This window comes from Rhodococcus aetherivorans (genome assembly GCF_025722975.1).
Classification (GTDB): domain Bacteria; phylum Actinomycetota; class Actinomycetes; order Mycobacteriales; family Mycobacteriaceae; genus Rhodococcus; species Rhodococcus aetherivorans.
In genome coordinates, this window is the sequence record NZ_CP106982.1 from 3,780,622 (window position 1) to 3,838,292 (window position 57,671).

Here is a 57,671-nt window from a genome sequence, read left to right on the forward strand (position 1 = left end):
CGGATGGGGCGACAGCTCCACCCAGGGGATACCGAGGCGTTCGGCGGCCATGCCGCCGCCCGCGGTGAGCACGTCGGAGACGACGAGGTCGGGCAGCAAGGCGCTGAGCCCGGGCAGCATCTCGGACGCGATGTGGGCGGCGCGGGCATGGATGCGGGCACCGGCATCGGCATCGTCGTCCTCCGGACGCGGGGCCAGCCCGGCGAGTGGCGCGAGCGTCACCCCGTCCAGGTCGAGGCCGAGCCACCGCTCGCCGGTGAAGAGGACGGGCTCGTCGCCCGCCTCGGCCAGACGCAGGCTCAGGGCTATCGCCGGGATCGCATGCCCGGCGTCGGGCCCGGCCACCACCGCCACTCGCATCGGCTCAGACTGCCACACCCGCTCCGCGCTGCCCGGTTGTGGAGGCGACGCCGGGAGTACCGGCCGCCGCTGCAGCGCCTCGGCGGTGGGGCTCGCCCGGGCTGTGCCCACCGCGTCGTACGTGCGAGCCTGGAAGCATGACGATGTCGGCAGGTGTCCCGTGAGGAGCGGCCATCCGGTGCCGGACCCCGTCGGTCCGGGGCAGGAGTCGGTGTGGGACTACCCACGGCCGCCCGTGGTCCGACGGAGCGACGAGCTGGTCGAGGTGTGGCTCGGACATGCTTCGCCGAAGGGGTCCTGCGGCCGGTTCCCGGGAGCACGGTGTGCGAGTGGAAGGGACGGGCCGACTATTTCGACGTCGTGGCAGGCGGACACGTCGCCGAGCGTGCGGCGTGGCACTATCCCCGGCCGGTTGCCGGATACGAGGCACTCGTCGGGCATGTGGCAGTCATGCCGGGTCCGATGGACGGCTGTTTCGTCGACGGCGAGCGGGTGCGTCCCCAGGCGGGGGGCTTCTACGGCGGCTGGATCACCGATCGGGTGGTCGGCCCCTTCAAAGGCGGGCCCGGCAGTCGCTACTGGTGATCGCAGGGAGGGGCGGGCACGGCCGCGGCGACGGGCCCGAATCCGGGGACGGCCACCGATCGGCGCGGAGATCGGCGGCAACAGTCCCACGGCGTGGCCGTTCCGCGGCGCCGGCGGTCACGGATACGCCGACCAGAACTGGAGCACCTGCTCGCGGGTGGTGACCGTTCCGTTGTCGATGATCAGCAGTTCGTCCTCGTCGAACGTGTAGCGAACAGGTCCGGCCACGACGGTGAATCCGGCGGCGGCCGGGGCGGCGTCGGCCAGTTCGATGTCGGCACCGTCGCTGAGCCGCAGGCCCTTGTAGTAGAGGCGATCGAAGTCGTTGCGGCACACCAGGACCCGCGACTCCGACGTGCGCGCCACCGCGACGGCCTCGTCGGTCGAGTTGCAGCGCGGCCCGATGCCGTCGTCGAAGCCCCGGGTGTCCGCCTGCGCGACCGGGATGCGGTCCGGGCGGCTCTGCGGCGGGGCCGTGGTCGTCGGTGCGGACGAAGTGGTGAGGAGGTCGGTGACCTCCGCCGTGACCGTCGCGGGGGGCGGCACCACCGGACCGGGGCTGTCGATCTGCCCGGTGGCCGAGGTGTCGGCCCGCACATCCGGCTCCGGCGCCTCGCCGCGGCCGGGCAGGATCCACGTCAGCGATCCGACGAGCGCGAGGCCCACGATCGCGGCGCCCAGCAGCACGAGCAGCGGCCGACGGGAACGCGACGTCGGGTGTCCGGGCGGGGCGGTCGGACCGGCGGACACGGGGGCGGGTTCGGCGGCGGTGAACGCCCGGGTCGGCGCGGTGACGGGCTCGGTGACCGGCTCGGTGAGAGCGGCACGCGCGGCCGCGGCCAGCGCACCGCACGTGGGGAAGCGGTCCTCGGGGCGCTTGGCCATCGCGCGGGCGATCACATCGTCGAACGCGGACGGCAGGTCCGGCCGCGCCGCGGTGGGGCGCGGCGGGGGCAGATGCAGATGCGCGTGGACCAGATGGGCCGGCTCGGACCCCGGATACGGTGGCCGCGTCGTGAGCAGCTGATAGAGCGTGCACCCGAGGGCGTAGACGTCGGTCCGGGGGCCGAGGGGCCGCCCCTCGATCTGTTCGGGGGACGCGTACTGCAGGCTGGCGACGAGCATGCCGGTCTCGGTGACCGCCGTGCTGTCGAGGCTCTTCGCGATCCCGAAGTCCGCGAGCAGGACGCGCTCGGGTTCGCTCGCCCCGCTCGGCGTGAGCAGGATGTTCGCGGGCTTGACGTCGCGGTGCAGTATCCCGTGTGCATGCGCGTAATCGAGCGCGCGGGCGGTCTCGGACACGATATGCACGGCGCGCCCCGGAGGCATCGGTCCCCTGCGCAGTGCACCCACCGCGTCGGTGCCGTCCACGTACTGCATCGCAATCCACAACTGGTCGCCGACATTGCCGCGGTCGTACACGGTGACGATGTTGGGATGTTCGAGCCGCGCCACGTGGTCGGCCTCCCGGAGGAACCGGCTGCGGTTTCCCGGGTTCGCGGTCGCCGACGGGTCGAGCAGCTTCAGCGCGATGAAACGCGGCAGGTTCGGATGCCGCGCCAGGTAGACGCTGCCCATCCCTCCCGTGCCGAGGCGGCGTTCGATACGGTACCCGGCGAACACGGAGCCGGTCTGCAGTTCTCCCACGGTGTCGTCCACTCCCGAGTCCGTCGCGGCGCCCGCCCGACAGCCGTCTCAGAATATCGCGCACGTGAAGAGTGCCGGGCCGGACGCTCCGGCGGTCAGGCCGACACATCCCCGGCGGCGTCGAGCGCCCGGGCCCGGTCGCCGGGCACGAGCCCGATCCGGGTGCGGCGGTCGAGGATGTCGTCGACGTCGAGGGCGCCCTCGTGGGTGACGGCGAATTCCAGTTCGGCGCGGCTAATGTCGAGCCCGGGGACGATCGGTTCCAGCCGGCGCGGGTCCGCGGCGAGCAGGGCCGCCTCGGTGCCGTAGCGCCGCACCAGGTTCGCCGGGGCGGCGACGGTGCGCAGCACGGCAGGAGTCGCGGCGCCGACGAGGGGGAGCCGCTGGGTGCGGCACGGCCCGACACGCAGTCCGGCCGTCTCGACGGCCGCGTCGACGGCGTCCTGCGCCATCCGCCGGTAGGTGGTGAGCTTGCCGCCGACGATGCCGATCGGACCGGACTCGGAGCGCACGACCGCGTGCCGGCGCGACAGGTCCGCGGTGCCGCCGCCGGTGTCGGTACCCGGCGCGGAGGAGTCGAGCAGCGGCCGCAGTCCCGCGAAGGTGCCGAGGACGTCGTTGCGGGTCAGGGGCACGGCGAGGGCGGTGTTGGCGGTGTCGAGGAGGAAGTCGATCTCACCGTCGGTGGCCTGCGGGACGTCGGGCAGCGCGCCGGGCGCCTCCTCGTCGGTCAGTCCCAGATAGATGCGGCCCAGCTGGGCGGGCAGCGCGAAGACGAACCGGTTGGTGGCGCCGGGAATCGGCACGGTGAGCGCGGCCGTGGGGTTGCCGAGGGCGGCGGCGGCGAGCACGAGGTGGGTGCCGCGGCTCGGTCGCAGCCGGATCGACGGATCCACCTGTCCCGCCCACACGCCCGCCGCGTTGATCACGGCGCGGGCCGTCACCCGCACCTCGGTGCCTGTGAGGGTGTCGCGCAGGGCGGCGCCGTCGGCCGTGACGGAGTGGGCGTCGACGCGGGTGAGGATGCGGGCGCCGTAGGAGGCGGCGGTGCGGGCGAGGGCGACGACGAGCCGGGCGTCGTCGACGAGCTGGCCGTCGTAGGCGAGCAGTCCCCCGCGCAGCCCGTCGCGCCGGACGGCGGGGACCAGGTCGGCGGCGCGCCCCGCGCCGATGCGGCGCGAGCGCGGCAGCACCGCGGACGGCGTGTGCGCGGAGACCCGCAGGGCGTCGCCGGCGAGGAACCCGGTGCGCACGAGCGCGGCCTCGCCGCGGCCGACCGACGGCAGCAGCGGCACCAGCTGCGGCATCGCGCGCACCAGGTGCGGCGCCGTGTGGGTCATGAGAATTCCCCGCTCGACGGCACTTTCGCGGGCGATACCGATGTTCCCGGTGGCGAGATAGCGCAGGCCGCCGTGGACGAGCTTCGAACTCCACCGGCTGGTGCCGAAGGCGAGATCGTGCCGTTCGACGAGGACGACGCTCAGGCCGCGCGACGCGGCGTCGAGCGCGGCGCCGGCGCCGGTGACACCGCCGCCGACGACGAGCACGTCGACGGTGGGCCGGGCGGCGAGGTCGTCGAGTTCCCGGCGGCGGCGGGCGGCGTCGAGGGCACTGGAGGCGGGTCCGGTCACGGGCGATCCTCCCCGGAGGGTGCGAGATAGGTGTCGACGGCGTGCGCCAGCTCGGCCAGCAGGGCCGCCCGGTCGACCACCTCGGTGACCATCCCGGCGGACTGCACCACGGACTGGGCGGTGAGCAGCACGAACGCGGCGAGCGCGCGGACGTCGCCGGCGCGGACGGTGCCGTCGCGCTGGCCGAGGACGAGCGCCCCGGTCAGCACCTCGAGCACTGCGTGCTGGCTGGTCCCGAGCCGGTCCACGATGTACGTCATGAGCAGGTCCGGGTCCGACCGCAGGATCTTCTCGAACAGCGGATGTGTGCCGATCTCGTCGACGGCCGTCACGACGGCCCGCACGACGCGCGGCCGGACGGGCCCCTCTTCGCGGAGATCGGGCAGGACGGCGCGGATCTCACGGGTGAGAAGGTCCGCGACCAGGGCACGGGTGTCGGGCCAGCGACGATAGACCGTGGGGCGGCTGACACCGGCGCGCCGCGCCACCTCGGCGAGGGTGGTGCGCCGCAGTCCGAAGTCGAGCAGGCACGAGCGGGTGGCGTCGAGGATCTGGTTCTCGACGGTTGCCGCCGGCGGGCCGGAAGACCGGATCTCATCGTTACGAATAGACATTGTATGTAACACTGTAACGCATGACTGTGAGGTTCACACCGCAACACCCCACCGCCGCAGCCGAGATGGAGTGGGACGCGTGGGGCACGGCGGACCGCCGGAAGGAACTCGGCGAGGGCGTCCGCACACTGCTTCGACAGGCTCTCGGCGTGGACACCGAGCGCGCCCGTTCGCTGCCCGAGACCGCCGTGCGGCTCACCCCGTCCCGGCTGGGCACCCGGCACCACCAGGGCCTGCGGCGCATCGTCGGTCCGGAACACGTCGCCGACGACGACGCGGCCCGGCTCCGTCACGCCGGCGGCAAGAGCACCCTCGACCTGCTGCGGCGACAGAACCCCGGCCCGCAGGACGGTCCCGACGCGGTGCTGCGGCCCGGCAGCCACGACGAGGTGCTCGCCGTACTCGACTACTGCACGGGCGAGGGGATCGCCGTCGTGCCGTTCGGCGGCGGCACCAGCGTCGTCGGCGGGCTGGATCCGGTGCGCGACGGCTTCGAGGCCGTCGTCGCAGTGGACCTGCAACGGATGAACGCGCTCACCGATCTCGATCCGGTCTCCGGTCTGGCGACGCTGCAGGCCGGCGCGACCGGACCGCAGGCCGAGGAGCTGCTCGGTGCCCACGGCTTCTCGCTCGGGCACTTCCCGCAGAGCTTCCGCCACGCGACCGTGGGCGGGTTCGCCGTCACCCGATCCTCCGGCCAGGCCTCCGCGGGCCACGGCCGGTTCGACGAGATGGTCGAGCACCTCGTCGTCGCCACCCCGCGCGGTACCGTCCGGGCGGGCCGCGCCCCGGCCTCGGCCGCGGGCCCGGACCTGCGGCAACTGTTCCTCGGGTCCGAGGGCCTGTTCGGCATCGTCACCGAGGTCGGCGTGCGAATTCACCCGATTCCCGCCGCGACCGCCCACCGCGCCTGGTCGTTTCCCGACTTCGCCACGGGTGCGGACGCCCTGCGCACCCTCGTGCAGACCGGCGCCGTCCCCACCGTGCTGCGCCTGTCGGACGAGACCGAGACCGCGACGAACCTCGCGTTGCACGAACACATCGGTGCGACCGCCCCCACCGGATGCCTGGCCGTGACCACCGTCGAGGGCACCGCCGAACACGTACGAGCCCGCGCCGCGGAGGTCGACGCCCTGCTCTCGACCCTGGGCGGCACCGACCTCGGAGAAGAGCCGGCCCGCGCCTGGGAGCAGGGACGGTTCGACGCGCCGCACCTGCGCGACGCCCTGCTGCGGGTCGGGGCACTCGCCGAGACCCTCGAAACCGCCACCACGTGGAGCAATCTGGCGCGGCTGCGGACGGCGGTGACCGATGCGCTCACCGCCTCCCTGCAGGAACAGGGCACCCCGCCACTGGTGCTGTGCCACATCTCGCACACCTACCCCACCGGCGCGTCCCTGTACTTCACCGTCGTGTGCGCGCAGACGGACGATCCCCTCACGCAGTGGTCGGCGGCCAAGCGCGCCGCCACGGACGCGATCATGACGGCCGGCGGCACCGTCACCCACCACCACGCGGTCGGGCGCGACCATCGGCCGTGGATGGCCGACGAGATCGGGACTCTGGGCACCGGCCTGCTCCGCGCGGTCAAGGACGCACTCGACCCGCTCGGCATCCTCAACCCTGGAAAGCTGCTGCCGTGATCGAATCCGTCACCGTCCTGACGAACCCGGCCGCGGGCCCGCACACCGCGCGCGCGACGAGGTCCGCCACGGCCCGGCTGCGCGAACGGGGCCTGCGCGTCACCGAGATCGCCGGCGACACCCCGGAACACTCCCTCGAACTGGTGCGCCACGCCGTCGGCGAGGGAACCGGGGCACTCGTCGCGGTCGGCGGGGACGGGCTCGTCTGGCTCGCCTGGCAGGCGCTCGCGCAGACCGGGATTCCGCTCGGCATCGTCCCGGCCGGGACCGGCAACGACCTCGCCCGCGTCCTGCACGTGCCGTCGGATCCGGTGGCGGCGGCCGACGTGATCGCCGACGGGGCCACGCGGACGATCGACCTCGGAAGGGTCCGGGCGCCCGGGCGGCCGGACCACTGGTTCGGCACCGTGCTCGCCAGCGGATTCGACTCCCTGGTCACCGACCGCGCCAACCGGATGCGCCGGCCGCGCGGCCGGCTGCGCTACAACGTCGCGATGGTCGCGGAACTGGCGAATCTCCGCCTGCTGCCGTATCGCATCACGCTGGACGGCGACGACCTCGACGTGGCGGCGACGATGGTGGCCGTGGGCAATGCCTCCACCTACGGGGGCGGCATGCGCATCGCGCCGGACGCGCGTCTCGACGACGGCCTCCTCGACGTCGTGATCGTGACCTCGGCCAACCGGACCCGCCTGCTGCGCCTGTTCCCCACCGTCTACCGCGGCACCCACGTCGACCTGGACGAGGTGAGGGTGCACCGCGCCCGGCGGGTGCGGCTCGAGTGTCCCGGCATCTCCGCCTACGCGGACGGCGAACCGCTCGGACCGCTGCCCGTGGACGTCGAGGCCGTGCCCGGTGCCGGAGTCGTCCTCGTACCCGGCGGTCAGCCCCCGAACGTGTAGAGCTCGAACCCGGCGGCCCGTTCCGCCGCGAACCCGGGCAGAGCGGCCGTGGCCGACTCCACCTGCGCCCGGGCCTGGTCGAGCACGGGGGTGGGCGCGAGTGCCTCGAGATAGCGGCGGTGCTCGGCGAGGGACGCGACGCCGTCCTCGACGGTGTCGGTGACGTCCACTCCGTGAGTGGGAGACGTGGTGCTCACCGCCACCCACCGCACCCCCGGCCACGGCGGCAGACCCTGCTCGGCCAGGTCCGGGAAGATCCACTCGTTCGCCGCGTCGGTGACCGCGTCGAGCACGCTCAGCCCCAGGGCACGGTGGTCGGCGCTGTTGAGGACGCCGGGGAACCACGTGAGCCCGAAATTGCCGGTCACCACCATCTCGGGTCGGTGCCGCCGGATCGCCGCCGCAAGATCGCGGCGCAGGTCCGGCCCCGCCACCAGGCGGCCGTCGGGATGCCCGAGGAACTCGACCACCTCGACCCCGACGACCCGGGCGGATGCCCGCTCCTCCTGCTCGCGCAGCGGCCCGCACGCCGCCGGCGGCAGGCCCGCGATGCCGGCCTCGCCGCTGGTCGCCAGGACGTAGCGCACCTCCTTGCCCTGTCGGGTCCACCGCGCCACCGCGGACGCCGCGCCGTACTCGATGTCGTCGGGGTGCGCGGCGATCACGAGCGCCCGCTGCCAGTCCTCCGGTACCGGTTCCATTCGTCCACTATCGCCGATCACGATGCGGGGGTGGGGGCCTCGCGCATACTGGACGGCGTGTCGTGGTCCGGGCTCGTCGAAGCAGCGCTCGACGTGCGGTTGACGACGACGGCGGCGGCCGTGGTGTTCACCGTCCTCACCGTCGCGGGCCTGGCCGCCCTGGCCGCGCGACGGCACCGCCGCTGGCTCCTGACGGGGATTCCGACGGCCGTCGCGCTGACCCTGGTGCTGGTGGTGCTCGCCGCCGTGCTCGTCGAGCAGGTGTGGCGACCGTTCCCGGATCGGTTGCCTCGGGATGTGTACGCGTGGACCGCCGTCGCCGTCCTCGCCGTCGCGCTCCTGGCCGGCCGGTGGCTCGTCCGCCGCCGGGACCGGGCGCGTCCGCTCGTCGCGGCCGGCCTCGTCGTCGCCGCACTGGCGGTGGTGGTGGCGGGCGCGGGGCGGATCAACGCGGTGTTCGACGCCTACCCCACCGTGCGTTCCGCCCTCGGCATGACCGACTACCGCACCGTGCCGCTCGACGCGGCCCTGGCACCGGCCACGGCGACGGTCGCTCGGCGGCCGCTGTCCGAGACCTGGTCGCCCCCGGCCGATCTGCCCGCGACCGGCGCGGTGACGACCACCCCGATCCCCGGCGCAGTCTCGGGATTCCGCGCCCGCGACGCGCGGATCTACCTGCCACCCGCCTACTTCGCCGACCCGCGCCCCGAACTCCCGGTGCTGGTGCTGCTCGCCGGCCAGCCCGGCAGCACCGACGACTGGCTGATCGGGGGCCGGCTGCCGCAGATCATGGACGCGTTCGCGGCCGGGCACGAGGGGCTGGCACCGGTCGTCGTGCTCGCCGACGGCACCGGCGGCCAGTTCGACAACCCGCTGTGCGCCGATTCCCGCCTCGGCAACGCCGCGACCTACCTGGCGCTCGACGTGCCCGCCTGGGTCCGCGAGCACCTGCAGGTCGACGACGATCCGGCGGGCTGGGCGATCGGCGGGCTCTCGTACGGAGGCACGTGCGCGTTGCAGCTCGCGACCGCCCGCCCCGAGGTGTACCCCACGTTCCTCGACTTCTCCGGCCAGGCCGAGCCGACCCTCGGCGATCGGGACCGCACGATCCGCGAGGTGTTCGGCGGCGACACGGAGGCGTTCGCGCGGAACAACCCTGCCGACCTGCTGGCCCGCAACCGCTACCCCGGCTCGGCAGGGGCGTTCGTCGTGGGCCTCGACGACAGCGAATACCGTTCGGGAATCGAACAACTCACGACGGCGGCCCGGGCCGCCGGCATGGACGTCCACCTCACGGAACTGCCGGGAGCGCACAGCTTCGCGGTGTGGTCCGCCGGACTCGAGAAGGAGCTGCCGTGGCTCAGCCGCCGACTCGGCCTCGTCGCCCCGTGATCGCGCGCAGCGGCGCGGCGCTGCGCCGGGCCCCCGTCGCTCTGACCCTGCTCGCGGCGATGTGGGTGCTCGCGATCGCCACCGGGTCCGTGTGGCGCGGGCCGTCCCACGACCTGGCCCTCGACGTCTCCCTCGGCACCCGTAGCTTCGGCGAGGGGCATCCGTGGGTGCTCTGGACGTCCGGGCTCTTCGCGTCCGGCCTGGGCGAGTACGTCCTGTCGAGCGTGGCGATCCTCGCCGTCGCGGTGCCGGTGGAGAACCGCCTCGGCAGCCGCAGATTCGCACTCGCCGCGGCGCTCTCGCAGGGTGCGGGTGCCGCGCTCGCCCTGCTGGTGGCGCTGCTGGCGTCGACCGTGCCGAACTCGTGGGGCTTCGAGCTGCACGGGCACCTGACCGAGGATCCCCTGCCGTGGGTGCTCGGCACCCTGCTCGCCGCCACCGCGGCGATGGGCACGCTGTGGCGGCGCCGCATCCGCACCCTGGTGCTGGTGTTCCTCGTGACGAGCGCCCTGTTCGCGGGGCACCTGCAGGACGTGGTGCGGCTCTGCGCGGCGCTGGCAGGCCTGTTCCTCGGACCCGTGCTGTTCGGCCGCGCGGCCCGGGGCCCGGCGCTCGGCGGCACCGTGCGGGAGCGTCGCACCCTCGTGGCGCTGGTGGTCGCCGCCAGCGTCCTCGGCCCGATCCTGGCGGCGTTCTCCCCCCACGCCATCGGGCCGCTCTCGGCGCTGCGGGAGTTGTTCGACCAGGTCCCGTACAGCGCACGGGAACTGGTCGACATCTGCGCCGACCCGGCCCTGCGCGACGAGTGCCGCAAGGGGCGGCAGGCGCTGCGCCTGTCCGGGATCGGACCGCTGGTGATGAACCTGATGCCGTCGGCGGTGCTGCTCGTGGGAGCGGAGGGACTGCGCCGGGGCCGCCGCGCCGCGTGGCTGCTCTCGGTGTGGGGGCACGTCGCCCTGATCGCGGTGGCCGCCGTCAGCGCGGTCGTGCAGATCACCGAGCAGGAGGAGACCCGGTCGCTGCTGTACGGCACCCGCCGCACCAGCTCGGTGTACATGGAACTCGCTCCGCTGCTGGCCCTCGTCGCGGTGCTCGTGCTGCTGCTGATGACCCGCCGGCTGTTCGGGGTGCGCGCCCCGCGCGGGACGTATCCGCGGGTGTGGCTGGGCACCGCCGCCGCGGCGGGTGCCGCGCTCGTCACCTACGTGGTGGTGGGGGCGCTGCTCGCCGACGGCTTCGACCGCGACCCCGGCGCCGCCACGCTGGTGCGCGACGCGCCGCGACGTCTCGTCCCACCCGTGTATCTGCAGCTGTTCGAGCCGCCGGTACTGCCGCTGACCCCGGCCGCCACGCTGCTGTTCGAGTGGGTGGGGGTGCTGGTGTGGGCCGCGTTCTGCCTGTTGATGGTCCGGAGCTTCCTGGTCCCCGCTCTCGGACACGATCCCGGCGACGAACACCGGGTGCGTGCACTGCTGCACTCCCCCGGCGGCACCTCGCTGTCGTGGATGACGACGTGGCCCGGCAACCACTACTGGTTCGGCGAGGACGGCCGGCACGCCGTGGCCTACCGCGTGCACTCGGGTGTCGCCCTGACCACGGGCGACCCGGTGGGTGATCCGGCCGGCCTGGAGAACGCGATCGACGAGTTCGCCGCGTACTGCCTCGGCAACGGCTGGACCCCGTGCTTCTACTCCGTCGGGGAGGACACCGCCGCGATCGCCCGGGACCACGGCTGGAGCTGTCTGCGGGTGGCCGAGGAGACGGTCGTCGCGCTTCCCGGCCTCGCGTTCAAGGGCAAGAAGTTCCAGGACGTCCGCACCGCCCTCAACCGCGCCGCCAAGGACGGCGTGGAGGCGCGGTGGACGACGTTCACCGAGGCGCCGTTGCCGATGACGGAGCAGATCGTCGAGATCTCCGAGGAATGGGTCGCCGACAAGGGCCTCCCCGAGATGGGCTTCACCCTCGGTGGGCTCGAGGAACTGCGCGACCCCGAGGTGCGGCTGCTCCTGGCGATCGACGCGGACGACCACGTGCACGCCGTGACGTCGTGGATGCCGGTCTACCGGGACGGCGCCCTGGTCGGCCTGACCCTCGACTTCATGCGCCGCCGCTCCGACGGCTTCCGTCCCGCGATGGAGTTCCTCATCGCCTCGGCCGCCATGTCCGCGCAGGAACAGGGCCTCGAGTTCCTCAGCCTGTCCGGCGCGCCGCTCGCCGGCGCCGACCCGTCGGCCGGCGCCCTCGACCGCGGCGCCCTCGACCGCGGCGCGCTCGACCGCGGCGCGCTCGACGCGCTGCTCGACCTGCTGGGCCGCACCCTCGAGCCGGTCTACGGCTTCCGGTCGCTGCTCGCCTTCAAGGCGAAGTTCCAGCCGCAGCACCGGCCCATGTACATGGTGTTCCCGGACGCCGCGGCCCTGCCCACGATCGGCATCGCCGTCGGTCATGCGTATCTGCCCGACGTGTCGCTCGGGCAGGGTCGCCGGCTGCTCGCACAGTTGCTGCGGCGCTGAGCCGCCGCGACCACATCACACGTGGGTGATGTGGTCGTCCTTGCTGCCGGCCACGGCCTTGTACAGCATGTAGCCGCCGAAGATCAGCGCGCTCACCACGAGAATCCCGAACAGGTGCTCCGCGAGCGCCCCGACCACCACGAGGGCGATCCACACCAGCGCCACCACACCCACGATCTTCCAGAACATCGTCTTCTCCTTGCGTCGTTGCCGTTCGTTGTCGATCGTGACACCCCACGGTCGGAAAAACACCAGGTCAACGCAGAGATCAGGGAAAGATGGGTGGTTACCCGGAGGCCGGTGCGGCCCTGTTCGGGGGCCGGCCCGGAGCGGGGTGGTGAGAAGGAGCACGCCGCGGCGACATACCCTCGACAGGTTCGGTCCCCTCGTCAGAAGGCTGAGAATCGTGTCCTCGACCCGCCGCACGCCCGCCCGCGACCTGGCGCAGATCGCCGTGTTCGCCGCCCTGATCATCGCTCTGGGTCTGCCCGGGCAGATCACCGTCGGCTCGTCGGGCGTGCCGATCACGCTGCAGACGCTGGGCGTGATGCTCGCCGGGGCGCTGCTCGGCGTCCGCAAGGGCGTGCTGTCGGTGGCCACGGTGATCGTGCTGGGCCTGGCGCTGCCGGTGCTCGCCGGGGGACGCACGACCCTCACGGCGCTGGCCGGCCCGACGGTCGGCTTCCTGCTCGGCTGGCTTCCCGCCGTCGCGGTGATCGGCTGGCTCTCGGCGCGCATGCTGCCCCGCTACCGGGTGCTGCCGGGCATCGCCGTCAACGTCCTCGGTGGCATCGTCGTGCTCTACGTCTTCGGTATCGCCGGCATGCTCGCACGCACCGATCTCACGCTGTGGGCGGCGCTGAGCGCGAACGCCACCTTCCTGCCCGGTGACCTGCTCAAGGCCGTCGTCGCGGCGGTCGTCGCCGCCCAGGTGCACCGCGCCTACCCGGCCCTGCTCAGCCCGAGCGCACCGGCACGCCCGGCCACCGACCCCGCGCGCTGAGCGCCGGGCCGGGCACGACCGCATGAGCGAGATCCGCTTCCGGCAGGTGGGCCACGCCTACGGTGAGCGCACCGTCCTCGACGGCATCGACGTGACCCTCACCGAGCGCCGCGTCGGGATCGTCGGCGCCAACGGCAGCGGCAAGTCCACCCTGGCCCGGATGATCAACGGTCTGGTGATCCCGACCTCCGGCACGGTCACGGTGGACGGCCTGGACACCGCCCGCAAGGCCCGCGAGGTGCGCCGGCGCGTGGGATTCGTCTTCACCGATCCCGACCATCAGATCGTGATGCCCACGGTCGCGGAAGACGTCGCCTTCTCCCTGCGCCGCAGCGGACTGAGCAAGGCCGAGCGCGCGGAGCGGGTACGGCGGGTACTCGCCGACTTCGGGCTGGCCGGGCACCACGACCACCCGAGTCACCTGCTCTCCGGCGGGCAGAAGCAGCTCCTGGCCCTCGCGGCGATCATGGTCACCGATCCGCAGGTGCTGGTGGCGGACGAGCCCACCACGCTGCTGGATCTGCGCAACGCCCGGCTGATCGCGCGGACCTTCGCCGCCCTCGAGCAGCAACTGGTGGTGGTCACCCACCATCTGGACCTGCTGACCGGCTTCGACCGGGTGCTCGTCGTCGACGGTGGGCGCGTCGTCGCCGACGACACACCCGGCCCGGCGATCGACTACTACCGCAGGCTGGTCGCGTGAGCACCCTGGGCTTGTACCATCGCGCGGCGTCGCCGTTGCACCGGGCGCCCGCGGGCCCGAAGCTGCTGGTCACCGCGGTGCTCATCGTCGCGCTCACGGTGTGGATGCGGCAACCGTGGCAGGTGCCGGTGGCCGGGGCGGTCGTGCTCGGGCTCTACCTGCTGGCGCGGATCCCGCCCCGGCCCGCGCTGCGACAGCTCCGGCCGCTGTTGTGGATGCTCGTGGTGATCGCGGCGTTCCAGGTGCTGCTCGCCGGCTGGGAGCGGGCGGTGGTGGTGTCCGGTCAGCTGCTGGTTGCCGTGGCCCTCGCCGCGCTGGTGACGCTGACCACCCGGGTGAGCGACATGCTCGATGCGATCGTGGCGGGGCTGGGCCCGTTCCGGCGGGTCGGCGTGGATCCGGAGCGGGTCGGCCTCGTGCTGGTGATGACCGTCCGGGCCGTCCCGATGCTCGGCGGGATCGTCGCGCAGGTGACCGAGGCACGCAAGGCCCGCGGGCTCGGCTTCTCGCTGCGGGCCCTGGCGGTGCCCGTCGTCGTGGGGGCGTTGCTGACCGCGGAGGCGATGGGCGAGGCCCTCGTCGCCCGCGGCCTGGACGACTGAGCCACCGGGGCGACGTCAGTACCGGTAGCGGCCCTCGATCTGCCGGATCTCCCGCCACGACTGGGCCCAGCTCTCGAGCCGGTCCGAGGCCGAGATCAGCTCGGCGCGCTGCCGGTCGAGCAGGGCCATCGAACGGGTTCCGTCGGGGGCCGACGCGAGCCGGGCCGCGGCGGCGACGAGTTCCTCGAATTGGTCGACGCCCGTGTCGAGTCGCTGTCCGGCGGCCGCGACGGCCGCCCCGAGGTGCGCCCCGGCGGCGGCGCTGTCCCGGGCGGCGGATTCGAGCGCGACCACATCCACCGCGACGGCCTCGAGCGCGTCGGAGGCCTCCCGGGCGGCCGCGGCGATCTCCTCGAGGTCGTCGGCGGCGACGGTGCGGGAACGAGCCAGCACCGACAGCAGCTGGGCGAGGCTCTGTTCGTCGCTCGCCAGCCGGGCCATCGGGGCCCGCGCGACGGAACCCGACGGCGGCAGGGCCCGGCGGGCGGGTGCCGGCGGCGGCAGCGGCACGGCGTCGAGGCGCCGGAAGGTACGCACCGCCAGCACGGCGGGCACGACGAGCGCGGCGGTCGTCCCGCCGGTGGCGACGATGGTCCAGTCGGGGGCCGACGCGGCCACCAGCGTCGCGGTGCCGACACCGCTCATTCCGGAGGCTGCGCCGAACAGGCGGGCACGCCGGCGGGCGCGGCGCTTCTTGCGGCGCACCCGGGCCGCGGGGTCGTTCCAGCGGCGCGCCGCCTCGACCACGCTGCCGGTCATGTCCCGGAGCGCAGCCGCGGCCGGACCGGGGAACTGTCCGGTCCGGCCGCGTGCGGGTGTGTTCATTGCGTTGCCGCGTTTCTGCCGTCTGCCATCGACCCCGGCGCTACTGCGAGCCGGCGCTTCCCGCCGCCGACGGCGGTTCCTTGGTGGGGTTGACCGCGGGGGTCGCGGGTGCCGCCGCGCCGGGCAGCGCCTCGCCCTTCATGGAGGCCCGGATCTGCTCGAGACGGCTGTGGCCGGCCATCTGGACGGTGGCCTGCTGGACCTCGAGCATCCGGCCGTGCACCGAGTTCTGCGCGAGCTCGGCGGATCCGAGCGCGGTGGCGTAACGACGCTCGATCTTCTCGCGGACCGCGTCGAGACTCGGCGTGGTGCCGGGCGCGGCGAGCGTCGAGTCCATCGAGCGCAGGGACTCGCTCACGCGCTCCTGCATCTTGGCCTGCTCGAGCTGGCTGAGCAGCTTGGTGCGCTCGGCCACCTTCTGCTGGAGAGCCATCGCGTTCTGCTCGACGGCCTTCTTCGCCTGCGCCGCGGCCTGCAGGGACTGATCGTGCAGCACCTTCAGATCCTCGACGGACTGCTCGGCGGTCACCAGCTGGGCCGCGAACGCCTCCGCGGCGTTCGTGTACTGGATGGCCTTCTCGGTGTCGCCGGCGGCGTTGGCCTGATCCGCCATGAGCACGGCCTGCCGCGCGCTCGCGTTGAGCTTCTCGACCTCGTCGAGCTGACGGTTGAGTTTCATCTCGAGCTGACGCTGATTGCCGATGACGGACGCGGCCTGCTGGGACAGTGCCTGGTGCTGGCGCTGCGCGTCCTCGATCGCCTGCTGAATCTGGACCTTCGGATCGGCCTTCTCATCGATCTTCGAGTTGAAGAGCGCCATCAGGTACTTCCAACCCTTGACGAACGGATTAGCCATGGGAGTGATCCTGCCTCCATCTGGTACGCCGCGGCGAACGCGACCCGGTGCGCGGCCCTCGCGCACCGTTTCCGGTCGGCCGTGTGATCCCCGCGTACCCGGCCGCCGTGTGTCCCGAGCCACCCCCCGGTGGTGACCCGAATTGTGTCGCTTTCGGCCGCGTCCGGCCAGGCCGGCGCGGTCCGTCCTCCATGTTATGCGGCGGCCAGCGCGCGTGCCGCCGGCGGCGGGATCACCACACGCGTGTCCTGCGCCACGAGCGCCGCGTGCTCGGCGGCGCGGGCGTCCGAGTCCCGGGACTTCGGCTCGGCCCCGAGACCTGCCGCCGCCCCGACCGGGGTCCGGCCGCGGGCGGGAACCGCATCGGCAAGCGACTCGCTGACGTCGAAGAGCACGTCGGACAAGGGGACGTCGAGGGCGTCGCAGATCGCGGCGAGCAGTTCGCTCGACGCCTCCTTGCGCCCGCGTTCGATCTCGGAGAGGTAGCCGAGGCTGACCCGGGCGCTGCTGGAGACCTCACGCAGGGTGCGGCTCTGCGAAACGCGGGTGCGCCGAAGACTGTCACCGATTGCCTCACGCAACAACAGCGCCATCCCATCCTCCTTCGTCCGTCGTCGCTCAACCCGTCAACGCACGACGCACGTCGCCGGGTTCCCGGCTCCCCGCCCGGGCACGAAAACCCTGCCGGGCGCGGCTCCGCACGGGTCCGGCTGCCACCGGTACCGCGGTGTCAAGACACTACATCCCCGCGGCGCCGCGCACGCGGGTGAGTAGGCCCGACACGGCGGCACGGGCAGCCCCGGCCCGGATGTCCCACCGGTCCCCGCGCACCGGCGGGCGGGTGACCACCGTGCCGCCCGGCCCGGCGATCCCGAGATACAGCGTGCCCGGCGGGTGCCCGTCCTGCGGGTCCGGTCCGGCCACGCCGGTGATGCCCACGCCCCACGTCGCTCCGCAGCGAGCCGCTGCGCCCTCGGCCAGGGCCGCGGCGGTGGACTCGGAGACCGGCCCGTCCGCCACGAGCCGTTCCGGGTCCACGCCGCCCAGGGTGGACTTGAGGTCGGTGGCGTAGACGATCAGCCCCCCGCGCAGCACCACGCTGGCGCCGGGTACCCCGGCGATCGTCGCCGCAATCAGCCCGGCCGTGAGTGATTCGGCCGTGGCCACCGTCTGCCGCCGCGCGGCCAGGGTCGCGACCAGTTCCGCGGCCGCGGTGCCGGGAACGAGCGGGTCGGGCACCGCCTCACTCCCCGTGCTGTTGTTCGACGCGGTGCACCCCGGCGCGCAGTCGCGCCGCCTGGACCACGTAGTCGATGCCGGTGCCCACCGTCAGGATCACCGCGAGTCCCATGAGGGCGACGGCGAAGGGCATCGCCGCCTCCGGCAGCGGGAGCAGGTACAGCACGATCGCGAGCGTCTGGACCAGGGTCTTGGCCTTCCCGCCGCGGCTGGCGGGGATCACCGCGTGCCGCAGCACGAAGAAGCGCAGCGCCGTGACGCCGAGCTCGCGGGCCGCGATGATGCCGGTCACCCACCACGACAGGTCACCGAGCAGCGACAGGCCCACGAGGGCGGCGCCGATGAGCGCCTTGTCGGCGATCGGATCGGCGAGCTTGCCGAAATCGGTCACGAGTCCGTACTTGCGGGCGAGCTGTCCGTCGATGCGGTCCGTGATCGCCGCGACGGCGAACACACCCGTCGCGGCGATGCGCCACGCGACGTCGTGACCGTCGCCGACGAACAGCACCAGAAGGAAGACCGGCACCAGAACGATCCGCAGCATGGTGAGGATGTTGGCGATGTTCCACAGCGGGACCGGCTCCGCGGCCGCGGGGGCATGCGGCCCGGGAGCCGCCGCCGCACCGCCGGTTCCGGCCACCTCCGGATGCGGCGCGCTCACGCCGGCCTCCGCGCCACGGACGTCGCCGCAGGACGAGGCGGACCCGGGTCCGCCGGGGCGACACGTGAGCATGGGGATCCGACCGGCACACGGACACAATATCGGTAGAGCGACCGGCTACTGTTCACCACTATGACTTCGCGGACGACGGACCAGGAGACTCACGACCGCATCCTCGTACGACGTGCGCGAACCGGCGACATTCCGGAGATCAAGCGGCTGGTCGACATCTACTCGGGCAAGATCCTCCTGGAGAAGAACCTCGTCACGCTGTACGAGGCCGTGCAGGAGTTCTGGGTGGCCGAGACGGCGGGCACCGTGGTCGGCTGCGGGGCCCTGCACGTGCTGTGGTCCGACCTGGGCGAGATCCGGACCGTCGCGGTGGATCCCCGGGTCAAGGGTCGCGGGGTCGGCCATCTCGTGGTGTCCCGCCTGATCGACGTCGCCCGCGAACTCGAACTCGAACGGCTGTTCGTGCTCACGTTCGAGGTCGAGTTCTTCGGCCGGCACGGATTCACCGAGATCGACGGCACACCCGTCACCGCCGAGGTGTACGCGGAGATGTGCCGCTCGTACGACACCGGTGTCGCCGAGTTCCTGGATCTGAGCTACGTCAAACCGAACACCCTCGGAAACACCCGGATGCTGCTCACGCTCTGAGCCGCCCCCTTCCGCCCACCTGTCACGAATGCGAGGACCCATGCCCCTGTTCGCCGTCGAGTACACCTACTCCGAGGCCACCGCGAGCGGCCGCAACGAGCACCGGCCCGCCCACCGCGGCTGGCTCGGCGAACTCGTCGAGGCCGGGACGGTGCGCGCGACCGGCCCGTGGGCCGACGGGTCCGGCGCACTGATCCTCGTCGAGGCCGCGGACGAGCCCGCGGTGCGGGAGGTCATGGCTCAGGATCCGTTCGCCCGTCAGGGGCTGCTCGACGAGGTCCGGATCACGCAGTGGCTCCCGGTGATGGGCGTCTTCAACGACTGACGCCCGTCACCGGCGCGGCGGGAAGGTCAGGTGAGGTCGGCCTTCTCGCTGCGCGTCTTGAGCAGGCTCGCGACGGTCGTCACCACCAGCACGCCGACGATCACGCCCAGCGACAGCCAGGTCGAGATCTCCGGCACCGCGACGTGCTCACCGCCGTTGACGAACGACAGGGTGTTCTCGTGCAGCGCGTGCAGCACCAGCTTGACACCGATGAACGCGAGGATCACGGACAGGCCGTAGGACAGATAGACCAACCGCTCGAGCAGACCGCCGATGAGGAAGAACAGCTGCCGCAGGCCCATCAGGGCGAACGCGTTGGCGGTGAACACCAGGTAGGGCTCGCTGGTGAGGCCGTAGATCGCCGGGATCGAGTCGAGCGCGAACAGGATGTCGGTGAAGCCGATGGCGGCGAGGGCGAGCAGCATCGGGGTGGCGAAGCGCTTGCCGTCGATCCGGGTGAACAGCTTGTCGCCGTGGTACTCGTCGGTGGTCGGGTACACCTTGCGGACCAGCGAGACGATGCGGTTCTCCCGCTCCTTCTCGTGCTCGACCTCGTCTCCGTGCTCGCGGATCAGCTTGATCGCGGTGTAGATGAGGAATGCCCCGAACAGGTAGAACACCCAGCTGTAGGCGTTGATGGCCGCGGCACCCACGGCGATGAACGCCCCGCGCATCACGAGCGCCAGGACGATGCCGATCGTGAGCACCTTCTGCTGGTACTCGCGCGGCACCGCGAAGGTCGACATGATGATGACGAACACGAACAGGTTGTCGACGCTGAGGGCCTTCTCGGTGACGTAACCGGCGAAGTACTCACCGCCGTACGTCGGCCCCCAGATCGCGAACACCACGACGCCGAACACCACGGCGAGGCCGATGAACACCGCCGACCAGAAGCCTGACTCGCGCAGCGACGGCGCGTGCGGTTTGCGGACGTGGGCGTAGAAGTCGAAGACGAAGAGCCCGAGAATCACCAGGATGGTGACGATCCAGGTGAGCGGGGTGACATGCATCGGCAGATATTCCTCCGGTAGGTACAGCTAACCACCGGAGGTCTCTCCCACCTCGGATCGCAGCTCGACGGTGCGGCTTCGAGGTCGGCAGCCCCGGAACGACATCGGTGTCGCACGTGTTGACGGAACTGCCGCGGGTTAGGGGATACTCCCCTCCACGTCTCCCATTCAACCACACGCGGGTCGCGGCATCGAACCGTGCCGCCGGCCCTACTCCGCCGGCGCCGGCGCCGCCCCGTCCCCGCCGCCGCGGATCGAGAACAGCAGGCCGTCGAGTTCCTCCGGTTTGACCAGGACCTCCCGCGCCTTGGACCCCTCGCTGGGACCGACGACGCCGCGGGTCTCCATCAGATCCATCAGCCGACCCGCCTTCGCGAAGCCGACGCGCAGCTTGCGCTGCAGCATCGACGTCGAACCGAACTGGCTCGACACCACCAGCTCGACCGCCTGCAGGAGAACGTCGAGGTCGTCGCCGATGTCGGGGTCGACGTCCTTCTTCTCGCCCGCCTTCGCCGTCGTGACGCCCTCGGTGTACTCCGGTTCCTTCTGGTTCTTGGCGAAGTCGACGACGGCCGCGATCTCCTCGTCGGTGATGAACGCGCCCTGCATCCGGATCGGCTTTCCGGCGCCCATCGGCAGGAACAGGCCGTCGCCCATGCCGATGAGCTTCTCGGCACCGGGCTGGTCGAGGATGACCCGGGAGTCGGTCAGCGACGACGTGGCGAACGCGAGCCGCGACGGCACGTTCGTCTTGATCAGGCCGGTCACGACGTCCACCGAGGGCCGCTGCGTGGCGAGCACCAGATGGATGCCGGCGGCGCGGGCCTTCTGGGTGATCCGCACGATCGCGTCCTCCACGTCGCGCGGGGCCGTCATCATCAGGTCGGCGAGCTCGTCGACGATCGCCAGGATGTACGGGTAGGGCCGGTAGACGCGCTCGCTGCCGAGCGGCGCGGTGATCTCGCCGGACCTGACCTTGGTGTTGAAGTCGTCGATGTGCCGCACCCGGTTGGCCTGCATGTCCTGGTAGCGCTGTTCCATCTCCTCCACCAGCCACGCGAGGGCGGCGGCCGCCTTCTTCGGCTGGGTGATGATGGGCGTGATCAGGTGCGGGATGCCCTCGTAGGGCGTGAGCTCGACCATCTTCGGGTCGATGAGGATCATCCGGACCTCGTCCGGCGTGGCGCGCACGAGCAGCGACACCAGCATCGAGTTGACGAAGCTCGACTTGCCGGAGCCGGTGGAGCCGGCGACCAGCAGGTGCGGCATCTTCGCCAGGTTCGCGCAGACGAAGTCGCCCTCGATGTCCTTGCCGAGCCCGATCACCAGCGGGTGGTGGTCCTTGCGGGTCGACGGTGCGGCGAGCACATCGGCGAGACGCACCAGCTCACGATCCGAGTTCGGGACCTCGATGCCGACCGCGGACTTGCCGGGGATCGGCGCGAGCAGTCGCACGTTGTCGGTGGCCACGGCGTAGGCGATGTTGCGGGCGAGTGCGGTGATCTTCTCGACCTTCACACCCGGGCCGAGTTCCACCTCGTACCGCGTGACCGTCGGGCCGCGGGTGAAGCCGGTGACGGCGGCGTCGATCTTGAACTGCTCGAGCACCTCGGTGATGGCCTCGATCATCTGATCGTTCGCCGAGCTGTGCTGCTTGGGTGGGTCGCCCTCGAGCAGCAGCCCGAGCGACGGCAGGGTGTAGTCGCCCTCGACCACCCGATCGGGCACGAGCGGCTCGAGCTTGTCGTCGGCGGGTGGCTCCTCCGCCGGCGGGACCGGTGCGGGGGCCGCCTTGGGCCGGGTGCGGGCCCGCGGCGGTTCCGGCGCCGGTTCCGGCGCCGGTTCGGGTTCGGGTGCCGGCGACGTGGCGGGCGCCGGATCCGGCTCCCACAGGGGCAGCACCTCGGTGCGGGCGTCGCCGTCGAACTCGTCCGTGGGGTAGTTCTCGACCGGGGTGCGCCGCCGGGTCCGGGTGCGCCGCTCGACGGGATAGCCGTCGGCGTCGAACAGGGTCGGGTCGCGCTCCGGGTCGTAGCCGCCGGCAGGGTCCGGGTCGTACTCGCCGTACTCGTCGTCGGCTCGGTAGTGCAGACCGAAGTAGTCGCGGAACATGCCGGGCAGTTCCCGGATCGTCGTGCCGGTGAGCAGCAGGATCCCGAAGCCGGCCGCCATCAGCAGCAACGGAACCGACAGCCACACCGTCAGACCGTCGGTGAGGGGTCCGCCCACCAGGTAGCCGACGAACCCGGCGCCGCCCTCGCGGCCCGGGCCGTCGTCCGGCATACCCGAGGCGATGTGCCACAGGCCGAGTGCGGGAAGCGCGACGAGCAGCGACCCGAGGACGAGCCGGGGCCGGATCTCCGGCCGCGGCTCGGTGCGCATGAGGACGACGGCGATCACGAGGCCGGCCAGCGGCAGCACCGCGCTGGCGCCGCCGACGACCGCGCGGACTGCGGTCTCGAGCCAGCCCCCGAGCGGGCCACCGACCGCGAACCAGACGGTGCCGGCGACGACGACGCTCGCGGCGATGAGCCCGAGGGCGATGCCGTCGCGGCGGTGGCCGTGCTCGACCTCCGTCACCCTGCCCATCGTGCGGGTGGTGGCGCCCACACCGCGGGCGATCATCGTCCAGCCGCTCCCGATCCCGCGACCGAGCGTGTGCAGGACGCTGCCCCGCGACGAGCGGGCGGGCGCCTTGCGCCGGGGGGTGGTGGCGCGGGCCGGGCGCCGCGCGGCCGGTTGCCGGCGGGTCGTTGTGGCGGGCTTGCGGGTGCTGCTCTTCGTCCGCGACGACGAGCCCGCGGCGGCGGACGAGCCGCGCGCGCCCGACCTCGACCGTGAGGTCGTTGACGACGATCCGCGGGCACCCGACTTTCCTGCCATACCCGTCAGGTTAGTCGCAATGTCCACAACCGAACCATCCGCAACACCGGCATCAGCCGCACGCGGTGGTCACACCGGCGCCGGGACGGATCAGATGCCGCGACCGGATGCGGCGACCTCCGCGACGTCGGCCGCCTCCCCGGACGTCTCGACGCGCACCTCGTCACGGCCGAACGCATGCAGGAGCAGCTCGGCGGGTTCGCCGCGCAGGACCACGGTGCGCGGCCCGCGACGCCGGACCGTCGCGCGGGTGCCGTCGGGGCGTTCGAACACCACCGTGACGTCGGTGCCGCGATAGCCGCGCCGGCCGACCTGCCGGGCCATCTGCCACAGGCGGTCCTGGGTCGACGGGTCGAGCGGTCGCGGCTCCCACCCGGGCGCGGCGCGCCGCACGTCCTCGTGGTGGACGAACATCTCCGCGGCATTGGCGAGTCCGTCGACGAGGTACAGCGGCGACCAGATCGGCGGTCCGGACTCGATGTCGGCGAGCAGTTGCTCCCACGACCCTCCCGCCGCCTCGGCGCGCACCCGCTCGGTGTGCCCGGCCAGGGGTGGCAGGACGATGCCCGGCATCGTGTCGATCCGGCGTTCGCGGACCACGAGGTGGGCGGCGAGGTCCCGGGCGGTCCAGTCCCCGCACAGGGTGGGGGCGTCGGGACCGGTCTGTGTCATGGTGCGGACGAGTGCGTGTCGTTCGTCACGGGCGAGGCTCACGCGGCCCACTGTAGTGCCGGACCGGTCCGGTAGCGCCGGACCGTCCGGCACGGCAGGGTGCGGTTGCGCCGGCGCGGCTACGCCGGGCCCGGGACGGTGATCACCGTCGGCACGATCATCGGCCGGCGACGGTAGGTGTCGGACACCCAGCGCCCGACGACACGGCGGATCGCCTGGGCGATGCGGTGGGCGTCGTCGATACCCTCGGCGGCGAGCTCGTTGAGGACCTTGTCCACGAGTTGCGCGGCCTCGGAGAGCGCTCCCGGGTCGTCGGAGAAGCCGCGGCCGGACACCCCCGGGGTGCTCACGGCGCGACCGTTCTCGTCCACGGCGACGGAGATGGAGATGAAGCCGCCCTCGCCGAGGATCAACCGGTCCGACAGGGTCGATTCGCCGACGTCACCGACGGACAGGCCGTCGACGTAGACGTGGCCGACGGGTACCTGTCCGACGATCTCCGCGAGCCCGTCGACGAGGTCGACGACCACGCCGTCCTCGGCGAGCACGATCCGGTCCCGCGGCACCCCGGTCGCCTCGGCCAGCGCCGCGTTGGCCCGCAGGTGCCGCCATTCGCCGTGCACCGGCATCGCATTCGTCGGGCGCACCGCGTTGTACAGGTACAGCAGCTCGCCCGCGGAGGCGTGGCCGGAGACGTGCACCTTCGCGTTCTGCTGGGTGACGACGGTGGCGCCTCGCTTGGCGAGGCCGTTGACGACCGCGAACACCGAATTCTCGTTGCCCGGGATCAGGGAGGAAGCCAGGATGACGAGATCATCGGCCTTGATGTTGATCTGGCGGTGCTCGCCGCGCGCCATGCGCGACAGCGCGGACAGCGGTTCACCCTGCGAGCCGGTGGAGATCAGCACGAGCCGGTTGTCGGGCAATGTCGCGGCGGTGTCGAGATCGACGACGAGCCCGTCCGGCACCCGCAGGTAGCCGAGGTCCTGCGCGATCTGCATGTTGCGCACCATCGACCGTCCGACGAAGGCGATGCGGCGGTTGTACCGCCCGGCGACGTCGACGACCTGCTGGATGCGGTGCACGTGGCTGGCGAAGGACGCGACGATCACGCGCTGGGTGGCCTTGCCGATGACGTTGTCCAGGACGCCGCCGATCTCGCGTTCGGGCATCACGAAGCCCGGCACCTCGGCGTTGGTGGAGTCGACGAGGAACAGGTCGACGCCCTCGTCGCCGAGCCGGGAGAATCCGGCGAGGTCGGTGAGGCGGCCGTCGAGCGGCAACTGGTCGAGCTTGATGTCGCCGGTGTGCAGCACGAGCCCGGCCTCGGTGCGGACGGCGACGGCGAGCGCGTCCGGGATCGAGTGGTTGACGGCGAAGTACTCGCACTCGAACGGGCCGTGCGTGGTCTTGTCCCCCTCGACGACTTCGACGAGGTTGGGCCGCAGCCGGTGCTCGCGGCATTTCGCGGCGACGAGCGCGAGGGTGAACTTCGAGCCCACGACCGGGATGTCGGGACGCAGGCGCAGCAGGAACGGCACCGCCCCGATGTGATCCTCGTGGCCGTGGGTGAGGACGACGGCTTCGACGTCGTCCATGCGGTCCTCGATGTGCCGGAAGTCCGGCAGGATCAGGTCGACGCCGGGCTGCTGGTCCTCGGGGAAGAGCACGCCGCAGTCGATGACGAGGAGCCGGCCCTGATGCTCGAAGACCGTCATGTTGCGGCCGATCTCGCCGATGCCGCCGAGCGCGACGACGCGCAGGCCCTTCGGCGGCGCCTTCGGCGGGGTGCCGAGGCGCCCCGACATGTCCGCCACCTTGCGCGGATCGGGCCGCTGGGTGTTGGCCGAGGTCTGCACGGTCCGGCGCGCGGGCCGGCCGCTGGGCGGTCCGGCGTTGCGGGTGGCGCGGCCCCGGCCGCGCGACGGGCGGCTCACGCGAGCACCCCCGCGGCGTGCAGATCCGCGGCGAGCGCGTCGATCTGCGCAGAGGTCGGCGCCACCTGGGGCAGGCGCGGCTCGCCGACGTCGAGACCCATCAACCGCAGACCTGCCTTCGACGCGCTCACCCCGCCGAGGCGGGAGACGGCGCGCAGGATCGGCATGAGGCTCAGGTTGACCGCGCGGGCGCGGACGAGGTCGCCGGCCTGGAAGGCGTCGTACAGCTCGCGCAGCCGGCCGGGAACGAGATGCCCGATGACACTGACGAATCCGACGGCGCCGACGGACAGCCACGGCAGGTTCAGCGGGTCGTCGCCGGAGTAGAACTTCAGGTCGGTGGTGCCGATGAGCTCGGCACCGGCGTTGAGGTCGCCCTTGGCGTCCTTGACCGCCACGATGCGCGGATGCTCCGCGAGCCGGCGCAGCGTCTCCGTTTCGATCGGCACGACCGAGCGCGGTGGGATGTCGTAGAGCATGACCGGCAGGTCGGTGGCGTTCGCGACGGCCGTGAAGTGGGCGTAGAGCCCGGCCTGCGGCGGCCGCGAGTAGTACGGAGTGACGACGAGCAGGCCGTGGGCGCCGGCCCGCGCGGCGTCGCGGGCGAGTTCGACGCTGTGGGCGGTGTCGTTGCTGCCGGCGCCGGCGATGATCTTCGCGCGGTCCCCCACCGCGGCGAGCACGGCGCGCATCAGCTCGAGCTTCTCGTTCTCGGTGGTGGTCGGCGATTCGCCGGTGGTGCCCGCGAGAACCAGCGCATCGCAGCCGCCGTCGACCAGGTAGGCGGCAAGACGCACACCCGCGTCCACGTCGAGCTTGCCGTCGGCGGTGAACGGGGTCACCATCGCTGTGGCGATGGTGCCGAACGGAAGCTCGACAGCAGAAGCGGAATCACCGTTGGTCATGGTCAGAAGGCTACCGCGTGACGGGGGCTGTTCCACACACACCTGCCGGTCAGGTGTCGGCGGCGAAGGCGCTGGCGGCGACCTCGGAGCCGTCGGGCAGGCGGGTGATGGTGAAGTCGCCGAAGATGTTCGGCGCGGCGTCCTGCAGCTGACGCAGGCACTCGACGGCGAGGCGGCGGATCTCGACGTCGGCGTGCTCGGTCGCGCGCATGGCCACGAAGTGCCGCCAGGACCGGTAGTTGCCGGTGACGACGACGCGGGTCTCGGTGGCGTTGGGCAGCACCGATCGCGCGGCCTCGCGGGCCTGTTTCGCGCGGATCGGCCCCTCGGGCAGGTGGGACAGTTTCGCGTCGAGCGCGTCGAGCAGTTCGATGTACGCGGCCCGGCTGGACTCGGCGGCGGCGAGGAACAGTTCCTCGAGCCGCGGATCCCCCGCCACGGCCGGCGGGACCACGACCGGCGCGTCGCTGCCGCGGACGAACCGCTGGGACAGCTGGGAATAGGAGAAGTGCCGGTGCCGGATGAGTTCGTGGGTGCACGACCGGGAGATGCCGGTGATGTAGAAGCTCACCGAACCGTGCTCGAGCACGGACAGGTGCCCGACGGTGAGCAGGTGGCGTAGGTACCCGGCGTTCGTGGCCGTGCGCGGGTTGGGCTTGGACCAGCTCTGATAGCAGGCCCGGCCGGCGAACTCGGCGAGTGCCTCCCCGCCGTCGGCGTCGGTCTCCCAGGGCACGTCGGCGGGCGGGACGAACTCGGTCTTGGCCACCAGCCTGACCTTCAGCGTGACGGGCTCGGGCGCCATCGGTTCTCCTCCAGGTTGTCGATCCAGTCGAACCGTAGCGCCGCCGCGGGCGGCACCGGACGCGGGCCGCGTGTTGACGTCTTGACTGACATCATCGTTGACATCAGTATGGCGTCATGAACCTGGACCCGTACCTGGACGCGATCACCGAGTCCCTCGTCGCCGCCGCGGAGCTCGGCGACGAACAGACCCGCCGGACCGCGGCAGCCCTCGCCACAGCGGTCGCCGCGCCCGCCCGCCTGGCCGTGCTGCGGGCACTGTCGGACATGGCGGCGGAGGTCTCGAAGGAGCTCGGCGACCGGGTGGTCACCGTGCGTCTCGACGGCAGCGCGGCGGTGCTCGAGGTGCACACGGATGCGCCCACCGAAACCACAGGCACCGCAACGACTTTCGAGGACGTCACCGGGGACATCAGCCGGGTGACGCTGCGCCTCGTCGAGCAGATCAAGGCACGCGCCGAGGAGGCGGCGGCCCAGAACGGCGTGTCACTGAACTCGTGGGTGTCGCAGGCCGTCCAGGGGGCGCTGCGCGAGCAGATGCGGTATCAGCGCCGCGCCGACGAGCGCGCCGCGACGCGTCGCGCCGAGGAGACCGGGCCCGGCCCGTCCGCTACGTCGGAACCGTCCGAGCGCGAGGACGGTTGAGCGGGAGGCCGTGCGGTACATTGCCGACGCACGTCACCCGAAAGACGAGGAAGTGAGCCCATGGCCGTCAGCAGTTCCAGCAGTTTCGAGATCAAGGCCGACCCGGGTCGCGTGATGGCGGGAATCGCCGCGGTCGACCGGCTGCCGGAGTGGTCCGGGCCCCACAAGACCGTCGTCGTCGAGACCACCCACCCGGACGGCCGCCCGCACCGCGTGCGCATGACCGTCTCCATCATCGGTCTCCACGACGAGCAGGTGGTGGACTACTACTGGAACGGCGACGAATCGATGTCCTGGACCCTGGTCGAGAGCCACCAGCAGCACCAGCAGGACGGCACCTACACCCTCACCGCCACCGAGAGCGGCACCCGCGTCGACTTCACCCTCACGATTGATCCGAAGATCCCGCTGCCCGGCTTCATGGTCAAGAAGGCGCAGAAGATGGCGATGGAGACCGCCGAGCGGGGCCTGACGAAGTTCGTCGAGCAGCAGCTCTGACGCACCGCGCGGTGTCCGGTGCCTGCGACGTCCCGGTCGGTCAGCACTCCTCCGACACGGACACCGCGACGGTCGCCCCGAGTTCGTAGCAGCGTTCACGGACCTTTGCGTCGATCGGCCCGGTGATCTCGAGATCCTCCGTGACCTGCGCCAAGGCGAGTCCGGTGACGAGTTTGCGCACCGAGGCGACGGCGCCCGCGGTGTCGTTGTTGCCGTGTACCCACAACCCGTACGGCCGGCCCGCGACGGCGTCGAGGCACGGGTAGTAGACGGTGTCGAAGAAGTGCTTGAGTGCCCCCGACATGTATCCGAAGTTCGCGGTGGTGCCGAACACGTAACCGTCGGCGGCGAGCACGTCCGGCACGGTCGCACCCAGCGCCGGCACCGTCCGCACCCGCACGCCCACGATGTCGGGGTCACGCGCCCCGGCCAGCACCGCCTCGAGCAGTTCGCGGGTCGACGGGGACGGAGTGTGGTGGACGACGAGCAGAGTGCGCTCACCGTCGGCGGGGGCCTCGGTCACACCCTGCAGGGTACGTCGCCGACCGATCGGTGTCCCTGCCCCGCAACGACAACCGCAACCGCGATCAGGCTTCGGCCGGGGCGTGGACCGAGCGAATGTATCGCCCGCTACCGCTGAGGAGATGAACGATACATTCGCTCGACGCCGGGGCGCATGATCAATCGGCGGACTGCGGGCGCTCGAGCTTCTCGAGCGCGACGGCCCGGCGCATGGTCTCCCGGGCCCGGCCGCGGTCGCCGGCGTAGTCGTACGCGCGGGCGAGACGGTAGGAGTTGCGCCAGTTGTCCGGGTCGGCCTCCCACTCCTTCTTGACCCGCTCGAACAGGGTGTCGGCGGCGTCGCGGTCGATCCGGCCCGACGGCCGGCGCGGCAGGTCGCGCACGTCGAGTTCGAGGCCCTCCTCGTGGATCCGCCGGGACAGGTGCTGGTGCTGGAAACCGGCCCGCACGGTGGCGTAGACGATCCACACGCCCACCAACGGCAGCAGCAGCACGCCGATGCCGAGCCCGACGGCCGCGGCGTTGCCGGAGCGCACCAGTTCGAGCCCGCGCCCGCCGAGCAGCACGAAGTAGAACCCCAGCGCGACGACGATGAAGGCGATCGGCGCGAGGACCTTGACCAGGTCGCCCCTCACAGGTCGAGGAGGGGGTCGATGCCGACGGTGAGGCCGGGCCGGCCCCCGATCTCGCGCACGCCGAGCAGCACGCCGGGCGCGAAGGAGGACCGGTCGATCGAGTCGTGGCGGATGGTCAGGGTCTCGCCCTGGGTGCCGAGCAGCACCTCCTGGTGTGCGACGAGCCCGGCCAGACGCACGGAGTGCACCCGCACCCCCTCCACGTCGGCGCCGCGGGCACCCTCGAGTTCGGTGCTGGTGGCGTCGGGGCTGCGGCCCACACCGGCCGCGGCGCGGGCCTGCGCGATGAGCGCCGCGGTGCGGTAGGCCGTGCCCGACGGCGCGTCCGCCTTGTTGGGGTGGTGCAGCTCGATGACCTCGACGGAGTCGAAGAACCGCGCGGCGGCCTGCGCGAAGCGCATCGACAGCACGGCACCGATCGCGAAGTTCGGCGCGATCAGGACGCCGACCTCCGGCTGCGCGGCCAGCCAGCCGCGGACCCGGTCCAGTCGTGCGTCGTCGAATCCGGTAGTGCCGACGACGGCGTGGATGCCGTGCTCGACGAGGAACTGCAGGTTGCCCATCACCACATCGGGGTGGGTGAAGTCCACCACCACCTGCGCCCGGGAGGCGACGAAGTCGTCGAGGCTGTCGCCCCGGTCGACCGCAGCAACGAGCTCGAGGTCGGCGGCCGCCTCGACGGCCGCGCAGATCGCCTGCCCGACCTTGCCCTTGGCGCCGAGCACACCCACCCGAATTGCTGCTGCGTTCACTTGACTCTCCACGCTTCCTCGTCCGATCGCCGTCCCGCAGCAGCCTACGCAACCGGACTACCTCGACCGTGCTCAGCCCGCGGTCACGCGACGAGGACGCGCACCGAGGCGGGCAGGTCCCGGGGCCGGCGATACGGTCCGGCGACGGCCGCGGCGAACGGCCGGTGCAGCAGCTCGGCGGCGACGGCGCGGACCTCCGCCGCACTCACCGACGAGATCCGCTCGAGCGTCTCGGTGACACTCCAGTGCGTGCCGTAGCTCAGTTCGCTGCGTCCGATCCGGTTCATCCGGGCCCCGGTGTCCTCGAGGCCGAGGACCAGAGCCCCGCGCAGCGAACCCTTGGCGCGGGCGCACTCGGCCTCGGTGACGCCGTTCTCGGCGACATCGGCGAGCACCTCGCGGACGAGCGCGGCGACCTCGCCGAGGTTCTCGGGCTGGCAGCCGGCGTAGACGGAGAACGCGCCGGTGTCGGCGAAGGTGTCCACACCCGAGTACACCGAGTAGGCGAGGCCGCGCTTCTCCCGGATCTCCTGGAACAGCCGTGAGCTCAAGCCGCCGCCGACGGCGGTGTTGAGCACCGACAGCGCCCAGCGCCGGTGGTCGTGGCGGCCGAAGGATCGCACGCCGACCGCCAGGTGGGCCTGCTCGCCGTCGCGGTCGGTGATGCTCAGCGTCGGCGTCGTACGCAGGCGGAGACTGCCCTCGCGGCGCGGGGCGGCGGTCGTGGCGGGGTCGAGGTGCCCGGCGAACGCGCGACGGACCAGTTCCACGGTGTGGTCGTGATCGACATTGCCGGCGACGGCGACGACCATGCGGTCCGGCGTGTACCGCCGCACGTGGAACGAGTGCAACTGGGTACGGGTCATCGCCTCGATCGATTCGACCGAGCCGATTATCGGACGGCCGATCGGGTGGTCGCCGTACAGGGCGGTGAGGAACGCGTCGCCGAGCAGATCCTCGGGATCGTCGTCGCGCATTGCGATCTCCTCGAGGACGACCTGCCGTTCGACGTCGACGTCGGCGCTGCGGCAACGGCCGCGCAGCACGACGTCGGCGACGAGGTCGACGGCCAGGGGCAGATCGTCGTCGAGCACGTGGGCGTAGAAGCAGGTGTGCTCCTTCGCGGTGAACGCGTTGAGCTCGCCGCCGACCCCGTCGACGAGTTCGGCGATGTCGAGCGCGGTCCGGGTCGGGGTGGCCTTGAACAGCAGGTGCTCGAGGAAGTGGGCGGCACCGGCGACGGAGGGCTGCTCGTCGCGGGAGCCGACGCCCACCCAGACGCCGACGGCGGCCGAGCGCACGCCGGGCACGTGCTCGGTGACGACGCGGAGCCCCCCGGGCAGGTGGGTGCGCCGAACCCCGGAGTCGGGCTCGGTGGGTGCCGACGCGGAGGCGACGACGGACGAAACGGCGGCGGACGGAGCGGCGGCGGAGCGGCGGGTGGCGGCCATGAAGATGTTCGACGGTCCTACAGGCGAGTGGGTGTGCTGGACGGAACATCTCACACTACACGCGCCGCCGCGCACCCCTTCCGGTCACCACCCGCGGCGGTGCGGCCGCGACCCGACCAGCTGCCCCTTGGGGGCGACGTCCCTGCTGCGGTAGACCACGTAGGGGCGGAACAGGTATCCGACGGGTGCGCTGAAGGCGTGCACCAGGCGGGTGAACGGCCACAGCGCGAACAGGGCCAGGGCGATCAGCGCATGGAGCTGGAACGACAGGGGTGCCTGCACCATGAGGTCGCCGCGCGGCTGCAGGATCCAGATGGAGCGGAACCACGGCGAGACGGTCTCGCGGTAGTTGTGCTCCTCCCCCACCACACCCGAGCCCATCAGGGTCGTGGCGAGTCCCGCGACGATCGCGGCGACGAGCACCACGTACATCAGCTTGTCGTTGGCGGTGGTGGCCATGAAGACCGGTCCGCGGGTGCGGCGGCGGTAGATCAGCAACAGGATCCCGACGAGGGTGGCGATCCCGGCGACGGTGCCCAGCGTCACCGCCTGCACGTGGTACGCGTGCTGGCTCAGACCGATCGCATCGGTCCACGACTGCGGGATGAGCAGACCGATGACGTGACCCACGATCACCACGAGGATGCCGAAGTGGAACATCGGGCTGGCGATGCGCAGCAGCTTGCTCTCGTAGAGCTGCGACGAGCGGGTGGTCCAGCCGAACTTGTCGTAGCGGTAGCGCCACCACGTGCCGACGACCACCACGGCGATGGTGACGTACGGGACGACGTCCCAGAAGATCTCCCCTGCGGACATGGTCAGTCGACTCCTTCGGCTCGGGTCTGGGCCGAGACGGTTGCGGTCCGGCGCGGTGGGACGGTGAGGGTGAACGGTTCGAGGCCGATCGCCTCGGCCGGCGGCCCGGCCTCCGCGAGCTGCCGGGCGCGGCGCTCTTCCTGATCGCCGACCGGGGGCAACGTCGCGCACACCGCCTCGATCGCCGCCGCATACGGGGAATCGCGTTCGCCGAGCGCGACCCGGAGCACGTCGATCGGGATGCGGTGCGCGGCGAGCAGCTGCTCCCCCGCGTCCGGGTCGACGGTCGCGGCGAATTCGAGCACCACCGGGAGGTGATCGGGCGCCTCCCCGGGCGGCGGCTCCGCGCCGGCGTCGCGGTAGGCCTGCGCGAACGCGTGGATCGCCGCGCCCCGGTTGCGGGTGTCGCCGCCGGTCCAGTACGTGAGGTACATCGTCGAGCGCCGGCGCATGTCGAACGTGTCGACGTAGTCGGCCTGCGCGGCGAAGGGATCGCCGTCGCGCAGGGCGGCGAGGGTCCGGCCCAGCAGCTCCGCCGGTTCCCCGGTGATGTGCCCGAGAAGCCGGTCGACGGTCGCGAGACGGGACGGCAGTCGCTCGTCGGGGTACGCCAGCAGCAGCGACGCCGCCTGCCGGATCAGCCGGTGCTGCAGGTGCCGCGATGCGGTGTCGCGCGCGCCACGGCGCAGCAGCCCCCTCATCGCCCGCTCCCCCGGTTCTCGACTCGATGCCCGGCCGGGAACAGGCCCTGGGGCACGCCCTTGCCGTCCCAGTTGAGCAGGTTCACGCGGGAGGGATTCGACGCGTTCGCCGCCATCCCCTCGGAGGTCTGCCGCTGCCGGAGCGCGTGGAAGGTTTCCACCGCGACGGGAACGGGACCTCCGCTGGCCTCGCCGAACGGCCCGGAGTCGTACATGCCGGGGCCGCCCTCGAACGACAACGCGCAGTCGGTGGCGGATTCCTCGAGCTGGTGGCCTTCGGCCGCGTAGGCGGTCGGGATCACGTACCGCTCGTCGTACTTGGCAAGGGCGAGCAATCGGTACATCTCGTACATCTGCTCCTCGGTCATGCCGACGGCGTCGGGGATGTCCGGCCGCGTATCCCGGCCCAGGTTGATGTCGCGCATGTACGAGCGCATCGCGGCGAGCCGGTGCAGCACCGCTTCGACGGCGTCGGTGTCGCCCGCCGTGAACAGTCCCGCCAGGTACTCGATCGGGATGCGCAGCGATTCGAGCGCACCGAACAGGTTCCCGATGTCCTCGCCGTCGTGGCCGTCGCGGGTCACGGCGTCGACGACCGGCGAGAGCGGCGGCACGTACCAGACCATCGGCATCGTGCGGTACTCCGGGTGCAGCGGCAGCGCAACCCGATACGTGTTGATCAGCGCGTACACGGGCGACCGCTGGGCGGCCTCGATCCACTCGTCGGAGATGCCCTCGGCGCGGGCGCCGGCGATCACCTCCGGGTCGTGGGGGTCGAGCAGCACCTGCCGCTGTGCCTCGTAGAGGTCCTTCTCGTCCTCGACGGACGCGGCCTCGAGCACCCGGTCGACGTCGTAGAGCACGAGCCCGATGTACCGCAGCCGGCCCACGCAGGTTTCCGCGCACACGGTGGGCAGGCCTACCTCCACGCGCGGATAGCACAGCGTGCACTTCTCGGCCTTGCCGGTCTTGTGGTTGAAGTACACCTTCTTGTAGGGGCAGCCGGACACGCACATCCGCCAGCCGCGGCAGCGGTCCTGGTCGACGAGAACGATGCCGTCCTCGACACGCTTGTACATCGCTCCCGAGGGGCACGACGAGACGCACGACGGATTCAGGCAGTGCTCGCAGATACGCGGCAGGTAGAACATGAAGGTCTGTTCGAGTTCGAGCCGGACCTGCTCGCCGACCTTCTTCAGCACCGGGTCGGCGGGGACGATCTCCGGCGAGCCGCCGAGGTCGTCGTCCCAGTTCGCCGACCATTCGACCTTCATCGGCTTGCCGCTGATCAGGCTGCGCGGCGGCGCCACGGGGATCTGGTCGCCGAGCGGCGCGGTGGTGAGGTTCTCGTAGTCGTAGGTCCACGGTTCGTAGTAGTCGCCGATCGCCGGCATCTTCGGGTTCGAGAAGATCCGGAACAGCTTGTTCCACCGGCCGCCGTCGCGCAGCCGCAGCCGGCCGTTCCGGTCGCGGATCCATCCGCCGCGCCAGCGTTCCTGGTCCTCGTACATACGGGGATATCCCAGGCCGGGCCGGGTCTCGACGTTGTTGAACCACACGTATTCGGTGCCGGAGCGGTTGGTCCAGGCCTGTTTGCAGGTGACCGAGCACGTGTGGCAGCCGATGCACTTGTCGAGGTTCATGACCATCGCCATCTGGGCCATCACCTTCATGCCGGCCTCGCTTCCCGGATCGTGGTCGTGGGTGTCGACATCAGTACGTGACCTCCTGCGACCGGCGGCGTACGACCGTCACCTCGTCGCGTTGATTTCCGGTGGGGCCGAGGTAGTTGAACGCGAACGACGTCTGCGCGTAGCCACCCGCCAGGTGGGTGGGCTTGATCAGGATCCTCGTGAGCGAGTTGTGGATGCCGCCGCGGGTGCCGGTGGTCTCGGTGAGCGGCACGTCGATGGTGCGTTCCTGCGCGTGGTAGACGTACACGACGCCGTCGGGCATGCGGTGCGAGACGATCGCGCGGCACACCACGACGCCGTTGCGGTTGACGGCCTCGACCCAGTCGTTGTCACGCACCGAGATCTTCGCCGCGTCCCCCGGGCTCATCCACATGGTCGGACCGCCCCGCGAGAGGGACAGCATGAACAGGTTGTCCTGGTACTCGGAGTGGATCGACCACTTCGAGTGCGGGGTGAGGTACCGCACGGTCAGTCCGACGCCGTCGCCGCTGCCCACGGCGGGCTCGCCGAACAGGCGCGACATGTCCAGCGGCGGACGGTAGGTCGGCAACTGCTCGCCGAGTTCCTCGATCCAGTCGTGATCGACGTAGAAGTGCATGCGGCCGGTGAGCGTGTGAAACGGTTTGAGTTCCTCGATGTTCACCGTGAACGGCGCGTAGCGGCGCCCGCCGGTCTCGCTGCCGGACCATTCCGGGCTGGTGATCACCGGGACCGGCCGGGCCTGGGTGTCGGCGTAGGTGATGCGGCGTTCCTCGCTGCCCTCGGCGAGGTGCACGAGCCGGCGGCCGGTGCGCTTCTCGAGTTCACGGAAGCCCTCGACGGCGAGCCGGCCGTTCGAGGTGCCCGACAGCGCGAGGATGACATCGGCCATCCGTTCGGCGCTCGTGACCGCCGGGCGGCCTTCCCCGGCACCGGAATTCATCACACCGAACGTCGCGGCGAGCTCCGCGACCTCCTGCACCGGACGTGTCGTGACGCCCTTGGTGGTCAGGCCGAGGGTGTCGACGAGCGGCCCGAGGGTCGACCATTTGTCGGCGATCGCGGTGTAGTCCCGTTCGACCACCGCGAGCGGGCCCATGGTCCGGCCCGGCACCGGCACCTCCCCGGTGACGCGCCAATCCTTCTCCGTGCCCGACGGATACGCCATCGCGCCCGGCGTGTCGTGCTGCAGTGTGCCGAGCACGATGTCGGTGCGGGTTCCGAGGTGCTTCGCCGCCAGCGCGCTGAACACCTTCGCGATGGCGCCGAAGGCCTCGTAGTCGGAACGCGTTTCCCACGGCGGGTCGATCGCGGGACTGAAGGCGTGGATGTAGGGGTGCATGTCGGTGCTCGACAGGTCGCCCTTCTCGTACCACGTCGCGGCAGGCAGCACCACGTCGGAGAACAGCGTGGTCGACGTCATCCGGAAGTCGATCGACATCAGCAGGTCGAGCTTGCCCTCGGGCAGGTCGTCCGGCCAGGCGACGTCGTGCGGGCGCAGGTCCGGACCGGTCGGCACGCCCTGGATGTTCGAGTCGGTCCCGAGCAGGTGCCGCAGGAAGTACTCGTTGCCCTTGCTGGACGAGCCGAGCAGGTTGGACCGCCACACGTTGAGCACCCGCGGCCAGTTGCGCGGGTTGTCCGGGTCGGTGACCGACAGTTTCACCTCGCCGCTCGCGAGTTTCCGGGCGACGTACGCGGGGATGTCCACGCCCGCAGCCCGCGCCTCGTCGGCGATCTCGTGGGTGTTGCGGTCGAACTGCGGGTAGAACGGGGTCCACCCCATCGCGACCGCGGAGGTCATCACGTCCATCGTGTGCTTGTCCCGGAACCGGCCGCGGCCCAGCGGGCTCGCCAGCGCGTCGGCGCGGTACCCGTCGTAGCGCCACTGGTCGGTGTGGACGTACCAGTACGACGTACCGGCCATCTGCCGCGGCGGCCGGCTCCAGTCGGTGCCCATCGCCATCGCAGCCCAGCCGGTGACGGGCCGGCACTTCTCCTGCCCGACGTAGTGGGCCCAGCCACCCCCGTTGCGGCCCATCGACCCGGTGAGAAGGAGCAACGCCAGCACCGCCCGGTAGGTCGCGTCACCATGGAACCACTGGCAGATGCCGGCACCCATGATGATCATCGACCGGCCGCCGGATTCCTCCGCGTTGCGCGCGAACTCTTTCGCGATCCGGATCGCCTGGGCGGCGGGAACTCCCGTGATGCCTTCCTGCCACGCCGGGGTGTAGGGGACGGCGGGATCGTCGTAGCCGGTGGGCCACACGCCCGGTAGGCCCGGACGGGAGACGCCGTACTGCGCAAGCATGAGGTCGAACACGGTGCACACCAGGTGTCCTCCGACGCGCCGCACCGGCACTCCGCGCTCGATGCTCGCCCCGTGCCCGTCGACCGTGTCGAAGCTCGGCAGGTGCACCGTCACCGCGTCCTCGCCGGCGATGCCGCCGGGATGCGCGACGGTCAGTGCCGGCACGAGGTCGCCCAGATCGAGGTTCCACTTGCCGATGCCGTCGTCGCCGTACCGGTAGCCGAGCGAACCGTGCGGAACCGCCACGGTGTCGGTCGCACCGTCGAGCAGCGCCGGCTTGAACGCCGCGTTCTCCACGTCCCGACCGAGGTCGGCCGCGGTGAGGTTCTTGCCCGGGACGAGCCGGCCGTCGCGTTCCTCGAGTTTCACGAGGAACGGCAGGTCGGTGTACTGCCGGACGTAGTCGACGAAGAAGGGGACCCGCTGCTCGACGTAGAACTCGGTCAGCAGCACGTGGCCCATCGCCATCGCCAGCGCGCCGTCGGTGCCCGCCGCGCACGGCATCCATTCGTCGGCGAACTTCGTGTTGTCGGCGTAGTCGGGACTCACGGTCACGACCTTCGTGCCGCGGTAGCGGACCTCGGCCATCCAGTGCGCGTCGGGTGTGCGCGTGACCGGCACGTTCGATCCCCACATCATGAGGTAGGCCGCGTCCCACCAGTCGCCGGATTCGGGCACGTCGGTCTGGTCCCCGAACACCTGCGGAGAGGCGACGGGAAGGTCGGCGTACCAGTCGTAGAAGGACGTCATGACGCCGCCGATCAGCTCGACGAACCGGGAACCGGCAGCGAAGGACACCATCGACATCGCGGGGATCGGCGAGAAGCCGGCCACCCGGTCGGGGCCGTATTCCCGGACGGTGTGCACGTGCGCCGCCGCAATCAGCTCGGTCGCCTCGGCCCACGTCACCCGGACCAGGCCGCCCTTGCCGCGGGCCCGCTGGTAACGGCGGCGCCGTTCGGGATCGCCCTGGATGTCGGCCCACGCCAGAACGGGATCGCCGAGCCGCGCCCTGGCCTCGCGGTACATCTCGACGAGCACGCCGCGGGCGTACGGGTAGCGCACCCGCGTCGGCGAGTACGTGTACCACGAGAACGCAGCGCCGCGGGGACAGCCGCGCGGTTCGTACTCGGGGCGGTCGGGGCCCACCGTGGGGTAGTCGGTTTCCTGCGTCTCCCACGTGATGATCCCGTCCTTGACGTAGATCTTCCACGAACACGAACCGGTGCAGTTGACGCCGTGGGTGGACCGGACCACCTTGTCGTGACTCCACCGGTCCCGGTAGAAGATGTCGCCTTCGCGTCCGCCGCGGCGGGTGACGGTCCGGCCGTCTCCGGAGATCTCCCCCGGGGTGAAGAACCGTCCGCTGCTGCGCAGCAACTCTTCAGCGGCACCGCCGGTGTGCTGGGTTGTCACGTCATCTCCCTTCGGGTCGCGTCGTGGTGGTCGTGCCGGCCCCGGGTGTGTCGCGCGCGGCGTTCTCGTGGGCCCTCAGCTTGACCGCGGTGTAGAGCAGGGCGACGAGGGCGGTGACGACGAGCAGCGCCAGTCCCACCGTGTAGTCGTTGTCGGCGGGGTCGTAGGTCGCGCCCATGACCAGCGGCGGGAAGTAGCCGCCGAGCCCCCCGGCCGCGGCGACGATGCCGGTGACCGATCCCACGGACTTCGCGGGGGAACGTCGTGCGACCCAGGCGAAGACACCGCCGGTGCCGACGCCGAGGAAGACCGCGAGCAGAATGAAGTCGGTGGCCGCCCACACCTCCGGCGGCGGCTGCAGGATCGCGATGGCGGCCATCACCGCGGTCCCGGCGAACGAGACGAGCACGACGGGCTTGGGCCCGATCCGGTCGGACAGGGCACCGCCGATCGGCCGCGCGATCACCGCGGCGAGGGCGAACGCCGCGGTGCGGGCGCCCGCGTCGACGGCGGAGAAGCCGTAGACGGTCTTGATGTAGGTGGGCAGGTAGTTGCTGAAGGCCACGAATCCGCCGAACACCACGGCGTAGAGGAACGACATCTCCCACGTGACCCGCAGTTTCAGTGCCGCAGCAAGTTTCGGTCCGACAGGGTCGGTGTTCGGGTGGAAGTCCGGGGAGTTGCGCATCACGAGGACGCACACGCCGGCGGTGACGGCGAGGGCGGCCGCGACGATGACATGCGTCGCGAGGAGCCCGAACCAGTTCACGAAGCGTGGGGTGAAGAATGCCGAGAGCGCGGTGCCGACCATGCCGGCGCCGAAAACACCCGTGGCGAAGCCGCGGCGGGCGGGTTCGTACCAATTGTTCGCGAACGGGATTCCGACCGCGAAGATCGTGCCCGCGATGCCGAGGAAGAACCCGCAGACCAGCAGGAGCGGGTACGACCCGGCCTCGGCCGCGAAACCCACTGCGATCACGGGCAGGATCGACAGGAGGGAGATCGCGATGAACATGATCCGTCCGCCGTGGCGGTCGGTGAGCGAACCGACGGCGATGCGGCCGAGCGAACCGACCAGGATCGGCGTCGCGACCAGCATCGACGCCTGCGAGCTGCTGAGGGACAGCTCACCCGCGTAGGTGGTGGACAGCGGGCCGATCATGTTCCAGGCCCAGAAATTGATGGCGGAAACCCAGGTGGCCAGCGCCAGGTTCAGTCCCCGGCCGGAACCGGGGACACGCTCCGTTGCGGTGTTCACGTCCCCAGAGAACCACCCTCAGGCAACGAGCGAGCCGCTTTGAGGGAAAAGGTGCATGGCGGGCCGGCGGTGGGGACATGCGAACGGTTCCGCCGCGGAATACGGCACGTGGAGTCACCGAACACATTGTGCGTCAACACAGTACAACGATCCGGTCACGCCGGGGCGAATGTCCCGGACCCCGGGGCGCGACCCGGCCGATGCCCGACGCGTGCCTTCCCCCGGAAACACGGCCGCGGCCCCGCACCTTCCGAGGGTGCGGGGCCGCGGTGCGACTCGGAGGCCGGACTACTGCTGCGTGTCCTCGGCCGCGGGAGCCTCGGGTGTCTCGCCCGAAGCGTCGGCGGTGTCCTCGTCGGGCACCGGCACCAGGCTGATCTTGCCCCGGTTGTCGATGTCGGCGATCTCCACGCGGATCTTCGAGCCCACGTTGACGACGTCCTCGACCTTGGCGATGCGCTTGCCGTTGCCGAGCTTGCTGATGTGCACCAGGCCGTCGCGGCCCGGCAGCAGCGAGACGAACGCGCCGAACGCCGTGGTCTTGACCACGGTGCCCAGGAAGCGTTCGCCCACCTTCGGCAGTTGCGGGTTCGCGATGGCGTTGATCTTGTCGATCGCGGCCTGCGCGGACGGGCCGTCGGCGGCACCGACGTACACCGTGCCGTCGTCCTCGATGGAGATGTTCGCGCCGGTCTCCTCGGTGATCGAGTTGATCATCTTGCCCTTGGGGCCGATGACCTCGCCGATCTTGTCGACCGGGACCTTGATGGTGGTGATCCGGGGCGCGAACGGGCTCATCTCGTCCGGGGTCTCGATGGCCTCGGCCATCACCTCGAGGATGGTGGCGCGGGCGTCGTGCGCCTGCGACAGCGCCCCGGCGAGCACCTGCGACGGGATCCCGTCGAGCTTGGTGTCGAGCTGCAGCGCGGTGACGAAATCCTTCGTGCCGGCCACCTTGAAGTCCATGTCACCGAACGCGTCCTCGGCGCCGAGGATGTCGGTCAGCGCGACGTAGCGGGTCTCCCCGTCGACCTCGTCGGAGACCAGGCCCATCGCGATGCCCGCGACCGGGGCCTTGAGCGGCACACCGGCGTTGAGCAGCGACAGCGTCGAGGCACACACCGAGCCCATCGAGGTGGAGCCGTTCGAGCTGAGCGCCTCGGAGACCTGACGGATCGCGTAGGGGAACTCCTCCTGGCTGGGCAGGACCGGGATCAGGGCCCGCTCGGCGAGGGCGCCGTGGCCGATCTCGCGGCGCTTCGGCGAGCCGACGCGGCCGGTCTCACCGGTGGAGTACGGCGGGAAGTTGTAGTGGTGCATGTACCGCTTGCTGGTCTCGGGACCGAGCGAATCGATCTGCTGCGCCATCTTCACCATGTCCAGCGTGGTGACACCCATGATCTGGGTCTCGCCACGCTCGAACAGCGCCGAGCCGTGGGCCCGGGGCACGATCGCGACCTCGGCGGACAGGGCGCGGATGTCCGTGATGCCGCGGCCGTCGATGCGGAACTTGTCCCGCAGGATCCGCTGGCGGACCAGCTTCTTGGTGAGCGAGCGGAACGCCGCGCCGATCTCCTTCTCACGGCCCTCGAAGTTGGGGGCCACCTGCTCGAGGACCTCGACCTTGACCTCGTCGGTCCGCTCGTCGCGCTCCTGCTTGCCGGCGATGGTCAGCGCCTCGGCCAGCTTGGTCGACGCGGCGGCCTCGACGGCCTCGTACACGTCGGCTTCGTAGGCCGGGAACAGCGGGAAGTCACCGGTGGGCTTCGCGGCCGCGGCGGCGAGCTGCTGCTGGGCGACGCACAGCCGCGCGATGAACGGCTTGGCGGCCTCGAGACCCTCGGCGACGACGGTCTCGGTCGGCGCCTGCGCACCGCCGGCGACCAGCTCGACGACGTTCTCGGTGGCCTCGGCCTCGACCATCATGATCGCGACGTCGGCGGTGTCGGGGTTGTCGCCGCCACCCACGATGCGACCCGCGACCACCATGTCGAACACGGCGTTCTCGAGCTGCTCGACCGTCGGGAACGCGACCCACTGGCCGGTCTTGTTCTCCTCGGAGGTGATCAGCGCGACCCGCACGCCGCCGACCGGCCCGGAGAACGGCAGGCCGGCGATCTGGGTGGACGCCGACGCGGCGTTGATCGCGACGACGTCGTACAGGTCGTTCGGGTTCAGGCTGAGCACCGTCACCACGACCTGGATCTCGTTGCGCAGGCCGTCGACGAAGGACGGGCGCAGCGGCCGGTCGATGAGGCGACAGGTCAGGATCGCGTCGGTGGAGGGCCGGCCCTCGCGACGGAAGAACGAGCCGGGGATGCGGCCCGCGGCGTACATGCGCTCCTCGACGTCCACCGTCAGCGGGAAGAAGTCGAAGTGCTCCTTGGGCTGCTTGCTGGCGCTCGTCGCCGACAGCAGCATGGTCTCGTCGTCGAGGTACGCGACGACGGAGCCGGCGGCCTGCTGGGCGAGGCGGCCGGTCTCGAAACGAATCTGGCGGGTGCCGAAGGACCCGTTGTCGAGGACTGCGACGGACTCGAACACGCCCTCGTCGACCTCGACTGCTGAATTGCTGGTCATCTCTACTCTTCTCTTCCCTCTCGTCTTCGCCGTACCCGCGCGGGCGCCACAACCCTCGTGGCTGCGGCTGCGCACCGATCGCCCGTGCCCGCGTCTCACGGGCCGAGCGTGCGGAGGCGGTCGTCGATCGAAACCGTCCGGACCGGGTCCGGAAGGTCACTACCGAAGACCGACACCGTCGGTGCATACGGTTCCGCGGGCGGTGTCGCCGTCCGCGGGTGCCGCTGCCGGTGTCCGGTGGGCACGTCACCCACCTCCGGCCGCGCAGCGGCCAAACACCGATAGCCAACGAGGCTCAGTCTAAGCATTGCCTCGTTGGCTATCGGAAAGATCAGCGAACGCAGATCGCGTCGTCGCTTCGCCGCGCTCCTATCGGCGCAGACCCAGACGCTGGATCAGCGAACGGTAGCGGTTGACGTCGACCTTCTCGACGTACTTGAGCAGCCGGCGACGACGACCGACCAGCAGCAGCAGGCCGCGGCGGGAGTGGTGGTCGTGCTTGTGCTGCTTCAGGTGCTCGGTCAGGTCCTGGATGCGCTTGGTGAGCATCGCGACCTGCGCCTCGGGCGATCCGGTGTCGGTCTCGTGGAGGCCGTACTCGCCGAGGATCTGCTTCTTCTGCTCGGTGGTCAATGCCACTGGGATACTCCTGATCGATGACGTCCGCGCGCTTCGTGGAACGGGCCGATGCCCGTCGGTGCGGCCACCGCGAACCGCAGCACACACCAGCGGATGAGCGTACCAGAGGGGCAGGTGCCGGCCCCGGCCACCCTCAGCCGCGGGATCCGGTGCCGGATCGGCGGCCTCCGGTGGCCTCGATCACCTCGGCGAACGCCTCCTCGAGGAGGGTCGCGTACCGATCGAGATCCGGCATCAGCAGCGGCGAGCTCATGACCGTGACGGCGAACGCTTCGCCGGCCCGGCTGAAGGAGTGCACCAGACCCATCCCCGGGCGGAGGGACTGGATGCCCGCGACGAAACGGAACGTTCCGCCGTGGTAGGTCCAGCCGGTGTCGGCGCCACAGTCGACACTGGTGACCGCGGTCTCGGCGGGTGCCGCGAACCCGCCCGCCGCCGCCGCACGGTCGCGCCGGTCCGCCGCCCGGCGGTACAGCGGATACGGCACCGCGCCCGCACCCGCGAGGCGGTGCAGCACCTCGGGGGACGTCGCGACCCGCCGTTCGCCGGCGAGCGCGTCGGCCACGGCCGCCACCCGGTCGCGGGGATCGGCGACCTCGGTACACAACGGAACGATCGCGGCGGTCAGCCGATTGACGCCCAGCGCGGCACCGGCCGCGCCGACCGCGACCGGAACCGCGACGTGGGCGCCGACGACGGGCCGGCCGCGCTCGCCGAAGTAGCGCTGCATCGCGAGGGACACCGCTGCCAGGCCCATGGCCGTCACGGTGTAGGTCCGGCCGACGAGACTGCCCAGGTCGGGCCGCACGATCCGGATCACCCGGTCGGGGCCGGGCGCCCCGGCGAGCACCGCTGCGGGCCGCGCCGCCGGGGACGGGACCGTCGGGGCGTCCGCGGACCGCGCCGACGCCGCGCGCCGCACCAGGACCGCGCCGAGCGTCAGGTAGCCGAGCCGCAGGTACCAGCGGGCGAAGCGCGCCACACCCGAGACCGCCGCGGTGATGTGCTGCGGTCGCGCCGCGGCCGGCGGCAGGCCGGGAACGCGCAGCGGTTGCCCGTCCGCGCCGAACAGCGCGCCGAGGAAGGCGGGCAGCGCCGAGCCTGCCATCACGGCGTGACTGACCTGCAGCACGACGACCGTCACGGTCGCGCCCGGATCGTCCGGGTCGGACACCGCGACGAAGACGTGCATGCGCCACGCGCGCCGCCGGACGTCCAGCGGGTCCGCGCACAGGTCGGCGATGGCGTCGATGCACGCGGTGAACGAGCCGCCGGCCCACTCGTGGTACTCGATGCGCTCCTCGGGCGGCAGCTGCGCCCGCGCCCAGTACGGATAGTCCAGCCGGCCGGGCGCCTCGACGATCCGCCGGTCCAGCACGGTCAGCAGATGCGCCCGGGAGCGCAGGTGAGCGGACGCGTCCTCGGGGCCGCGGATCGCACCGTCCCGCTCGTCGAACACGACGAAGGCGGACCAGTCGGTCGGCCGGTCCGATTTCGACTCGTGATAGTTCGCGGCGTCCGCCCAGGTCAGGCGCGCGTGTCGCCACTGACGTATCGACACACCGGGAATTGTCCCCGATCCGGGCGGGGCCCGGACCGGAACGGCCCTAGCCGCGAGTGCGCTCGAGCACCTCGCGGGCCCGCTCGGCGTCGCGGTGCATCGCCGAGATGAGCGCCTCCACCGATTCGAACCGCTCCATGCCGCGCAGCCGCTCGACGAAGTCGACCGCGACGTGCTGGCCGTACAGGTCGGCCTCCTCGTCGAGGACGAACGCCTCCACGGTGCGGGTGCGCCCGGAGAAGGTCGGATTGGTGCCCACCGACACCGCCGCGAGGTACCGCTCCCCCGGCGTGACGGTGCCGAGCCCCCCGGTGCCCGGGCCGAGGACGGTGAACCAGCAGGCGTAGACGCCGTCCGCGGGGATGGCCGAGTACATGGGCGGCGCGACGTTCGCGGTGGGGAAGCCGAGATCGCGGCCGCGGCCGTCCCCGTGCACCACGACGCCCTCGACGCGGTGCGGGCGGCCCAGCGCGTCGGCCGCGGCGGCGACGTCGCCGGCGTCGACGCACGAGCGGATGTAGGTGGAGGAGAACGTCACCGCATGTTCGCTGAGCAAGGTCAGGCCCTGAACGGCGAAGCCGAAGCGCTCGCCGATGGTGCGCAGCAGGTCGACGTTGCCGGCGGCCTTCTTGCCGAAGGTGAAGTTCTCGCCCACGACGACCTCGGCGACGTGGAGTCGCTCGACGAGGATCTCGTGGGCGTACCGCTCCGGGGACAGCTTCATGAACTCGGGGGTGAACGGCATGACGCAGAAGACGTCGATGCCGAGCTCCTCGGCCAGTTCTGCCCGCCGCGCGAGGGTCGTGAGCTGCGCCGGGTGACTGCCCGGCCGCACGACCTCCATCGGGTGCGGGTCGAACGTCATCAGGACGCTGGCTGTGCCGCGCTCCTTCGCCGACTTCACTGCCCGCGCGATCAGCTGCTGGTGCCCGCGGTGCACACCGTCGAACACCCCGATCGTCAGGACACAACGACCCCAATCCGCGGGAATTTCGTCGAGACCTCGCCATCTCTGCACAAGCGCAGCCTACGACCCGGCGGCCGGACGGTCATCTCCGGCTCGCCCGGGGCGTCGCATGGACAACGCCGACGGCACACCGCCATAATTTCGGCATGCCGAACATTTTCGTTGGACTCCGCAAAATCGCCGTGGCGTTCGCGGCCACGGCGATCCTGGCGGGCTGCAGCTCGGCGCAGAGTTCCGACGACGACCGCCCCCTGGTGCTGACCACCTTCACGGTGCTCGCGGACATGGCCCGCAACGTCGCCGGGGAACACCTGCGGGTCGAGTCGATCACCAAGGTCGGGGCCGAGGTCCACGGCTACGAGCCCACTCCGGGCGACCTGCGCTACGCCACCCGGGCCGACCTCGTCCTCGACAACGGACTGGGCCTCGAGCGCTGGTTCGAACAGTTCCTCGCCGACACCGACGCCGCCCACGCCGTCCTCAGCGAGGGCGTGCCGCCGCTGCCGATCGGCGAGGACGCCTACGCGGGGCGGCACAACCCGCACGCGTGGATGTCCCCGTTGGCGGCCCAGACGTACGTCGACAACATCGCCGCCGCGTTCGCCGAGCTCGACCCCGAGCACGCCTCCGACTACGCCGCCAACGCCGCGGCGTACCGCGCCGAACTGCAGGCGGTGCACGAACAGCTCGTCGCCGACCTGGCCGTGTTGCCGCCGAATCACCGAGCGCTGGTCACCTGCGAGGGCGCCTTCAGCTACCTGGCCCGCGACGCCGGCCTGAGCGAGGCGTACCTGTGGGCGGTCAACGCCGACCAGCAGGGCACCCCCCAGCAGATCGCCCGTACGGTCGACTTCGTCCGGGCCAACGCCGTGCCCGCCGTGTTCTGTGAGTCCACCGTCTCGGACAAGGCCCAGCGGCAGGTCGCCGAGGACACCGGTGCCCGGTTCGGCGGAACCCTGTACGTCGACTCGCTCTCCGAGCCGGACGGCCCCGTGCCGACCTACCTCGAGCTGCTCCGGCACGACGTCCGCACCATCACCGAAGGGCTGCGCCCATGACCGCGACACCCGCTCCCGCACTGGCCGTCTCCCGCCTGAGCGTGCACTACCGCACCGTCACCGCGCTCGACGGCGTCGACCTGACCCTCACCACCGGCCGGGTGTGCGGGCTCGTCGGCACCAACGGCTCGGGCAAGTCGACCCTCTTCAAAGCGATCATGGGCATCGTGCGGCCGAGCGCCGGCACCGTGTCCATCGGCGGCGCCGACACCGTCACCGCCCGTAAGGCCGGAGCCGTCGCGTACGTGCCGCAGAGCGAGGCCGTCGACTGGGACTTCCCCATCAGCGTGGGCGAAGTCGTGATGACGGGCCGCTACGGCCACCAGAACTGGCTGCGCCGGCCGCGGCCTGCCGACCACGCCGCGGTCCGGGCCGCGCTCGAACGCGTCGACATGGCCGGCTACGAGCAGCGGCAGATCGGGCAGCTCTCGGGCGGTCAGCGCAAGCGGGTCTTCGTCGCCCGCGCCATCGCCCAGGGCGCTCCCCTGTTGCTGCTCGACGAGCCGTTCGCCGGGGTGGACAAGCGCACCGAGGCGGCGCTGACCGGCGTGATCCGGGACCTCGCCGGCTCCGGGCACACGGTCCTCGTCGCCACCCACGACCTCGCCGGGCTGTCGACGCTGTGCGACGAGGCCGCGCTGCTGCAGCGTCGCATCCTCGTGCACGGCGCCCCGGAGGAGGTGCTCCGGCCGGAGAACCTCGCCCGCGCCTTCGGCGTCGACCCGCTGGTGCCGACCCCTTACGTTCCCCAGGAGGCGCGGTGAACCTCGTCGAACTGATCGTCGAACCGCTGCAGTACGGCTTCATGCAGCGTGCGCTCGTCGTCGCGGTGGCCGCCACGGTCGTGTGTGCCCTGCTCAGCTGCTGGCTCGTCCTCATCGGCTGGTCGCTGATGGGCGACGCCGTCTCCCACGCCGTGCTGCCGGGGGTGGTGCTGGCCTACCTGGTGGGGGCACCGTTCGCCCTGGGCGCGTTGCTGTTCGCCGGGGCCGCCGTCGCCCTGATCGGGCTCGTGCGCAGCACCACCAAGGTCAAGGAGGACGCCGCGATCGGCGTGGTGTTCACGACGCTGTTCGCCCTCGGCGTCGTCCTGATCTCCAAGAACCCGAGCCAGGTGGACCTGCACCACGTGCTCTTCGGCAACCTGCTGGGCCTGGCCACCGAGGACATGTGGCAGGTCACCGCCCTCGCGGTGGTGGTGCTCGTCGTGCTGATCGCCAAGCGCCGCGACCTGACCCTGTTCGCGTTCGACCGGGGGCAGGCCCACGCCCTCGGGATCTCCCCGGCCCGGCTGTCCGCCCTGTTGCTCGCTCTCCTCGCGGTCACCATCGTCGCCGCCATCCAGGCCGTCGGGGTGATCCTCGTCGTGGCGATGCTGATCATCCCCGGTGCGACGGCGTACCTGCTCACCGAACGGCTGTCGCGGATGCTGGTGCTCGCCCCCACCCTGGCCGCGCTGACATCGGCGGCCGGGGTGTACGTCAGCTACTACACCGACGCCTCCACCGGCGGTGTCGTCGTCCTGGCGCAGGCCGTCGTGTTCACGGTGGCCTACCTCTTCTCGCCGCACCAGGGACTGATCACCGGGGCGCTGCGGCGGCGGGCACGGCTGCGCGACGCGGATGAATCCGCGGTGAGACTTGCCTAAGCTGTCCCCGTGGGCGAGAGAAGCGGGACGACCGAGGTGGCGACGGCGGACACGCTGACGCCGGTCGCGCAGGACTACCTCAAGATCATCTGGACCGTGCGGGAATGGTCGGGGGAGAAGGTCTCGACGAAGCTGCTCGCGGAGAAGCTCGGAGTGTCGGCGTCGACCGTCTCCGAGGCCGTCCGCAAGCTCGCCGATCAGGGCCTCGTCGACCACGCCCGCTACGGCGCGATCTCCCTCACGGACTCCGGGCGCGCCGCCGCCGTGGCCATGGTCCGCAAGCACCGTCTGCTCGAGACGTATCTGGTCCAGGAACTCGGCTACGGCTGGGACGAGGTGCACGACGAGGCCGAGGTCCTCGAGCACGCCGTCTCCGACCGGCTCGTCGCCGCCATCGACGCCAAGCTCGGCCATCCCGAGCGGGACCCGCACGGCGACCCGATCCCGGCGGACGACGGCACGATCCCCACTCCCCCGGCCCGGCAGCTCAGCGCGTTCGTCGACGGCGAGCACGGCCGCGTCGCCCGCATCTCGGACGCGGACCCGGCGATGCTGCGCTACTTCGACGACGTGGGCATAGCCCTCGACACCGACATCCGGGTCGTCGAACGCCGCGACTTCGCGGGCACCGTCTCGGTCCGTATCGGCGGCGACGGCGGCACCACGGTCGACCTCGGGCATCCCGCGGCCGACGCGATCTGGCTGGTGTAGGCGGCCGCGGCGCCGGTGTGTCCTTCGGGCGGCGGGAGCAGCCCGAAGGACACACCGCTACATGGTGGCCGGGCGCACGACGAACACTGCCGAGGCCCGCTTGCCCTTCTCCTGCAGCAGCGCCGCGGCCCGGCCGGACGGGTCGATCGCCGCGTACACGCCGGGAATCCCCACCGGATCCAGCCACCGGCCGTTCGCCAGCAGTTCCGCCTCCGCCGCGGTGACGTCGCGGCACGGGAACGCGGTGCGGACGGCTGCATCGATGTCCAGGCTCACGGTCGGGCTCTCCTCGAGCTGGGCGAGCGTGCGGGCGTGCTCGAGCCCGAACGGGCCGACCCGGGTGCGCCGCAGCGCCGTCAGGTGCGCGCCGACGCCCAGGGCGGCCCCCAGATCCCGGGCCAGCGCCCGGATGTAGGTGCCGGACGAGCACTCCACCTCGACGTCGAGATCGACGAACCCGTCCGAGGTGGTCCGCCGGGACAGCACCTCGAACCGCGAGACCGTGACCGGCCGGGCCGCGAGCTCGACGGTCTCCCCCTCGCGCATCCGGGCGTAGGCGCGCTTGCCGTCGATCTTGATCGCGCTGACGCTGGCAGGCACCTGGGAGATCTCCCCCGTGAGCGCGGCAACGGCCGCCGCGATCGCCTCGTCCGCGACGGCGGAGGCGTCGGTGGTCGCGAGCACCTCACCCTCGGCGTCGTCGGTGACGGTGCTCTGCCCGAGCCGGATCGTCGCCGAATACGCCTTGGTGGTGAGGGCGAGCAGGCCCAGCATCTTCGTCGCGCGCTCCACCCCGAGCACGAGCACGCCCGTCGCCATCGGGTCGAGGGTGCCGGCATGACCGACCTTGCGGGTGCCGAGCAGCCGCCGGCAGCGGGCCACCACGTCGTGGCTGGTCATACCCGGGTCCTTGTCGACGACGAGCAGGCCGGCACGGGCGAGGGCGGGGTTCTCGGAGGCAGACACGGGGCCCGATTCTGCCACCTGCCGCGGCGGCCCCGGTGTCAGTGCACGACGATCGCGGTGAGCACCAGCCCGTCGGCGATCAACCACCGCCCGTCGAACGCCGACAGCGGCGCACCGTCGCGGGTGTCGCCGGGTACGAGCAGGTCGGAACGGAACGTGCCCGACGCGGCCGCGCTCGGTACGGCGGCCGCGCCGTCGCGCTCGAACGTGATGTGGGCGTCCTCGAAGCCCAGCCAGCGCCCGGTGAGCGGGAACCACGCCTTGTAGGTGGCCTCCTTCGCGCAGAAGAGCAGGCGGTCCCAGTGCAGGCTCGGCTCGGTGCCGGCGAGCCAGGTGCGCTCCTGCGGCAGGGACACCGCCTCGAGCACCCCGTCGGGCAGGGGACCGTGCGGCTCCGCGTCGATCCCCAGCGACCGCACCTGCAGCGCGTAGGCCAGGACGGCGCCGCGGTAACCGTCGCAGTGGGTGAGGCTGCCGACGACTCCCCGCGGCCATACGGGCGCCCCCTTGTCGCCCTTGAGCACCGGCCCGGGCTCCATCCCGAGCTGCCGCATGGCGAGCCGCGCGCAGTGCCGCGCCCCCGCGAACTCCCGTCGCCGCTTGTCCACCGCACGGGCGACGAGCGCCTCCTCCTGCGGGTGCGGTCGCAGGCCGGGCGGGTCCTCGAACAACTCCGCGGCGGCGATGCCGTCGGGCAGGATCCGGGTGATCAGCCCGGTGCGGGTCGAGGTCGTCGGGTCGGTCATCGCAGCTCCCCAGTGCGCGTGTTCTGTGCAGCGCGCTCAGCGCGCATCTTCTCGACTTCGGCTTCCATCTCGGGGGTCACCCGGAAGTGCCCGCCCCACTTGTTCAGCGATCCCGGCGGATACTCCGGCACCGGCAGGATCTGGCGCAGCAGCGGCTCGGGCAGACCCCGGCGCTGCCATTCCCGTGGGTAGCCGAGGGAGACCTCCTCGAAGCGGACGCCGTCGTAGTACGTGGTGCGCGGGATGTGCAGGTGTCCGTACACGGCGCACAACGCGCGGTAGCGCAGGTGCCAATCGGCGGTCTCGGTGGTGCCACACCAGAGGGAGAACTCCGGGTAGAACAGCATCCGGGTGGGTTCGCGGACCAGTGGGAAGTGGTTGATCAGCACCGTCGGCAGCGCCGGGTCGAGGGCGTCGAGGCGCTTGCGGGTGTCGTCGAGCCGCACGCGGCACCACACGTCGCGGGTGACGTACGGGTCGGGTGAGAGGAGGAACTCGTCGGTGGCGACGACGTTGCGTTCGCGGGCGAGCGCCAGGCCCTCGGCCTTCGTCGTGGTGCCCTCGGGCAGGAACGAGTAGTCGTAGAGCAGGAACATCGGCACGAGCGTCACCGGCCCGCCCTCCCCGTGCCACACGGGATACGGGTCCTCCGGGGTGAGCACGTCGAGTTCGCGGCACATCGTCACGAGGTAGTCGTACCGGGCGGCGCCGTGCATCTGCACCGGGTCCTTGGCGGTGGTCCACAGCTCGTGGTTGCCGGGAACCCAGATCACCTTGGCGAAACGGCTGCGCAGCAGCGACAGCGCCCAGCGGATGTCGTCGGACTTCTCGGCGACGTCGCCGGCGACGATCAACCAGTCGTCCGGGGATTCGGGGTGCAGATCCTCGGTGACGGGGCGATTGCCTCGATGCCCGACGTGGATGTCGCTGACCGCCCAGAGTTTCCCCGTCACCGGTCCTGCCCTTCTGTCTCGTCCCGTACCGTCTCGCGCCGGATCTGCCGGTCCGCACCGGCGACGGCCCACCGCCCCGACCGGGTCCGCCAGACCACGGCCGCCATGCGGAACACGATGAACACCGTAAGCCCCGTCCAGATACCCGCGAGCCCCCAGCCCCACACCAGCGAGCACCAGACGACGGGCAGGAAGCCGAACAGCGCGGACGCGAGCGTGGCGGTGCGCAGGAAGGCGGCGTCACCGGCGCCGAGCAGCACCCCGTCGAGCGCGAACACCACTCCGGCGGCGGGCATGAGCGCGACGAAGAACCACCAGGCGACGTCGATCTGCTCGAGGACCGCCGGGTCGTCGGTGAACAGCGCCGGGATCACGTCGCCGCCGAGCAGGAACGCCAGGGCCAGGCCGGCGGCGAACACCGTGGACCAGGCGGTGATCCGCCAGGCCAGGCGCTTCGCGCCGGACCGGGCCCCCGCCCCGAGCGCCGCACCCACCAGGGCCTGCGCGGCGACGGCGAGCGAGTCGAGGGTGAGCGCGACGAAGTTCCACAGCTGCAGCACCACCTGGTGCGCCGCGACGGCCGCGGCACCGAAGCGGGCCGCCACCGCGGCCGCGGACAGGAAGCACGCCTGGAAGGCGAGGCTGCGGGCGATCAGATCGCGGCCGAGGCGCAACTGCGCCACGATCACCGCGCGACGAGGCCGCAGCGGCACACCGGCCCGGAGCAGTGCCCCGACGAACAGGGCCGCGGAGACACCCTGTCCGGCGACGTTGGCGACGGCGGAACCGGCGAGTTCCCAGCGGGGGGCGCCGAGCAGGCCGTGCACGAGCACCGGGCACAGCACCGCCGAGAGCGCGAGCCCGGCGAGCACGTACCGCAGCGGGCGGGCGGTGTCCTGCACGCCTCGCATCCAGCCGTTGCCGGCGAGCCCGACGAGGATCAGCGGTGCGCCGAACAGGGCGACCCGCAGCCACGACACTGCGGCGTCGGCGATCTCCGGGTCCCCGGCGATCAGCGCGGCCACCGGTTCCGCCAGTACCTGCCCGACGAGCAGGATCGCGGTGCCGACACCGAGCGCGAGCCAGGTGGCCTGCACACCCTCGGCGACGGCGGCGTCACGCCGGCCGGCGCCGTGGAGGCGGGCGGCGCGGGCCGTGGTCCCGTAGGACAGGAAGGTCAGCTGGGTGCTGACCTGGGCGAGGACGAGGCCGCCGATGGCGAGGCCCGCGAGCGCGAGCGCGCCGAGCCGGCCGACGACGGCGATGTCGAACAGGAGGTACAGCGGCTCGGCGGCGAGCACCCCGAGGGCCGGCACCGCGAGCCCGAGGATGCGCCGGGCGGTGGCCTCGGGGACGACGTGCGGGGGCGCGTCCGGTTCCGGGCCCGCGGTGTCCCGCGGTTGCGGCGCCGGCACCGTCAGTCCAGGGCCGCGCGCAGCGCCGTGACGACCCGGTCGCGGTCGCCGTACGCGGTGTATCCGGATGCGAACCGATGCCCACCTCCGCCGAGGGCGGTGGCGGCGACGGAGACGTCGACGGCGTTCTTCGAGCGCAGCGATACCGTCCACACGTCCGGGCCGCACTCCTTGAACACGGCGGCGACCTCCGCTTCGGCGGTGGTCCGGACGATGTCGATGACGCTTTCGACCTCCTCGGCGCCGAGGTGCGCCGAATCGGCGCGCAGCACCGTCGCGTGGACGAGTCCGCGTCCGCCGGCGGCGTCGGGAACGAGCGTCGCCGACGCGAGCACCCGCGACAGCATCGGCAGCCACCCGAAGGGGTGCGTGTCGAGGAGCCGTCGCGTGATGGCGGCCCCGTCGATGCCGGTGGCCAGCAGGCGCTCGGCCAGACGGTGTCCCCCGGCGCGTCCCCACCGGAACGAGCCGGTGTCGGTGACCAGCCCCGCGTACAGGCAGTGGGCGAGGTCCGCGTCGATCTCCACGCCCCACTCGTCGAACAGCTCGGCGAGCACGGCGGTGGTGGATTCGGCGGCCTCGTCGATCAGATTGTGGGTGCCGAACCGGGTGTTGGAGCGGTGGTGGTCGATCACCAGGGTGTGCTTCGCGCCTGCCAGCCGGTCCGCGAGATGCCCGAGCCGGCCGGCCGTGCCGCAGTCCACGGTGACGAGCAGGTCGACCTCGCGGCGCACCTGCCCGGCGGGCACCCGCAGGTGCCCGCCGGGCAGGTCGCGCATCGACGCCGGGACGGCGGCCGGCGACGCGAACGCCACCTGCACCGGAATGCCGCGCCGCTCGAGCACCGTGCCGAGTGCCAGGCCGCTGGCGAAGGTGTCGGCGTCGGGCTGGACGTGGCAGAGGATCGTCACCGAGGTGGCGTCCTCGAGGAGCGCGACGGCGTCGCGCAGATCGACCGCCGTGGCGGCCTGGATCGACTCGGCCATCGGTGCGCTACAGGTCGTCACCGTCGTCGGGACGCACCCGTGGTTCCTTGTAGGGATCCGGCTCGCCGGCGGGAGCGGCGCCCTCGCGGGCCTTGGCGAGTTCCTCGTCGGCGGCCCGTGCCCGTTCGAGGAGTTCCTCCATGTGCCGGGCGGTGTCCGGCACGGTGTCGGTGACGAAGGTCAGGGTGGGGGTGAACCGCACCCCGGTGCCCGCCCCGACCTTCGAGCGCAGCACGCCCTTGGCCTTCTCCAGGCCTGCGGCGGCCGCGGCCAGGTCGGGTTCGGTGTCCAGGTCCTCGCCGCGGACCGTGTAGTAGACGGTGGCGTCGTGCAGATCTGCGGTGACCTTCGCATCGGTCACGGTGACGAACGCCAGCCGCGGATCCTTGATCTCGTGATCGATGGCCGTGGCGACGATCGTGGCGATGCGCTTGGCCAGTCGACGTGCCCGTGCTGGATCGGCCATGTCAGTCGGTTCCTCTCCCCGGCCGCCGGCGGCGACCACATGTTTGTTCCACCGGTCCGGTCAGTCCTCCGGACCGAAAATTCTTCGCCGCACGGAGAGCAGCTGCAACTCCGGGCGGCCGGCGACGAGCCGCTCGCACGTGTCGAGCACCTCGTTGAGATAGGGCACCGCCGATGCGGCCACCGCCACGCCGATCTCGGCGCGACGGTAGAGGTCCTGGTCGCCGGTCTCGGCGGCGCTGACCGCCATCCGCCGCAGCTCGGCGAGGACGGGCCGGATCACGGACCGCTTCTGCTTGAGCGAGCGCACGTCACCGAGCAGGACGTCCAGTTCCAGTGCCCCGAGATACATCCACCCTCCGGTGTCGTCCGGTGCCGGTCCTCCGGCACGCCGACGGCGGCGGGCGATCATCTCGCCCACCGCCGCCGACGAGGCCGTCGGTTGTGTCCGGCTGCGTCAGTCGCGCGGCTTCTCGCGCAGCTCGTACGCCTCGATCACGTCACCGATCTTGATGTCGGAGTAGGTGACCGTCAGACCGCACTCGAAGCCTTCCCGCACCTCGGTCACATCGTCCTTCTCGCGCCGCAGCGACGAGATGGTGACCGTCTCGGCGACCACGTTGTTGTCGCGGAGCAGACGGGCCTTCGCATTGCGCTTGACGACACCCGACTGGACCATGCAGCCCGCGATGTTGCCGACCTTGGACGACTTGAAGATCGCCCGGATCTCGGCGCGGCCGAGCTCGACCTCCTCGTAGATCGGCTTGAGCATGCCCTTGAGGGCCTTCTCCACCTCGTCGATCGCCTGGTAGATGATCGAGTAGTAGCGGATGTCGACGCCCTCGCGGTTGGCGAGCTCGGTGGCCTTGCCCTCGGCGCGGACGTTGAAGCCGATGATCACGGCGTTCGACGCGGCGGCCAGGTTGACGTTGGTCTCGGTGACACCACCGACACCGCGGTCGATGACCCGCAGGCGCACCTCGTCGCCGACCTCGATGCCCATGAGGGCCTCCTCGAGGGCTTCGACCGTACCGGCGTTGTCGCCCTTGAGGATGAGGTTGAGCTCGTTGTGCTCCTTGAGCGCGGCATCGAGGTCCTCGAGGCTGATCCGCTTGCGGCTCTTGGCGGCCAGCGCGTTGCGCTTGCGCGCATTGCGGCGGTCCGCGATCTGCCGTGCGATGCGGTCCTCCTCGACGACGACGAGGTTGTCACCGGCGCCGGGCACCGACGTGAAGCCGATGACCTGGACCGGACGCGACGGGAACGCCTCGAGGACGTCGTCGCCGTGCTCGTCCACCATTCGGCGGACACGGCCGTACGCGTCGCCCGCGACGATCGAGTCGCCCACGCGCAGCGTGCCGCGCTGGACCAGGACGGTGGCCACGGGGCCGCGGCCGCGGTCGAGGTGCGCCTCGATCGCGACGCCCTGCGCCTCCATGTCCGGGTTGGCCCGCAGGTCGAGGGACGCGTCCGCGGTGAGCAGCACGGCCTCGAGCAGCTGGTCGATGTTCAGGCCCTGCTTCGCCGAGATGTCGACGAACATGGTGTCGCCGCCGTACTCCTCGGTGACCAGTCCGTACTCGGTGAGCTGCTGGCGGATCTTCTGGGGGTTCGCACCCTCCTTGTCGATCTTGTTCACCGCGACCACGATCGGCACGTCCGCAGCCTGCGCGTGGTTGATCGCCTCCACCGTCTGCGGCATGACGCCGTCGTCGGCCGCGACCACGAGGATCGCGATGTCGGTCGACTTCGCGCCGCGGGCACGCATGGCGGTGAACGCCTCGTGACCCGGGGTGTCGATGAAGGTGATCAGCCGGTCTTCGCCGTTGAGGTGGGTCATCACCTGGTAGGCGCCGATGTGCTGGGTGATGCCGCCGGCCTCGCCCTCGCGGACGTTGGCCTTGCGGATCGTGTCGAGCAGGCGGGTCTTGCCGTGGTCGACGTGACCCATGACGGTCACCACCGGCGGACGCTGCACGAGGTCTTCCTCGGTGCCCTCGTCCTCGCCGTAGGTGATGTCGAACGACTCGAGCAGCTCGCGGTCCTCGTCCTCGGGGCTGACGACCTGAACGTTGTAGTTCATCTCCGAGCCGAGCAGCTCGAGGGTCTCGTCGTTCACCGACTGAGTGGCCGTGACCATCTCACCGAGGTTGAACAGCGCCTGGACCAGGGCCGACGGGTTCGCGTCGATCTTCTCCGCGAAGTCGGACAGCGACGCGCCACGGGCGAGACGGATGGTCTCGCCGTTGCCGCGCGGCAGCCGCACACCACCGACCGACGGTGCCTGCATCGAATCGTATTCCTGCCGCTTCTGCCGCTTCGACTTGCGGCCACGGCGCGGAGCGCCACCGGGACGACCGAAGGCACCCGCGGTTCCGCCGCGGCCACCACGGCCGGCGCCACCGCCACCGCCACCGGGACGACCGCGGAAACCACCGGCGGCACCGGCACCGGCACCGGCGCCGGGAGCACCGCCACCGCCACCGCGGTAACCGCCGCCGCCACCAGCGCCGGCCGGACGTCCGCCGGGCGCGCCGGGACGGCCGGGACGACCGGTCGGGCCGGGACGCGCAGCACGCTGCGGCATCGCGGCCGGGTTCGGACGCGGGGGCATCGAGCCGGGGGACGGGCGGGGACCGCCCTGGCCGGGAGCCGGACGGGGACCGCCGGGACCGGCCGCGGGGCGACCCTGACCGGGAGCCGGACGGGCACCGCCGGGACCGGCCGCGGGGCGACCCTGACCGGGAGCCGGACGGGCACCGCCGGGACCGGCCGCGGGGCGACCCTGACCGGGAACCGGACGCGGCGCGCCCGGACGCGGCGCGGGCCGCTCCGCGGGTGCGGACGAGTACGGATTGTTGCCGACGCGCGGCGGCTTCGGGCCGGGACGGGGACCGCCCGGCTTGGGGCCGGCGCTCGGAGCCTGCGGGGCCGGAGCCTGCGGGGCCGGAGCCTGCGGGGCCGGAGCCTGCGGCGCGGCCTGCGCGGCCGGAGCCTGCGGGGTGGCCGGCTTCGGGGCAGCCGGGCGCGGAGCGCCGGGCTTGGGGCCGGGTGCGGCGGGGCGCGAAGCCGGAGCCGGACTCGGCGCGGGGGTTGCGGCCTCGGACTTCGGGGCCGGGGCGGGTGCCGGCGCGGCCTGGGCGGGCGCTGCCGGACGGGGACCGGGGCGCGGCGCCCCGGGCTTGGGGGCTGCCGCCGACGGAGCTGCGCCGTCGCCGT

At 71.7% G+C, this 57,671-nt stretch carries 53 protein-coding genes and 1 pseudogene (2 of these 54 only partly in view); 16 read left to right on the forward strand and 38 right to left on the reverse strand.

Going from position 1 to position 57,671, the window contains the following annotated elements; all coding sequences use genetic code 11:
- A protein-coding gene (locus OCS65_RS17030; RefSeq protein WP_044476646.1) for a glycosyltransferase crosses the window boundary here: on the reverse strand, nt 1–360 show its 5' end (the start). Its footprint begins 795 nt before the window's first position; the window shows 360 of its 1,155 coding nt (coding positions 1–360); its start codon is at nt 358–360; the stop codon falls past the left edge of the window.
- 178 nt (nt 361–538) lie between these two features.
- On the opposite strand from OCS65_RS17030, the pseudogene OCS65_RS17035 reads away from it, so the two are divergent.
- Nucleotides 539–945: pseudogene (locus OCS65_RS17035) on the forward strand (DUF427 domain-containing protein).
- A 117-nt stretch (nt 946–1,062) separates the two neighbouring features.
- Here OCS65_RS17035 and OCS65_RS17040 read toward each other — a convergent pair.
- The 3 genes from OCS65_RS17040 to OCS65_RS17050 form a co-directional block, all read right to left on the reverse strand.
- Complete coding sequence (locus OCS65_RS17040) at nt 1,063–2,604, reverse strand: serine/threonine-protein kinase (protein ID WP_263507316.1); 1,542 nt, start codon at nt 2,602–2,604, stop codon at nt 1,063–1,065.
- Nucleotides 2,605–2,687: 83 nt separating this feature from the next.
- The gene (locus OCS65_RS17045; protein WP_050035117.1) at nt 2,688–4,223 is read right to left on the reverse strand and encodes a glycerol-3-phosphate dehydrogenase/oxidase; all 1,536 of its coding nucleotides are present in this window, start codon (nt 4,221–4,223) and stop codon (nt 2,688–2,690) included.
- Nucleotides 4,220–4,837 (reverse strand): TetR/AcrR family transcriptional regulator, encoded by a 618-nt coding sequence (locus OCS65_RS17050; protein WP_065922631.1) that lies wholly within the window; start codon nt 4,835–4,837, stop codon nt 4,220–4,222. The genes OCS65_RS17045 and OCS65_RS17050 overlap by 4 nt, the downstream gene beginning before the upstream one ends.
- Before the next feature lie 20 nt (nt 4,838–4,857).
- Between OCS65_RS17050 and OCS65_RS17055 the strand changes: the two genes are divergently transcribed.
- Together OCS65_RS17055 and OCS65_RS17060 are read left to right on the forward strand one after the other, a co-directional pair.
- Nucleotides 4,858–6,480 (forward strand): FAD-binding oxidoreductase, encoded by a 1,623-nt coding sequence (locus OCS65_RS17055; protein ID WP_044476648.1) that lies wholly within the window; start codon nt 4,858–4,860, stop codon nt 6,478–6,480.
- Complete coding sequence (locus OCS65_RS17060; RefSeq protein ID WP_006948271.1) at nt 6,477–7,382, forward strand: diacylglycerol kinase; 906 nt, start codon at nt 6,477–6,479, stop codon at nt 7,380–7,382. Before OCS65_RS17055 ends, OCS65_RS17060 begins: the two co-directional genes overlap by 4 nt.
- On the opposite strand, the gene OCS65_RS17065 is transcribed toward OCS65_RS17060, so the two are convergent.
- Nucleotides 7,364–8,083, reverse strand: a complete 720-nt coding sequence (locus OCS65_RS17065) for a PIG-L deacetylase family protein (RefSeq protein ID WP_006948272.1) — start codon at nt 8,081–8,083, stop codon at nt 7,364–7,366. The two genes, OCS65_RS17060 and OCS65_RS17065, sit on opposite strands and share 19 nt — an antisense overlap.
- A 57-nt stretch (nt 8,084–8,140) precedes the next feature.
- Here OCS65_RS17065 and OCS65_RS17070 point away from each other — a divergent pair, with 57 nt between their 5' ends.
- Both OCS65_RS17070 and OCS65_RS17075 read left to right on the forward strand, forming a co-directional pair.
- Complete coding sequence (locus OCS65_RS17070; protein WP_029543331.1) at nt 8,141–9,475, forward strand: alpha/beta hydrolase; 1,335 nt, start codon at nt 8,141–8,143, stop codon at nt 9,473–9,475.
- A complete protein-coding gene (locus OCS65_RS17075; RefSeq protein ID WP_185712715.1) occupies nt 9,472–11,988 on the forward strand; it encodes a bifunctional lysylphosphatidylglycerol flippase/synthetase MprF in 2,517 nt (838 codons plus the stop codon). Before OCS65_RS17070 ends, OCS65_RS17075 begins: the two co-directional genes overlap by 4 nt.
- Nucleotides 11,989–12,003: 15 nt before the next feature.
- Here the strand turns inward: OCS65_RS17075 and OCS65_RS17080 are convergent, their stop codons facing one another.
- Nucleotides 12,004–12,177 carry a hypothetical protein gene (locus tag OCS65_RS17080; RefSeq protein WP_029543328.1) on the reverse strand — a complete coding sequence of 58 codons (174 nt, stop codon included), beginning with the start codon at nt 12,175–12,177 and terminating at the stop codon, nt 12,004–12,006.
- A gap of 217 nt (nt 12,178–12,394) precedes the next feature.
- On the opposite strand from OCS65_RS17080, the gene OCS65_RS17085 reads away from it, so the two are divergent.
- From OCS65_RS17085 to OCS65_RS17095, 3 genes are read left to right on the forward strand one after another with little or no spacing between them, the layout of a single operon-like run.
- Nucleotides 12,395–12,991 (forward strand): biotin transporter BioY, encoded by a 597-nt coding sequence (locus OCS65_RS17085; protein WP_006948276.1) that lies wholly within the window; start codon nt 12,395–12,397, stop codon nt 12,989–12,991.
- Nucleotides 12,992–13,013: 22 nt separating this feature from the next.
- Nucleotides 13,014–13,694, forward strand: coding sequence for an energy-coupling factor ABC transporter ATP-binding protein (locus tag OCS65_RS17090; protein ID WP_029543325.1), 681 nt, complete (start codon nt 13,014–13,016; stop codon nt 13,692–13,694).
- Entirely contained in the window at nt 13,691–14,296 is a 606-nt protein-coding gene (locus OCS65_RS17095; protein ID WP_006948278.1) for an energy-coupling factor transporter transmembrane component T family protein, read from the forward strand. The genes OCS65_RS17090 and OCS65_RS17095 overlap by 4 nt, the downstream gene beginning before the upstream one ends.
- A gap of 15 nt (nt 14,297–14,311) precedes the next feature.
- Here the strand turns inward: OCS65_RS17095 and pspM are convergent, their stop codons facing one another.
- The 5 genes from pspM to pgsA all read right to left on the reverse strand — a co-directional run bounded on the left by pspM (nt 14,312) and on the right by pgsA (nt 17,877).
- Nucleotides 14,312–15,121, reverse strand: coding sequence for a phage shock envelope stress response protein PspM (gene pspM, locus OCS65_RS17100; RefSeq protein ID WP_251550871.1), 810 nt, complete (start codon nt 15,119–15,121; stop codon nt 14,312–14,314).
- Between the two features lie 40 nt (nt 15,122–15,161).
- A complete protein-coding gene (locus OCS65_RS17105; RefSeq protein ID WP_003935651.1) occupies nt 15,162–15,977 on the reverse strand; it encodes a PspA/IM30 family protein in 816 nt (271 codons plus the stop codon).
- A gap of 194 nt (nt 15,978–16,171) precedes the next feature.
- On the reverse strand, nt 16,172–16,570 hold the full coding sequence (locus OCS65_RS17110; protein ID WP_006948280.1) for a helix-turn-helix domain-containing protein: 399 nt from the start codon (nt 16,568–16,570) through the stop codon (nt 16,172–16,174).
- 145 nt (nt 16,571–16,715) lie between these two features.
- On the reverse strand, nt 16,716–17,216 hold the full coding sequence (locus OCS65_RS17115; protein WP_050035111.1) for a CinA family protein: 501 nt from the start codon (nt 17,214–17,216) through the stop codon (nt 16,716–16,718).
- Between the two features lie 4 nt (nt 17,217–17,220).
- On the reverse strand, nt 17,221–17,877 hold the full coding sequence (pgsA, locus tag OCS65_RS17120; protein WP_006948282.1) for a CDP-diacylglycerol--glycerol-3-phosphate 3-phosphatidyltransferase: 657 nt from the start codon (nt 17,875–17,877) through the stop codon (nt 17,221–17,223).
- Nucleotides 17,878–18,009: 132 nt separating this feature from the next.
- Here pgsA and OCS65_RS17125 point away from each other — a divergent pair, with 132 nt between their 5' ends.
- Entirely contained in the window at nt 18,010–18,537 is a 528-nt protein-coding gene (locus OCS65_RS17125; RefSeq protein WP_170914076.1) for an amino-acid N-acetyltransferase, read from the forward strand.
- A 40-nt stretch (nt 18,538–18,577) separates the two neighbouring features.
- Nucleotides 18,578–18,862 (forward strand): YciI family protein, encoded by a 285-nt coding sequence (locus OCS65_RS17130; protein WP_050035110.1) that lies wholly within the window; start codon nt 18,578–18,580, stop codon nt 18,860–18,862.
- Nucleotides 18,863–18,888: 26 nt separating this feature from the next.
- On the opposite strand, the gene OCS65_RS17135 is transcribed toward OCS65_RS17130, so the two are convergent.
- The 6 genes from OCS65_RS17135 to thyX all read right to left on the reverse strand — a co-directional run bounded on the left by OCS65_RS17135 (nt 18,889) and on the right by thyX (nt 27,077).
- Complete coding sequence (locus OCS65_RS17135; protein ID WP_006948285.1) at nt 18,889–19,875, reverse strand: TerC family protein; 987 nt, start codon at nt 19,873–19,875, stop codon at nt 18,889–18,891.
- Nucleotides 19,876–20,085: 210 nt separating this feature from the next.
- Entirely contained in the window at nt 20,086–22,758 is a 2,673-nt protein-coding gene (locus OCS65_RS17140; RefSeq protein WP_185712714.1) for an FtsK/SpoIIIE family DNA translocase, read from the reverse strand.
- Between the two features lie 90 nt (nt 22,759–22,848).
- A complete protein-coding gene (locus OCS65_RS17145) occupies nt 22,849–23,472 on the reverse strand; it encodes a TIGR03085 family metal-binding protein (RefSeq protein WP_029543318.1) in 624 nt (207 codons plus the stop codon).
- A gap of 77 nt (nt 23,473–23,549) precedes the next feature.
- Nucleotides 23,550–25,367, reverse strand: coding sequence for a ribonuclease J (locus tag OCS65_RS17150; RefSeq protein WP_006948291.1), 1,818 nt, complete (start codon nt 25,365–25,367; stop codon nt 23,550–23,552).
- A complete protein-coding gene (gene dapA / locus OCS65_RS17155) occupies nt 25,364–26,272 on the reverse strand; it encodes a 4-hydroxy-tetrahydrodipicolinate synthase (protein WP_006948292.1) in 909 nt (302 codons plus the stop codon). Before dapA ends, OCS65_RS17150 begins: the two co-directional genes overlap by 4 nt.
- 49 nt (nt 26,273–26,321) lie before the next feature.
- Complete coding sequence (gene thyX / locus OCS65_RS17160) at nt 26,322–27,077, reverse strand: FAD-dependent thymidylate synthase (RefSeq protein ID WP_006948294.1); 756 nt, start codon at nt 27,075–27,077, stop codon at nt 26,322–26,324.
- A 116-nt stretch (nt 27,078–27,193) separates the two neighbouring features.
- On the opposite strand from thyX, the gene OCS65_RS17165 reads away from it, so the two are divergent.
- Together OCS65_RS17165 and OCS65_RS17170 are read left to right on the forward strand one after the other, a co-directional pair.
- The gene (locus OCS65_RS17165; protein ID WP_006948296.1) at nt 27,194–27,721 is read left to right on the forward strand and encodes a toxin-antitoxin system HicB family antitoxin; all 528 of its coding nucleotides are present in this window, start codon (nt 27,194–27,196) and stop codon (nt 27,719–27,721) included.
- Nucleotides 27,722–27,781: 60 nt separating this feature from the next.
- A complete protein-coding gene (locus OCS65_RS17170; protein ID WP_006948297.1) occupies nt 27,782–28,219 on the forward strand; it encodes an SRPBCC family protein in 438 nt (145 codons plus the stop codon).
- 40 nt (nt 28,220–28,259) lie between these two features.
- Here the strand turns inward: OCS65_RS17170 and OCS65_RS17175 are convergent, their stop codons facing one another.
- From OCS65_RS17175 to OCS65_RS17235, 13 genes are all read right to left on the reverse strand, one after another.
- A complete protein-coding gene (locus OCS65_RS17175) occupies nt 28,260–28,742 on the reverse strand; it encodes a flavodoxin family protein (RefSeq protein WP_006948298.1) in 483 nt (160 codons plus the stop codon).
- Between the two features lie 157 nt (nt 28,743–28,899).
- Entirely contained in the window at nt 28,900–29,376 is a 477-nt protein-coding gene (locus OCS65_RS17180; protein WP_251550867.1) for a hypothetical protein, read from the reverse strand.
- The gene (gene dapB / locus OCS65_RS17185; RefSeq protein WP_170914074.1) at nt 29,373–30,128 is read right to left on the reverse strand and encodes a 4-hydroxy-tetrahydrodipicolinate reductase; all 756 of its coding nucleotides are present in this window, start codon (nt 30,126–30,128) and stop codon (nt 29,373–29,375) included. Before dapB ends, OCS65_RS17180 begins: the two co-directional genes overlap by 4 nt.
- 83 nt (nt 30,129–30,211) lie before the next feature.
- Nucleotides 30,212–31,579 (reverse strand): M16 family metallopeptidase, encoded by a 1,368-nt coding sequence (locus tag OCS65_RS17190; protein WP_029543310.1) that lies wholly within the window; start codon nt 31,577–31,579, stop codon nt 30,212–30,214.
- An 84-nt stretch (nt 31,580–31,663) separates the two neighbouring features.
- Nucleotides 31,664–32,395, reverse strand: coding sequence for a respiratory nitrate reductase subunit gamma (narI, locus tag OCS65_RS17195; RefSeq protein WP_029543309.1), 732 nt, complete (start codon nt 32,393–32,395; stop codon nt 31,664–31,666).
- A gap of 2 nt (nt 32,396–32,397) precedes the next feature.
- Nucleotides 32,398–33,096, reverse strand: coding sequence for a nitrate reductase molybdenum cofactor assembly chaperone (gene narJ / locus OCS65_RS17200; RefSeq protein ID WP_029543308.1), 699 nt, complete (start codon nt 33,094–33,096; stop codon nt 32,398–32,400).
- Nucleotides 33,093–34,769: a nitrate reductase subunit beta gene (gene narH, locus OCS65_RS17205; protein WP_006948304.1), complete on the reverse strand. Its 1,677-nt coding sequence runs from the start codon at nt 34,767–34,769 to the stop codon at nt 33,093–33,095. The genes narJ and narH overlap by 4 nt, the downstream gene beginning before the upstream one ends.
- Before the next feature lie 40 nt (nt 34,770–34,809).
- Nucleotides 34,810–38,499, reverse strand: coding sequence for a nitrate reductase subunit alpha (locus OCS65_RS17210; RefSeq protein WP_029543303.1), 3,690 nt, complete (start codon nt 38,497–38,499; stop codon nt 34,810–34,812).
- A 1-nt stretch (nt 38,500) separates the two neighbouring features.
- Nucleotides 38,501–39,757 carry a nitrate/nitrite transporter gene (locus OCS65_RS17215; RefSeq protein WP_006948306.1) on the reverse strand — a complete coding sequence of 419 codons (1,257 nt, stop codon included), beginning with the start codon at nt 39,755–39,757 and terminating at the stop codon, nt 38,501–38,503.
- A 288-nt stretch (nt 39,758–40,045) separates the two neighbouring features.
- On the reverse strand, nt 40,046–42,337 hold the full coding sequence (locus tag OCS65_RS17220) for a polyribonucleotide nucleotidyltransferase (protein ID WP_006948313.1): 2,292 nt from the start codon (nt 42,335–42,337) through the stop codon (nt 40,046–40,048).
- A gap of 369 nt (nt 42,338–42,706) precedes the next feature.
- Nucleotides 42,707–42,976: a 30S ribosomal protein S15 gene (gene rpsO / locus OCS65_RS17225; RefSeq protein WP_003935677.1), complete on the reverse strand. Its 270-nt coding sequence runs from the start codon at nt 42,974–42,976 to the stop codon at nt 42,707–42,709.
- Nucleotides 42,977–43,109: 133 nt separating this feature from the next.
- A complete protein-coding gene (locus OCS65_RS17230; protein ID WP_263507319.1) occupies nt 43,110–44,537 on the reverse strand; it encodes a wax ester/triacylglycerol synthase family O-acyltransferase in 1,428 nt (475 codons plus the stop codon).
- Between the two features lie 46 nt (nt 44,538–44,583).
- On the reverse strand, nt 44,584–45,555 hold the full coding sequence (locus tag OCS65_RS17235) for a bifunctional riboflavin kinase/FAD synthetase (protein ID WP_006948316.1): 972 nt from the start codon (nt 45,553–45,555) through the stop codon (nt 44,584–44,586).
- 95 nt (nt 45,556–45,650) lie between these two features.
- Here OCS65_RS17235 and OCS65_RS17240 point away from each other — a divergent pair, with 95 nt between their 5' ends.
- Genes OCS65_RS17240 through OCS65_RS17255 form a run of 4 tightly spaced genes read left to right on the forward strand, consistent with a single transcriptional unit; the run spans nt 45,651 to nt 48,921 of the window.
- Nucleotides 45,651–46,562 (forward strand): metal ABC transporter substrate-binding protein, encoded by a 912-nt coding sequence (locus OCS65_RS17240; RefSeq protein WP_006948318.1) that lies wholly within the window; start codon nt 45,651–45,653, stop codon nt 46,560–46,562.
- Nucleotides 46,559–47,326: a metal ABC transporter ATP-binding protein gene (locus tag OCS65_RS17245; protein WP_168579557.1), complete on the forward strand. Its 768-nt coding sequence runs from the start codon at nt 46,559–46,561 to the stop codon at nt 47,324–47,326. The genes OCS65_RS17240 and OCS65_RS17245 overlap by 4 nt, the downstream gene beginning before the upstream one ends.
- On the forward strand, nt 47,323–48,210 hold the full coding sequence (locus OCS65_RS17250) for a metal ABC transporter permease (RefSeq protein WP_006948325.1): 888 nt from the start codon (nt 47,323–47,325) through the stop codon (nt 48,208–48,210). Before OCS65_RS17245 ends, OCS65_RS17250 begins: the two co-directional genes overlap by 4 nt.
- Before the next feature lie 36 nt (nt 48,211–48,246).
- Nucleotides 48,247–48,921, forward strand: coding sequence for a metal-dependent transcriptional regulator (locus tag OCS65_RS17255; RefSeq protein ID WP_029543295.1), 675 nt, complete (start codon nt 48,247–48,249; stop codon nt 48,919–48,921).
- A gap of 57 nt (nt 48,922–48,978) precedes the next feature.
- Here OCS65_RS17255 and truB read toward each other — a convergent pair whose 3' ends face one another.
- From truB to infB, 8 genes are all read right to left on the reverse strand, one after another.
- Nucleotides 48,979–49,887 carry a tRNA pseudouridine(55) synthase TruB gene (truB, locus tag OCS65_RS17260; protein ID WP_029543293.1) on the reverse strand — a complete coding sequence of 303 codons (909 nt, stop codon included), beginning with the start codon at nt 49,885–49,887 and terminating at the stop codon, nt 48,979–48,981.
- Between the two features lie 38 nt (nt 49,888–49,925).
- Nucleotides 49,926–50,633 (reverse strand): 4'-phosphopantetheinyl transferase Npt, encoded by a 708-nt coding sequence (gene npt, locus OCS65_RS17265; RefSeq protein ID WP_037200816.1) that lies wholly within the window; start codon nt 50,631–50,633, stop codon nt 49,926–49,928.
- Entirely contained in the window at nt 50,630–51,586 is a 957-nt protein-coding gene (locus OCS65_RS17270; RefSeq protein WP_006948334.1) for a metallophosphoesterase family protein, read from the reverse strand. Before OCS65_RS17270 ends, npt begins: the two co-directional genes overlap by 4 nt.
- A complete protein-coding gene (locus tag OCS65_RS17275; RefSeq protein WP_029543288.1) occupies nt 51,583–53,001 on the reverse strand; it encodes an MATE family efflux transporter in 1,419 nt (472 codons plus the stop codon). The genes OCS65_RS17270 and OCS65_RS17275 overlap by 4 nt, the downstream gene beginning before the upstream one ends.
- Nucleotides 53,002–53,003: 2 nt before the next feature.
- Nucleotides 53,004–53,987 carry a DHH family phosphoesterase gene (locus OCS65_RS17280; RefSeq protein WP_037200813.1) on the reverse strand — a complete coding sequence of 328 codons (984 nt, stop codon included), beginning with the start codon at nt 53,985–53,987 and terminating at the stop codon, nt 53,004–53,006.
- A gap of 7 nt (nt 53,988–53,994) precedes the next feature.
- Nucleotides 53,995–54,453 (reverse strand): 30S ribosome-binding factor RbfA, encoded by a 459-nt coding sequence (gene rbfA / locus OCS65_RS17285; RefSeq protein ID WP_029543285.1) that lies wholly within the window; start codon nt 54,451–54,453, stop codon nt 53,995–53,997.
- Nucleotides 54,454–54,513: 60 nt separating this feature from the next.
- A complete protein-coding gene (locus OCS65_RS17290; protein ID WP_029543284.1) occupies nt 54,514–54,804 on the reverse strand; it encodes a DUF503 domain-containing protein in 291 nt (96 codons plus the stop codon).
- 105 nt (nt 54,805–54,909) lie between these two features.
- Nucleotides 54,910–57,671 carry the 3' portion of a translation initiation factor IF-2 gene (gene infB / locus OCS65_RS17295; RefSeq protein ID WP_185712710.1) on the reverse strand. Its footprint extends 163 nt past the window's final position, so the window shows 2,762 of its 2,925 coding nt (coding positions 164–2,925); the start codon falls outside the window, past its right edge — the gene reads right to left on this strand; the stop codon is at nt 54,910–54,912.

Coding starts and splice junctions, on each gene's coding strand:
- narJ (WP_029543308.1), bottom strand. CDS start 33,096: ATGAGGGGGCTGCTGCGCCGTGGCGCGCGCGACACCGCATCGCGGCAC.
- OCS65_RS17220 (WP_006948313.1), bottom strand. CDS start 42,337: ATGACCAGCAATTCAGCAGTCGAGGTCGACGAGGGCGTGTTCGAGTCC.
- OCS65_RS17125 (WP_170914076.1), top strand. CDS start 18,010: ATGACTTCGCGGACGACGGACCAGGAGACTCACGACCGCATCCTCGTA.
- OCS65_RS17165 (WP_006948296.1), top strand. CDS start 27,194: ATGAACCTGGACCCGTACCTGGACGCGATCACCGAGTCCCTCGTCGCC.
- OCS65_RS17190 (WP_029543310.1), bottom strand. CDS start 31,579: ATGGCCGCCACCCGCCGCTCCGCCGCCGCTCCGTCCGCCGCCGTTTCG.
- OCS65_RS17080 (WP_029543328.1), bottom strand. CDS start 12,177: ATGTTCTGGAAGATCGTGGGTGTGGTGGCGCTGGTGTGGATCGCCCTC.
- dapA (WP_006948292.1), bottom strand. CDS start 26,272: ATGACCAACGGTGATTCCGCTTCTGCTGTCGAGCTTCCGTTCGGCACC.
- narH (WP_006948304.1), bottom strand. CDS start 34,769: ATGAAGGTGATGGCCCAGATGGCGATGGTCATGAACCTCGACAAGTGC.
- OCS65_RS17290 (WP_029543284.1), bottom strand. CDS start 54,804: ATGTATCTCGGGGCACTGGAACTGGACGTCCTGCTCGGTGACGTGCGC.
- OCS65_RS17110 (WP_006948280.1), bottom strand. CDS start 16,570: ATGGCGCTGTTGTTGCGTGAGGCAATCGGTGACAGTCTTCGGCGCACC.
- OCS65_RS17065 (WP_006948272.1), bottom strand. CDS start 8,083: ATGGAACCGGTACCGGAGGACTGGCAGCGGGCGCTCGTGATCGCCGCG.
- OCS65_RS17135 (WP_006948285.1), bottom strand. CDS start 19,875: ATGCATGTCACCCCGCTCACCTGGATCGTCACCATCCTGGTGATTCTC.
- OCS65_RS17090 (WP_029543325.1), top strand. CDS start 13,014: ATGAGCGAGATCCGCTTCCGGCAGGTGGGCCACGCCTACGGTGAGCGC.
- OCS65_RS17240 (WP_006948318.1), top strand. CDS start 45,651: ATGCCGAACATTTTCGTTGGACTCCGCAAAATCGCCGTGGCGTTCGCG.
- narI (WP_029543309.1), bottom strand. CDS start 32,395: ATGTCCGCAGGGGAGATCTTCTGGGACGTCGTCCCGTACGTCACCATC.
- OCS65_RS17280 (WP_037200813.1), bottom strand. CDS start 53,987: ATGGCCGAGTCGATCCAGGCCGCCACGGCGGTCGATCTGCGCGACGCC.
- OCS65_RS17105 (WP_003935651.1), bottom strand. CDS start 15,977: ATGGCTAATCCGTTCGTCAAGGGTTGGAAGTACCTGATGGCGCTCTTC.
- OCS65_RS17140 (WP_185712714.1), bottom strand. CDS start 22,758: ATGGCAGGAAAGTCGGGTGCCCGCGGATCGTCGTCAACGACCTCACGG.
- OCS65_RS17170 (WP_006948297.1), top strand. CDS start 27,782: ATGGCCGTCAGCAGTTCCAGCAGTTTCGAGATCAAGGCCGACCCGGGT.
- rbfA (WP_029543285.1), bottom strand. CDS start 54,453: ATGGCCGATCCAGCACGGGCACGTCGACTGGCCAAGCGCATCGCCACG.
- npt (WP_037200816.1), bottom strand. CDS start 50,633: ATGACCGACCCGACGACCTCGACCCGCACCGGGCTGATCACCCGGATC.
- thyX (WP_006948294.1), bottom strand. CDS start 27,077: ATGGCGCCCGAGCCCGTCACGCTGAAGGTCAGGCTGGTGGCCAAGACC.
- pspM (WP_251550871.1), bottom strand. CDS start 15,121: ATGAACACACCCGCACGCGGCCGGACCGGACAGTTCCCCGGTCCGGCC.
- OCS65_RS17050 (WP_065922631.1), bottom strand. CDS start 4,837: ATGTCTATTCGTAACGATGAGATCCGGTCTTCCGGCCCGCCGGCGGCA.
- OCS65_RS17055 (WP_044476648.1), top strand. CDS start 4,858: ATGACTGTGAGGTTCACACCGCAACACCCCACCGCCGCAGCCGAGATG.
- OCS65_RS17245 (WP_168579557.1), top strand. CDS start 46,559: ATGACCGCGACACCCGCTCCCGCACTGGCCGTCTCCCGCCTGAGCGTG.
- OCS65_RS17130 (WP_050035110.1), top strand. CDS start 18,578: ATGCCCCTGTTCGCCGTCGAGTACACCTACTCCGAGGCCACCGCGAGC.